Genomic DNA, 57671 nt, shown 5'->3' with positions numbered 1-57671 from the left:
CTCGCGATAGGCCGTGGTTGAGGTCAGGGTCAGGCTGTCGGCAAGGTCGAAGCGGCCGATGCCGGTGACGCCATGGACCGTGCGGTCCAGACCGAGGAACCGGCCGCCGTCGAGCGCGGTGGACGGCGTCAGGGCCGCGCCGTCCCACGGATCGCGTCCGCCCAGAACCACGCCGGTCGTCGGGTCGGCCGGCGAATAGGCCATGGCCTTGAATGAGGTGCCGGGTGCCTCGTCGTCCTGATAGTTGAGGATCAGGTCGTAGCGGAAGGCGTCGTTGGGCTGGAAGCCGAGGCCCAGGCGGTAGGCATTGGTTCTGAAGCCGTTGTAGTCGGGCCCGCCGAGCAGGTTTTCGACATAGCCTTCGCGGTTCTTGATCCGGGTGGCGAAGCGGATCGCGACCATGTCGCCGATCGGCGCATTCAGCGTCACTTCGCCCATGGAATAGCCGAGATTGCCGAAGGCCAGTCGCCCGGCAACGTCGAACGCGCCGATGTCGGCCTTGTTCTGGATGACGTTGATCGCACCGATCAGGGCGCCCCGCCCGTACAGGGTCGATTGCGGGCCTTTGGCGATCTCGACGCGAGCGATGTCGAACAGCTCGACATAGGAGCCGCGTGACTTCGAGATCGAGACCCCGTCCTGATAGACCGAGACACGCGGCTCGCTGGTCGCCTCGCCCGAGTCGGACGTGATGCCCCGCATCACAAAGCCCGGGTTGTTCGGCGACTGGTTCTGGACCAGCAGGCCGGGCGTGAAGGCGGAGAGCTCCTCAAAGTCCTGGACGCCCAGGTTCTCGAGGAAGTCGCCGCTGTAGGCGGTCAAGGCGAAAGGCACCTCCGTGGCGCTCTGTTCGCGGAGCTGGGCGGTCACGATCACCTCGTCCAGCTGGGTCGCCCCGGTGTCCTGCGCGGCGGCGGCTCCGGCCAGAGCCCAGACGACGCCCAGCGCGCTGGCGCCGAGCAGGATGTTGGTCCGTTGTATGCGATGAATCATGGCAGCCCCCTGCGATTGGTCACGGCGGCGTAGCGGCGCTTCGTGCCGCATCCGCGACAGTCGGACGGCACCACGGTGAAGCTGCAAAGGCGCTTGAGTGACGAACTGTCCGTGCACAACGCGATCCGTGAAGGGTCGCGCAGGTGGGGAACGGTTGTGGCACCGCAACATTCCTGTTGCCTCCGCCGAGCTTGTCAGGCCACGTTCCGGGAGTGGTAAAGCGGGAGCGGCATGGCCTTCGACGAGATGTCAGGTGGGACACCCGGATACGGGATGGATGTCCGCGATAGCTACCGCGGGCTGGCCCGCTGGCTGGCGGAGGCGCCGGACGGTCTGTTGCAGGCCCGGTCGCGGCAGGCCGAGCTGTTCTTCCGCCGCATGGGAATCACCTTTGCCGTCTATGGCGACGCGGAATCCAGCGAGCGGCTGATCCCCTTCGACGTGGTGCCACGCATCATCGGCGCGTCCGAGTGGGCCGGGCTGGAGGCCGGGCTGATCCAGCGGGTCACGGCGATGAACCTGTTCCTGTCCGACGTCTACGGGCCGCAGGAATGTCTCAAGTCGGGGGTTCTGCCGCCCGAGCTGGTTCTGACCAACCCCCAGTATGTGCCCGAGATGCAGGGCCGCCGGCCGCCGCGCGGGGTGTGGGTGCATATCGCCGGCGTCGATCTGGTGCGCACCGGCGAGGATGGCTTCTACGTGCTGGAAGACAACTGCCGCACGCCCAGCGGGGTCTCCTACATGCTGGAGAACCGCGAGATGATGATGCGGTTATTCCCCGACCTGTTCGCCGACTATCCCGTCCGGCCGGTCGAGACCTATACCGACATGCTGCTGGCCAGTCTCAGGGCCTGCGCGCCCGAGGCGGCGGGGGCGGACCCGACCATCGTGGTGCTGACGCCCGGGCCGTTCAACTCGGCCTATTACGAACACAGCTTCCTGGCCGACAAACTGGGGGTCGATCTGGTCGAGGGGCGTGACCTGTTCGTCGACGACGGCAAGGTCTTCATGCGCACGACCCAGGGGCGCCAACAGGTCGATGTCGTCTATCGCCGGATCGACGACGACTATCTGGATCCCCTGACCTTCCGGCCGGATTCGACGCTGGGCGTGCCGGGGCTGATGACGGCCTATCAGGCGGGGACGGTGACCCTGGCCAATGCCGTCGGCACGGGCGTGGCCGACGACAAGGCGGTCTATACCTATATGCCGGAGATCATCCGCTTCTTCATGGGCGAGGAGCCGATCCTGAAGAACGTCCCGACCTGGCGCTGCCGGGAACCGGAGGCGCTGAAGGAGGTGCTTTCGAAACTGGATCAGCTAGTGGTCAAGGAGGTCGGCGGATCGGGCGGCTACGGCATGCTGGTCGGCCCGGCGTCGACCAGGGCCGAGATCGAGGCCTTCCGGAAGAAGCTGATCAACGACCCCGACGATTTCATCGCCCAGCCCACGCTGGCACTGTCGACCGCGCCGACGCTGGACAAGGGCGAGCTGGCCGCGCGGCACGTCGATCTGCGGCCGTTCGTGCTGTCGAGCCCGAGCGGGGTCAAGGTCGCGCCCGGCGGGCTGACACGGGTGGCGCTGAAGCCGGGCTCGCTGGTGGTCAACTCCAGCCAGGGCGGCGGGACCAAGGACACCTGGGTGCTGGACGTCTGATGCTGAGTCGCACCGCAGACAGCCTGTACTGGACCGGCCGCTATATCGAGCGGGCGGATTTCCTCGCCCGTATTCTCGAGGCCACGCTGCGGCTGGCCGCGATTCCGACGCGCGGCGACGGCGACGCCGAGACGGTGTGGGCCAGCGCCCTCGCCTCGGCCGGTGCGCCCAAGGCGCTGGGCCGGTCGCCGACCGAGAAGTCGGTGCGGGAGTTTCTGGCCTTCGCGCCGAACAATTCCTCGTCGATCACCGCCTGTATCACCCGGGCGCGCACCAATGCCCGGTCGGTGCGCACGGCCCTGACGGTCGAGCTGTGGGAGGCGATCAACGGGGCCTGGAACGGGCTGGAGGAACAAGGCCAGCCGACCCGGCGCGACGAGTTCGCGCGGTTCCTGGAATGGGTGAAGACGGTCACCCTGTCGGTCGAAGGCGCGACCAGCCGGACCATGCTGCGCAATGACGGCTACTATTTCCTGCGTCTGGGTGCCGCGATCGAGCGCGCCGACAACACCGCCCGGCTGCTGGACGTGAAATACCACCTGCTGCTGCCCGAGGGCGAACGCGTCGGCGGGCAGCTGGACTATTTCCAGTGGACCACGCTGCTGCGCGAGGTGTCGGCGCTGACGGCCTATCGCTGGGTCTACCGGGACTCGGTCAAGCCGTGGCTGGTGGCTGACCTGCTGGTGCTGAACCGGCAGATGCCGCGCTCTCTGGCCAGCTGTCAGGCGTCGATCGTGCGCTATCTGGAGCGGCTGGCCAGCGACTATGGCCGGCGCGGTCCGGCGCAGCGGCTGGCGGCCGAGCGCATGCGGGCGTTCGACAATTCCCGCATGGACGACATCTTCCAGTCGGGCCTGCACGAATACATCCAGGCCTTCCTCGGCGAGAACGGCCGTCTGGGACAGGCCATCCACGAACAGTATCTGAGCTGACCGAGTGCGCATCCGTATCGATCACGCGACCACCTATGCCTATGACCGGGCGGCGCGGTTCATCATCCAGACGCTGCGTCTGTCGCCCCGTTCGTCCGAGGCCCAGCAGGTCCGGAACTGGCGGGTCGAGACCGACGTCGACGCCCGGTTGCGCAAGTCCGAGGATGCCTTCGGCAACATCGTCCACACCCTCTACACCGAGCAGCCGACCCAGAGCCTGACCGTCCGGGTCTCGGGCGAGGTCGTGACGACCGACACCGCCGGTGTGGTGCCGCGCGACCAGGAGACGCTGTCGCCGCTGGTCTTCCTGCGCGACACGGCCCTGACCCGCAGGGACAAGCTGATCTCGGTGTTCGCTTCGGAATTTTCGGCCCACCCACCGCTGGAGCGGCTGCACCGGCTGATGGCCGGTATCCATGGGTCGGTGGCGTTCGAGGTCGGGGTGACTACGCCCACCCACACGGCGGCCGAGGTCCTGGCCCTGGGCCGGGGCGTCTGTCAGGACCATGCCCATGTCTTTATCGCCTGTTGCCGGCAGATGGGGGTGCCGGCGCGCTATGTCTCCGGCCATCTGCTGCGCCGCGACGGCCAGGATGATCAGGAGGCCGGCCACGCCTGGGCCGAAGCCTGGATCGGGGACCTGGGCTGGGTCGGGTTCGATCCGGCCAACAGCATCTGCGCCACCGACCGATATGTGCGTGTCGCCACGGGCCTCGATTATCTCGGGGCCGCCCCCGTACGTGGGACCAGCTACGGCGGTGGCGGCGAGCGGCTGGCGGTGCGGCTGAACGTGCGTGATGCGGACATGCAACAGAGCCAGCAGCAGGCGTAGGAGCCACGCCGATGCGGGCGCCGCTGTCGCGCGAATCTGCTAACGTCACGCCATGATGGGCGTTCGGGGATGGCGCGCCGCATGACCTATTGCGTGGGCATGCTGGTCGAAGACGGTCTGGCGATGATCGCCGACACCCGCACAAACGCGGGCGTCGACAGTATCTCGACCTATCGCAAGCTGCATGTCGTCGACCGGCCTGGCGAGCGGGTTCTGGGGGTCTGCACCGCCGGCAACCTGTCGGTGACCCAGACCGCCCTGGCCATGGCGCGCGAAGGCGTCCACCTGAATGTCGGTGACGAGCCCGAGACGCTTGAGACCGCACCGACCCTGTTCCGCTGTGCGCAGATCCTCGGCCACGCCCTGCGCAGCGTGCGGCTGTCGATCGCGCCGGCGCTGGAGGCGGACAGCCTGAATACCTCGGCCTCGATGCTGCTGGGGGGTCAGATCAAGGGCGGCGAGATGGGTCTTTTCCTGATCTACAGCCAGGGCAATTTCATCGAGTGCGGCCGCGACACCCCTTATCTTCAGATTGGCGAGCTCAAGTACGGCAAGCCGATCCTTGAGAGCGGCCTGGCCTTCGACTCCCCCCTGGCCGAGGCGGTCAAGCTGGGGCTGATTTCCTTCTCGACGACCATGCGCAGCAATGTCGGGGTCGGGGCCCCCTTCGACCTGATCACCATCCGGCGCGGGTTCCTGAGTGGCGAACAACGGCGCATCGAGGAAGACGATCCCTATTTCGCCGACCTGCACGAGCGCTGGACCCGTGCCCAGAACACGGCCCGCCGGTCGATGCCGGAGCCGCCTTGGATGAACGGCCCCCGGCTGGCGTCGCAAAGCCGCTGAGCCGGGCTGCGGCGGGACAAGGCCCGCCGCCCCTCAGTCAGTCGTGGCCGTGGGTGTCGACCTCGGTCGCGCCGGCCGCCCAGCCCTCGCTCCCGGCCTCGGCGAACCAGAACGGCGCGCGGGGACGTTGGCGCGGCGCGATCTCGTTCATCCCGGTGTCGTAAACCCGGCCATTGGCGATGGTGTAGGCGATGGACGTCGTGTTGCGGATATTGTCCAGCGGGTTGTCGTTCATGACCACCATGTCGGCCAGTTTGCCGACCTCCAGCGAGCCGATGTCGCGATCGAGGCCGAGCGAGCGCGCACCGTTCAGCGTACCGGCGCGGATCACGTCCAGCGGGGACATGCCACCTTGGGCCAGGCTCCACAGCTCCCAATGCGCCGCCAGTCCCTCGCGTTGGCCGTGGGCACCGATCGATACGCTGACGCCCTGTTCCGACAGGCGGGTGGCCTCGCGCGCGATGGCGATGTGGTTCCACTCATTGTCCGGCAGTGTCACCGGGCGGCGGGCGCGGGAGTCGAGAATGCGACGCGGAACGTACTGCGTCAGGATCGGGTGGTTCCAGACCTCGCTCTCTTGGTACCAGTAGTTTTCGCCGTAGCTGCCGCCATAGGCCACGACCAGGGTCGGGTTGTAGGCGACCCCGGTCTGGCGCCACAGCTGGTGGACGTCATCGTAGAGGACGGCGACCGGGACCGAATGCTCGATGGTGGTGTGGCCGTCGACGATCATCGACATATTGTGCTGGAACAGCGAGCCGCCCTCGGGGACGACCATCATGTTCAGCTGGCGCGCAGCCTCGATGATCTGCTGACGCTGGTCGCGGCGGGGCTGGTTGTAGCTCTTGACGCTCCAGGCACCGGCGGCCTGCATACGGCGCAGGGTCGACAGGGCGTCTTCGAGACTCTCGATCTTGACGGTGCCGGCGGTGGTCGCCCCGTAGAGGATGGAGCCGGTTGAGAAGATGCGCGGGGCGACGACGCGGCCGGCGCGGGCCAGTTCGCTGTGGGCGAAGATCTCGCTGGTGTCGCTGGACGGGTTGTGAATCGTGGTCACGCCGAAGGCCAGCGAGGCGTAGTCGACCCAGCTCTGTTCGGGGATGATCTCGTCGGACCCCATGGCTCCGTGCCAGTGGGCGTCGACGAGGCCGGGCATGACGGTCTTGCCGGCCATGTCCATCACCGGGACGCCGGCAGGGACGGGGGTGGTGGCGGCCGGGCCGATGGCCTCGATCCGGTTGCCGTCGACGATGATGACGCCGTTCTCGATGACCTCGGTGCCGTTCATGGTGATCAGCCGGGCGCCGGTCAGGGCCATGCGGCCCTCGGGCTTGTCGGCCTCGGCGGTGAAGCCGATGTTGATGCCGCGCTCGTCGGGCTTGGGCAATTCGTCCGGGGCGCCGTCGACGAAGGCAAAGGACTGGTTCAGGTCGCGGCTGAACAGCTCGGGGCCCTGCGACCATTGCAGGCGGCGGCTGTCGCCGGACCAGCTGAGCCATTCGCCGGAGTCGCGGGTGACCCGGGTCTGGGGCAGGGACTTGCCGTCGGGAGCAAGGGCGACGGGGCGGCCGGCGGCGACGAAGGGGGCGACATAGGCCTGGAACCGCTCGGTCCAGCCGATCCAGTTGCCGTCGGGCGAGAGGGCGAACTCGGCGGCCCATTCCGAGGTCAGGTGGGTGCGCTTGTCGTCGCCGTCGAGGTCGACCGAGATCAGGGTGCGCTTGTCGCCATCGCGGCCGGTGAGGAACAAGCGGTCGCCTTCGGCGCCGAACTGCGGGTCCTGGCCGTCGTCGGTGATGTGGACCGGCTCGCCGCCCGCCGCGGGGATGCGGTAGACGCCGGGGTCGCGGCTCCACAGGGCGGTGGTCAGGAAGCCGTCGCTGGTGGTGCGATAGACGATGGTGCGGCCGTCGGGGCTGAAGATCGGCTCGACATAGTGGCCGGGGTTTTCCGTCACCACCCGGCCGGCGCCGCCCGAGGCCGGGACGACGCGGATGGAGCCGAGGTCCTGATCGTCCCAGGTGGTGTAGACGATCGAGCGGCCGTCACGGGACCAGGACGGATAGAGTTCGAAATGGTCGCTCTGGCGGGTAAGCCGGCGCGCCACACCCGTCGGCAGGTCGCGGATCCACAGATTGCCGAGCGCCTCGAACACCACCTTGGTGCCGTCGGGCGAGGGGCGGGCCCAACGCAGCATCCTGACGTCGAACCGGTCGGGCGCGGCGGCGATGGGGAAGCGGACGGTGTCCTGCACCCGGCGGGTGTCGGCGACGTGGAAGGGAATATTGGCGACCTCCTTGGAGGCCACGTCGACGCGCTGGATGCGGCCGTCGGCCCAGAAGACGATGGAGCGGTTGTCGGGCGTCCAGCTGATCGCCGGATAGACGCCGTGGATGGCCCAGGTCTCCTGCATATCCCTGTCGAGGGCCGAGAAGATCGGCGTCTCGCGCCCGGACTCGATGTCCATGACGTAGAGGGTCGACTGGTAGCGAACGCGCCGGATGAAGGCGAGGGACTTGCCGTCGGGCGAGGGCGTCGGGCGGATCGAGCCGCCGGGTCCGGTGACATAGGCGTCGATCTCGCCGGTTTCGCGGTCGAGGCGGCGGATGACGTAGATCTGACCGTTGACGTCCTTGGAGTATTCGAAGGTCGTGCCCGGCGTCGCGTCGTCGCTGAAATACAGATAGCGGCCGTCGGGCGAGAAGGCGGGCTCTCCCGTGTCCTTCTGCTGGGTGCGGCGCTCGGTCATCTGTACGCCGCCGCCGCCGCTGCGGTGATACATCCACATCTCGCCGGCCCCGAGAGAGCGGGACGAGGTGAAATGTTTGCGCGCCACGATGAACTGGCCGTCGGGGGTCCATTCCGGCTGGTTCAGCAGGCGGAAGGTTTCCTTCGACACCTGGGTCGCGTTCGAGCCGTCGGCGTCCATGATCCAGATGTTGTCTCCGCCGCCGCGGTCCGAGGTGAAGGCGATCTGGCGGCCATCCGGCGACCATTTCGGCTGCATTTCCCAGGCCACGCCGCTGGCGATGGCGCGGGCCTCGCCGCCGCCGACCGGCATGACATAGATGTCGCCGAGCAGGTCGAAGACGATGGTCTGGCCATCGGGACTGACGTCCAGCGACATCCAGGTGCCGCGCGTCACGTCGATGGGAATGTCGCGCGACGGCCCCGGCGGGTTCTGCACATCCCATTTGGGCGTTTCGGCCGGGGCGACGACGGGGGGCTCCGCTACCGCGGCCGGGACGGCCTGCGGTTCAACCGGTCCGGGAACGGGCGACGCGGCGATCGGCGAAACCGGCTCGGGCGTCTGGGCTGCGGCGGGACAGGCGAGCGCCAGCATGGCGACCGTGGTCAGGAAAGTGCGCTTCATGGTGTGTCATCCCCGGGACATCATCGGACGTCTATCGCCGCCACCGGCAGCCGCGTCCCTGGCGGGGGAGATGAACATTGTCGGAGGCCGGAAGTCCAGCAGGGTGAACAGCTTGACCGTCGCCGGACCCCGACCTACCGTCGGTTTGCCAAGGGGGATGCTGTCGATGGCTGCAAGGTCCGGGAACCGTCGTCCGGTCGTCCGCATGGCGTCCTTGGCGCTGACGATCGCCGTTGCTCTTGGTGCCGGTGTCACTGCAGCGGGTGCCCAGGACTTCGAGGCCGTTCTGGCCGCGCCCGATGACGAGGCCGTGAATCTGGCCTACGCACGGGAGCAGGCGCGTTCAGGCAATCTGGCGCTCGCGGCCTCGACGCTTGAGCGTATCCTGATCCTTCAGCCGAACCGGCACTCGGTGCGGCTGTTCTATGCCGTTGTGCTGTTCCGGCTGGGCGATCTGCAGAGCGCCCGGGACGAGCTGCGCCGGCTCGAGGCGGTCCAACTCACGGCTTTCCAGCGCGCCGAGGCCGAGAGCTATTCGCGGCGAATCGATCAGAGCTCGGCCACCCGGTCCCTGTCGGGCAGCCTCAACGCCGGCGTCGTCTTTGAGAATGACGCGGCGGGTGCCTATTTCACCGCCTTTGAACTGATCGGCGCGCCTCCACCGGAGGAAGGGATGTCCAGCGAGGTCACGCTCGTCCTCGACGGCCACGCCGACATTGGCGCTGGCCAGACCTGGCAGATCTACGGGACCGGCCTGCTCTACGATCATGCCGCCCTTTCCGGCGCGGCGATCGATTTCCAGCGCGCCGGACTTGAGGTCGGTCTGGCCCGAACCACCCGGTTGAGCAGTTCGCGGCTGGGTGCCGTGTTGCGTCACGTCCGCCTGATGGGCGAGCCCCAACTGACCGAAGCCGGTGTCCGTGGCGATACCCGCTGGAGGGTGACCAATGCCACCACCCTGAGCCTGCGCGCCGAAGCCGTCAGTCAGGATTATGACGAGCCGGGCATCGACGCCCTGTCCGGCATCCTCGGCGGTGACCGCGACGGTATCCGCTACTCCGCGGGTGCCGGCATCAGCCATCGTTTCACGTCGAGGACCACGTTCGGCGCGAACCTCGACTATGAGGTCAAATCCGCGGGCTATGGACCGTTTGGCTATGCGGGTCCGCGGCTGGGTCTCCGCCTCGACCAACGATTCGACAAGGGCGTCTATCTGTTCGCCAGCGGCTCCGCCCGATGGATCGAATACGACGAGGCGGATGCGATCTTTCTGGGCGGAGCGACCCGTGACGACATCCGGACCCAGGCCCGCGTCGCGCTCGGTGCCCCGCTCAGCGCCTTTACGGCACGCGGTGCCACCGGCGACGTCCGCGAAAATGTGACGCTCGAAGGGGCCCTGAATTACAGCCGCCGTGGGTCTTCGCCGCCGCTTGCCGATTTTGACGGCTGGGGTGCGGAACTTCGCCTGATCTGGCGTTTCGGCGCGCGCGATTGATGTCAGGAGCCCGGTCATGAGGAAGTTCGAGACACTGGCGTCAGCCCTCGTACTGTGGGGCTGTCTTGTCGTGGCCGCCTCGGTCCAGGCCCAGGACTCTGTCGGGGTCAATGCGGCGATCCGCAACTCGGTCCAGACCCGCAGTTCGGCCAACGCCCCGCTTCGGCCAGCCCAGCTTCGGGGCCCGGTCCGCCTCGGCGACCAGTACGTGACGGGCCCGCAGAGCCAGGTCCAGGTGTTGTTGCGGGATCGTTCGACCTTCACGGTCGGCGCGAACGCCCGCATGACCGTCGATCGGTTCGTCGTCAGCGAGAACAGCGGCTCGGCCGTTTCGGTAGCGCGGGGGGCCTTCCGCTTCGTCTCCGGCGGCACCGCCCGCTCTTCCTCGCGCGTCGCGATCGGCACGCCCGTGAGCTCGATCGGTGTGCGCGGTACGATTGTCGAGGGGGTTGTTGGCCCTGAAGTCCTCGCTACCCTCCGCGCCCGGCCCGATGTCCCGCCGTTCACCGGCGATGAGGAGACGATGCTGCTGGTGGTCCTTCGCGGCCCGGCCGGCAACGCCCGGACCTTCGATACGCCCGGCGCGGTCGATATCGAGCGCAACGGGGTGACCGTCTCGCTGGAACGGCCCGGTCAGGCGCTGTTGGTCAGCAGCGAAGGCCTGTTCGGACCCTTCTTCCTTCCCGATGATGTTTCGGCTGCGATGGGGAATCTGTTGAGTCCGACCCCGGATCCGGGGGCTGAACCTGGCGGCGGGGAGCTGGCGGTCGCCGCTTCGGTTGCATCCGATGACGTCACTGTCCTGGCGGATGCCTGGCCGGCCTTTGATCCCTCCGAGGGCTACGAGCCGGTGCCGGTTGAGGACGATGAGGGGCAGTTTCCCTTCTTCCCCCCGACCCAACCAAATCCCTGACATCAACTTCCGGGGAGTTGCGATGTCGCCGAGGTCGCAGCACAGTGTTCTTCGGATTTGAAACCAGATTGCGCGACGGCAGCCACGACCAGACCCAAGGGGGACAGTATGGCCAATCGGACCACATACACGGGGTTCGGCATCGCCGAATCAGGAGTCCACGCCCGTCCGGTTTCGGCGCGACAAGTCACCGAAAGAGAACTCGACGCGGATGCCGTACATCCGGGAGATGACGCCGCGGCGACCGGACGGCAATCCCTGCCCGCCGAGGTCCTGCCGCCCAAGCCCGCGAGCACGACCCCGCTGTTTTCGGTCGACATGAACGGACCGCTCACGCTGGACGTGCCCCGGCTGGTGACCGCCGGCAATGACGGAGCGACGTCGGTCGAGGACGGCGCGCCCGTCGTCATTTCCGTGCTGAACAATGACGTCGGTGTCGCCGCTGTCGCTCGAATCAACGGGGCCGCCGTGACGCCCGGCAGCATCATCACCCTGGCATCCGGCGCCCGGGTGATCGTCAACGCGAACGGAACCCTGTCCTACGAGGTCGGCGCGGGCTTCCAGAGCCTTGGCGCCGGGCAGACGGCCCAGGACACATTCACCTATGCGGCAGGGGACGGGGGCGGATCGCCCCTGGCCCCGGATGGCGTGTTCAACGTCGCGGCGATCAACGGGACGAACGGTTTTGTGATCCACGGTGCCGCCGCGGGCGACCGCAGCGGCTATTCCGTCGCCGGCATCGGCGACATCAACGGTGACGGGTATGACGACCTGCTGATCGGCGCCCTGTCGGCGGACCCGAGCGGTCTGGTCGACGCCGGCGTCAGTTATGTGGTGTACGGCCGCCAGGGCGGCTTCGGCGCGTCGCTCGACCTCGCCAACCTGACCGCCGCGCAAGGCTTCGCGATCACCGGGGATCAACGCCTTTGACTACAGCGGTGTCAGCGTACGCGCCGCCGGAGACGTCAACGGGGACGGCCTGGCCGACTTCCTGATCGGGGCACCATGGGGCGAGGCCACGCAGGGAACCAGCGCAGGCGAGACCTATCTGGTCTTCGGTCGCGCGGGCGGCTTCGGTGCCGGTCTGGACCTGTCCACGCTGAATGGCTCCACGGGCGTGATCTTCCGGGGCGGGGCGGCAGGCGACGGTCTCGGTTTCGCCGTCTCGTCGGCGGGCGACATCAATGGCGACGGCTTCGGCGACCTGATCCTCGGCGCGCGGCAAGCGAACGGCGGCGGCGATCTCGACGCGGGGGCCAGCTATGTGGTGTTCGGCCGGGCCGGCGGGTTTGCCGCCGGAATTGATGTGGCCGAGCTGACCGGCACCAACGGCTTCGCCATCGTCGGCGCCGATCCAACCGACCTTAGCGGCTACTCGGTCGCGGCCGCGGGAGACGTCAACGGCGACGGTATTGGCGACCTGATCATCGGTGCCCCGCAGGGCGATCCCGGCGGAAGGGCCAATGCGGGCGAGGCCTATGTCGTGTTCGGCCGAACGGGCGGCTTCGGGGCGACCCTGGACCTGGGCACCCTGAACGGCACCAACGGTTTCACCATCTCGGGCATCGACGCCGGCGATAACGCGGGCTGGTCGGTCGCGTCTGCCGGCGACCTGAACGGCGACGGTCGGGCGGACCTGGTCATCGGCGCGCTCTATGCCGATCCGGGCGGGCGTGAAAACGCCGGAGAGACCTATGTCGTGTTCGGCCGGGCGGGCGGATTCGGGGCCAATCTGGACCTGTCCTCAATGCCCGCCTCCATGGGCTTCGCCATTACCGGCACGGCCGCGCTGAATCTGACCGGCCATTCTGTGGCTTCGGCCGGGGATGTTAACGGCGACGGCATCGACGACCTGTTGATCGGAGCCCTCTATGCCGACGGGACCGGCGGCATGGACGTGGGCGAAACCTATGTCGTGTTCGGGCGCGCCGGCGGCTTCGGGGGCGTGCTGGATCTGGCGTCTCTCAATGGCCAGACTGGTTTCGTCATCCGCGGCGCGGCCGCCGGGGACTTCAGCGGTCACTCGGTCTCGGCGGCCGGCGACGTCAACGGCGACGGCTTCGACGACCTGATCATCGGTGCCCCGCAAGCCGACCCGTCAGGCCGCGCGAACGCCGGATCGAGCTATGTCCTGTTCGGCGCGGCGAATGTCACGCGCACGAGCAATGACGCGACGGTCACCGTGACGGTGACCGGGGTCAATGACACCCCGGTCATCACCTCCAACGGCGGTGGCGCAACCGGCACCGTGACCGTGACAGAGAATGGCACGGCCGTCACCACAGTGACCTCGGTCGACCCAGACGCTGATGCTCCGAGGACCTACTCCATCGTTGGCGGAGTCGACGCGACGCGCTTCGTGATCAATCCGGCCACCGGAGTCCTGACCTTCGTCAGCCCTGCCAATTTCGAAGCGCCGTCGGACCAGAATGGCGACAATGTCTACGAGGTCGTGGTCCAGGCGTCCGATGGAGCGCTGGTCGACACCCAGACCCTTGCGGTGACGGTCACCAATCAGAACGAGACCCCGCTCATCACCTCTAACGGCGGCGGGGCGACCGGCGGCTACACCATCTCGGAGAATACGACGGGGCCCAATACCGTCTCCGCCGCCGATCCGGACGCCGGGGCGAACCTGACCTATTCCATCATCGGCGGTGCGGACGCGGCCCTGTTCACGATGAATGCGGCGGGGGTTTTGAGCCTCATCAACCCGCCCAATTTCGAGGCCCCGACCGATCAGAACGGCGACAACATCTATGAGGTCATTGTCCAGGTCTCGGATGGAACGCTGAGCGACACCCAGACCATCAATCTCACCGTCACCAACGCCAATGAGGCCCCGGTCATCACCTCGGGCGGTGGCGGACCGTCGACCGTCATCTCCGGTGTTGAGAACAGCACGACCGTGACCACGGTCGTCGCAGCGGATCCCGACGCGGGAGGCAGTCTGACCTGGTCCATCCTGACCGGCAGGGACGGGGCCCGGTTCGTGATCGACGCCACAACGGGCGTGCTGACATTCGTCGCGGCTCCGAATTTCGAAGCCCCGACCGATCTGGACGGCAACAATGTCTATGAGGTCGATGTCCGGGTTTCGGACGGCCAGGGCGGGACCGATGTCCAGACGGTTTTCGTCAACGTCGGCAACGTCAATGAAGCCCCGGTCATCACCTCCAACGGCGGCGGGGCGACTGGCGGCTATACCATTTTCGAGAACACGTTTGGGCCCAATACGATCACGGCGACTGATCCGGACGCCGCGTCGAACCTGACCTATTCCATCATCGGCGGGGCGGATGCCGCCCGGTTCACGATGAACGGGGCCGGCTTCATCAGTCTGATCAACCCGCCGAATTTCGAGGCCCCGACGGATCAGAATGGCGACAATATCTATGAGGTCATTGTCCAGGTCTCTGACGGAACGCTGACCGACACCCAGACCATCAATGTCACCGTCACCAACGCCAATGAGGTGCCGGTGATCACTTCCGACGGCGGCGGAAGCTCAGGGACCGTGTCTGTCGCCGAAGGTTCCAGTACAGTGACCACGGTGACGGCCGCGGATCCCGACGCCGGGGCCCAGATCACCTATTCGATCGTGGGCGGCGCGGATGCTGGACGATTCACTATCGATCCGGCCACGGGCGTGGTGGGCTTTGTCACACCCCCCGATTTCGAACTGCCTCTCGATGCCGGTGGGGACAACAACTACGACATTGTCGTCCGGGCCTCCGACGGGGTGAATGCCGACACCCAGAACCTCCGGGTCACGGTTACCGACGTCGCGGAGAACATCCTCAGCCTGACAAACGTCGTCAGCTTGTTGGCCGTCAATGAGGGGGATCCCTTCGTCCAGATCGACGCGGACGTCACCTTCGTCGATTCCGGTGTCGGCTATGACGGCGGCCTCCTGAGCGTCACGGGGCTGTTGCTTACGGATCTGGTCTCGGTGAGGAATGTGGGGACCGGAGCAGGACAGATCAGCTTCCAAAGGGGCGTGGTCGGCTTCGAAGGCGTCGATATCGGGACGACCACGATCTCGTCGAATGGATTCGTTGTCTTCCTCAACGCCAACGCCAACCGCGCCGCAATCGAGGCCCTCGTCGAGGCCTTGCAGTACAGCTCGACCTCGGACGTCATCGTCTTGCCGCATGCCCTCGTCCTTCAGATCCAGAACAGCCTCGGCGAGAGTTCCGCGCCGGTGCAGGTGGCGGTCCAGTTCACCGCCGACATTCTGAACGGCAGCGCCGGTGACGACACCCTGTCGGGCCTGCGAGGCAATGACGTCATCAACGGGTTCGACGGCCTGGACACGCTTTCAGGCGGGGCCGGAAACGATATCCTCTTCGGCGGCCTCGGAAATGACAGTCTGGACGGCGGAGACGCCGACGACACCCTGTACGGAGATGATGGCATCGATACCCTGAACGGCGGGGATGGCCGTGACCGACTGTTCGGGAACGCCCAGAACGATACCCTGTACGGGGACGCCTCCGATGACTTCCTGGACGGCGGCAGCGGCGACGATACCCTGGACGGCGGGGCCGGCGACGACCGGCTGCTGGGCGGCAATGACGTCGATGAACTTCTGGGCGGCGACGGGCAGGATCGGCTGGATGGTGGGGACGGGAGCGACGTCCTGTTTGGCGGCCTCGGTCATGACATGCTTACGGGCGGGGCCGGCGTCGATGACCTGCACGGCGAAGACGGCGACGACCAGCTGTACGGCGGCGGCGGCAATGACCAGTACCAGGGTGGCGACGGGATCGACACGGCGATCTTCAAGGGCCCGTTAAGTTCATACACCATCCAGTTCCTCACCGTCGGTGTCGTTGGGGTCACCGGCCCGGATGGCAGCGACCTGGTGTTCAACTGCGAATTTCTCCAGTTCGACGACCAGACCATCAATCTTTTCGGGGCCAATAATGAGCCGCCGCGGATCACCTCGGACGGCGGCGGGTTGGAGGTCGGCCTCGACATCACCGAGGGCCAGACTGTCGTCACCACCGTTGTGGCGACGGACGTCAACCAGAATCCGGTCACCTACAGTATCGCCGGCGGCGCGGACGCGGCGTGGTTCACGATCGATCCGGCAACGGGGGTCCTGACCTTCGTCGCGGCCCCGGATTTCGAGGCCCCGACCGACGCGGGCGGCGACAACACCTATGACGTCATCGTCGCGGCGTCTGACGGCCTGATGTCCGACCTGCAGGGGATCACCGTAACCGTGTCGGACATCGCGGGCGCGCTCACTACCCCTCTCTCTGCCAAGGGCAGCGGACTGCAAATCTGCTATGGAATCGGCGGCGGCGACGGCGGCGAATCCAGCTCGCTGCAGGGTCTGCCGGGTGTTTCAGACGAGGCAAGCCCGCCGCCTGTATTTGAGGACCTGGGAGACCTGCGGGCAGTACCGGACGTCTTCCATGTTCAGGATCAGTCCCTGTCGCCTTCGTTCCGGCTGGCCGACGCCATCCAGATGTCACCGCCACTCACCGCCTGGGGAGGTGATCCTGCGCTGACGGTCATTGACGACGGCGGCCTCCCCGGTGACCCGGATGGTTCGTTCGGCCTCGGGGATGCGGACGAAGCCGTGTTCGTCGTGACCGGAGGGCTCGTTGACACCCCCCTGGTGTTGCCGGGTGAGACGGGCATGGATCGTTTGGACATCGGCACCCCGTCCGACCTGTTCACGGGCCGGAATGGCGATCTGCCGCTGGCGGTCATGGACGACGGTACGATCATCGGCGGTTCGGATGGCTTCGGGAGCACCCTCCACTTCGAAGTGCGGGCCTCCGGCGACGACGGGTTCTTGCTGACCGGTGACCTTGTTGATCAGCCCTTGGTCCTGCCGGGTGACGCGACTGGTGACGCCTTTGGCCCCGACCCGATGTCCGACCGCTTTACGGCCCTGTTTACGGCCTCGGCGGGAGACACCCCGCTCACGGTCCCGGAAGACGGACAAATCCTCGGCGCCGAACCCTGGATCGACCCGGGCGGCCTCTACAACTGGGCCTGAACCCGGAACGGATGAGGAGGAATCGCGCAGCGGTTCCTCACATCCGGCCCATGAGGCGGTTAACTGATTTCCGGAGAGCAGGGCGTTTCTCGACCTGCCGCGGTTAACGGGTCAGCACCCGTCGTTGGGGGGTCGGGTTTCTCGCCGAAGGAGCCCGGGCCGGGCTCAGTCCATCGGACTTGGGACGATGGTGGGTGATGTAGGGTTCGAACCTACGACCCGCTGATTAAGAGTCCCCGGTCTGTCTTTGTTTTCGCCGCGCTTTTTCCCCAACTAAAGGGAAAACGCCACGTGGCTAATCAATACGTTACCGCAAAAACTCCAACTGAAATCGCGCCCGATTTACTCGATCTGCTAGGCTTGCCTGGACCGCCCGGAACGCGAAACGCCGCCCCGGTTGGTCCCCGGAACGGCGTCGCAGTCGATAAGGAAGTCCGTCAACTTCAAGTCAACACTTACCACGAAACCGACGATTTTCTAGCCCTCCCGATCAGTCCGTTAGACGCGCCTATCGCCGTCACTCACTTCGCGGACGCGACCGCTAAGCGACAGACTCGGGTGACCACGACGTTCCGGCAACTCGCGGCCCGGATCGAAAGCGAACGGGCCCCCGCGAAGGCCGATCTCCCGTGGCTGAAGCTGGCCACGTTCGGGGACCTCACGACCATTAAAGGGGCGCTCCGCCACGACGCGAACCTGGTCAGTGTGACCGGAGTTGAGGGCGACTATGATGCGGGCGAAGTGTCGCCAGCTGAGGCGGTCGCACGGCTCCGCGCGGCCAACCTCGCCGGCATCATCTACACGACGCCGACGCATACCCCCGCCGCGCCGCGGTGGCGCGCCCTCTGCCCTACGTCGTCACCGATGACCCCGGCCGACCGGGACGCCATGTGCGACCGCCTGAACGCAGCCCTTAGCGGCATCCTCGCTCGAGAATCCTTCGCCCGGTCGCAGTCCTACTATTTCGGGGCGACGGGCGACGGCCGTGACCACCGCGTGCACCTGGTCGACGGCCGGCCGATCGACAAGGCGACCGAACTGCACAAGGTCGCAGCGCCGGACCCGGTCACCGAACCGGACGATGACGATTTCGACCTAGAGTCGCTGATCGCCCCGGATTTCGAGCGCATCGGCGGCGCCCTAGCTTTCATCCCTGCCGACGACCGCGAGGATTGGCGAACGGTCGGGATGGCGCTGCACTCCGAGTCCAAGGCGAGCGACGCCGGGTTTGACGCGTGGTCCGAATGGTCGCGTGCCAGCGAGAAATTCGACGCCAAAGATCAGCGGCGCGTGTGGGAGTCGTTTGGCCGGCGACCGGGCAAGCGGGTTACCATCGGCTCGCTCTACAATTTGGCCAAGGCGAACGGGTGGAATGCAAAAGAGGCCCCCGCGCCGTCGCGCCTCACCTTCCTCACGCCCTCCGAATGTCAGGCCACCCCTTCGCGTGGCTACGTCGTCAAGGGCATCCTCGCGCCGGGTGACGTCGGCTGCATTTTCGGCGCGCCCGGTGCCGGCAAGAGTCTGATCGCTCCGCATATCGGCTACGCGGTCGCGCAAGGCCGCGCGGCGTTCGGGATGCGGGCAAAGCCGGGTCGCGTCTTCTATGTCGCGGCCGAAGATCCTCACGGGATGCGCGGTCGCGTAACTGCCCTGAAAATGCGCCACGGTGACGCCGGCGACTTCACCCTGGTCGAGGGTGTCAGCGATCTGCTATCGACCGATAGCCAAGACCTCGAGGCGCTGAAGTCGGCAGTCGAGACACAGCGACCCGCGCTGATCTTTCTCGACACCTTGGCTATGGCCTTTCCCGGGCTCGAGGAAAACTCAGCCGAGGCGATGGGACGCGTCGTCGCCGTCGCCCGGTCGCTCGCTCAATGGGGCGCCGCGGTGGTCCTGATACACCACGACACGAAGGCTGAGGGTAAGACGCCCCGCGGTCACTCGCTGCTGAACGGCGCCTTGGATATGGCCATGCACGTCAGCCGAGACGACGTCGGCGTGGTACGTGCGAAGCTGACTAAGAACCGGAACGGGTCGTGCGACCGCGACCTGGCGTTCGTGATCGACACCCGAGTCCTTTGCGAAGATGAGGACGGCGACGCGATCACGGCCGCCCTGGTCGATGAACTGGCAAGCGGTTCGGTGCCTCGCGCGGAAAAGCTGACTGATAGCGCCAGTGCAGCCCTCGCAATCCTGACCGGACTTGAGGCGGACAAGCCGGACAATGCGACGTGTCCGGGGGTGCCCGAATGCGAGTGGCGCGACGCGTGTGTGGCCGGTCGGGCCGTGTCCGGGTCCGAAAATCCCGACAGTCGAACCAAGGCATTCAGGCGGGCCAGCAAAGAACTAGCCGGACAAGGCCGGACAATCATCATCGGTGATTACGTCCGTTCGCATATCCCCCTGTCTAACAAGCACTATTTCGATGATTTGGGGACTTTCGATGAGTAGCCGGACATTGCCCGGACAGGGCCGGACACGGGCCGGACATTGCCCTCGCCATGCTGCCGATACCCCGGACAGACACGGACACACCCCTATAGGGGGTGTCCGGGTGTCCGGGCAGGCAGGCGCCGACCTCGAAACTCTCACTGGAATGATCGACTGCCGTGCGGCTGGGCTGCGCCTGACGTCACCGTGGAAGTTGAACCGTGGCGATCGGAGCGGTTCGACCGTGGCGACCGAAAGGTACTTCCCGGGGGGTGCCGTGCCGGGGGGGACCCAGACCGCGAAGCTTCACGCTTTGCAGGATTTTTGAATCATGGTTTCCGACCTAACACCTATCCCGTTGGACCTGGACGACCTGCTAAGCCTCGATTCCGGGCCGCTGAGTGGTCTCGCTGCCCCGTCCGCCCCCGCGGTGAAGGCCGCCCCTGCAAAGGCCTCAGACGCGCTTATTTCGGCGACCGATCTTGCCGACCTTTTCGACCTTACGCCGCGGCGTGTCGGGCAGTTGGTGGACATGGGCATTATCCACAAATCCGGCGGTCGCTTTGATCGGCGCGATTGCACCCGCGCTTATGCAGCTTGGCTCAGAAATCAGGCGCAGCGCGGCGTCGCCGTAAATGATGAACTGAAGGCTGAGAAAATCCGGCAGGCGCGCGAGGCCGCCGACAAGCTGGCGATTCAGAACGCGGCCGCGCGCGGCGAGATGGTCGCCGCGTCGGCGGTCGAGTCCGCCTGGTCAAACGTCCTGCGTGAAGTGCGGTCGATGTTGCTTGCCGTCCCGTCGCGCTGTGGGGCCAGCTTGCCGCATCTCACGACCCACGATGTCCGGGCGATCGACGGTGAGATCAAATCCGCGCTGAGAGGTTTGGCCGATGACGACGCTTGACCTGGTCCGCAGCCGCGCGCTCCAAACCCTCCGCCCGCCTCCTGAGATGGCGACGGCCGATTGGATTGAAGCGAACATTCATCTCCCGCAAACAGCGTCGGCGCTGCCCGGGCGAATGAAACTTTGGCCCTATCAGCGCGGAATTTGTGACGCCCTGGACGACCCGGAGATTGAACGGGTCACCGTCATGAAGTCGGCGCGCATCGGCTACACGGCGCTGCTGTCCGGAATCATCGCCAGCTACGTCAGCAACGCGCCGGCGCCGATTCTTGCCGTTCAACCGACTGCCGATGACGCCCGCGACTACGCCGTGGATTTAGAACAGACATTCGAGGCGTCGCCGGCCTTGCGCGGTCTGCTGTCCGATAAAGCCGACGAGACCGGCCGATCGACCATGCTCAACCGCCGTTTCCCGGGTGGGTCGCTCAAGTTTCTCGCTGCAAAGTCGCCGCGGAATTTACGCCGACATACCGCGAAGATTTTGGCCCTGGACGAAGTCGACGGCTACGAAATTAGTCAGGAAGGCGACCCGATCGCGCTTGCGGAAATGCGAACGCTAACCTTCCGCGACCGCAAGATCCTATCCGGCTCAACGCCAGTGTTTGACCATGGTCCGATCACCCGGGCTTACGATCAATCGGACAAGCGGATTTACGAATGCTGCTGCCCGTCCTGTGACGAGTTCAGCGAGATCCGGTGGTCCGATATTCGCTGGAACGAAGGCGACCCGGATTCGGCGCACTGGATTTGCCCGGCGAACGGCTGCGTCGTCGAAGAACGGCACAAAGTGGCGATGGTCGCCGTCGGCCGATGGCGCGCGACGGCACCGGAAGTGCGCGGCCACGCCGGCTTCCGGATCAACGCCCTGATCAGCCCGCACCACAATGCGCGATGGGGCAAGTTGGCCGCTGAATTCCTACTGGCGAAGCAATCGCCCGACACGCTGCAGACCTTCACAAACCTGGTCCTAGGCGAGCCTTGGAAAACGGCGGGTGAAGACCTGGACGAACACGCCCTGTTTAACCGCCGGGAGCCGTGGAATCTGACCGCGATTCCCGAGGACGTACTTTTCCTGACTGTCGGCGTCGACTGTCAGGACGACCGACTCGAAGCCGTCATCATGGGCCATGGGCGGTCGGACGTTTTCGTTCTCGAGCATCGGGTGATGTGGGGACCGATCGACAGTGACGCTGTGTGGCTGGATCTGGAGTCGATGTTGCGGGAGACGTGGCCGCATCCGAACGGCGGCACGCTCAAAATCGACGCCGCGGTGATCGACTCCGGCGACGGGGGTCACACTGACATCGTGCACGGCTTCACCCGTTCCCGGTTCGGCCGGCGGATAGTGAGCGGCAAGGGCGTCGCGGGGTTCTCGCGGCCCTTCCTCCAACGGTCGGGCGGCAAAGGCCAGGCGGCGCTTTGGTTGGTGGGCTCCGATGCGGTGAAGGCTCAGATTTTTGCGCGTCTCGCACGCGAAACCGGCTTCCGGTTCGCTGACTCATTGGCGCCTGTCTTTTTCGAGCAACTGGCGTCTGAGCGGAAAGTTGTCCGCTACACGCGAGGCGTCCCGCAAGCCCGGTTCGAGCGGATCAAGGGTAAGCGGGCGGAGACCTTGGACTCCTGCGTATACGCTTGGGCGGCCCGATCGCTGATCGGAATGAACCTGGACCGGCGAGCCGAGGAATTATCGTCTGCAGCTGCGCCGGTTGTGCTTCCGAAGGCTGTCAAATCGGCGTGGCTGAACCGTTAACAGTTGCCTGTCGCTGAAGTTGTCGGTCATGCTTCGTGAATGACGACTTACGCGATGCGACTCCGATTTTCTGTCCAGAAACGGATCGCAGGCGATGCAGCGCCGATCTGGTTTAAGATCGGCGATCGTGACGTGAGATTGCTCCCCCGGGAGAAAGAAGCGCGGCTCTCTGACGCGAAAGACCTCGTCATGATAGCGACAGGCTTTGAGACGGCCGATGCCGCCGCAAAAATCGGACAAACCCTCAGTCGGGCACTACGCGTTTACGACGCTCATCATCGTATGGGGATCGACATCGGTGAAGACATTGCAACGGCCCAATTCGGACAGATAGCCAAAGAGGCGATTAATAGGGGCGGGGGTGTCCTTCGAGATGACGTGCACGGTATCGATGTTTACGAAGACACCGGCCGTGAAGTTTTTTTACGTGTCGAAATACACGGCACTGTTAGCACTCCGTCCGACGTCGTCGTGGCGCGACTGCAGGGCTTTGCTACTCATGATGGCGAGTTGTCTGGCGATGCCTTGGGCGCCTTGGTGCAATTGAATGCCGCAATCTCCGCTTCGTCAGATATGGCGAAAATGGCCCTAGCCGTCTCTGCAATCGAAGGCTTGGGGCAGTCGGAAAATTGGTCTTCTAGCCAAAAGGCCGTCCTCGAGAGCCTTCGCGGACTCGCAGCGAGCGATCCCTCGTTGACCCAGATTGAGCAAGTGGAACTTGCAGAAGCCATCGAGCGCGGTGTGTTCAAGGTAAGCCTTCGCCAAGGCGTTATGCGTCTGTTCGACCGCTTGGATTTGGGTCACCTCCGAAAACAGTGGGACACCGCTTATGCGCTGCGTAGCGGGGTGATCCATGGAACGAAGCCGCTCTCCCGCAGGGAGATGTCAACGCTCGCAGAGGGTATGCTCGTTATGGCCCAGACCGTTGTGCTTCGTTATATCGGAGGGAACAGGGCTGATTAACGTCGGGTCCCGACAAATTGCGGACAGTCCCGCCGACCGAGTAGGACCGAATATTCCCTCAACGCAAGGCGACGATCGTGCCCAAACAATACGAGATTGCCCTATCTTTCGCCGGTGAGCAGCGCGACTACGTTCGAGAAGTATTCCGGCATCTCAATGCAGCCGGCATCGTAGCATTTTATGATGAGAACGAGCGCGCAAATTTATGGGGAATAGACTTACCTGAACACTTGCAGCAGGTATACATCGGCATGGCTGACTATGTTGTCATGTTTATTTCAGCTGACTATGTGACAAAACTATGGACCGGTCACGAGAAGCGAGCTGCATTGGCGGCAGCGCTCGCGGCAGGGCGAGAGTATATCCTTCCAGTAAGGTTCGACGACACAGACCTTCCGGGACTTAATCCAACCGTTCGCTTTGAAGACGCAAGAACCACGTCGCCGCTTGAATTAGCTGACTTAGTAGCACGTAAACTTGGCAAAGCCCTTCCCAGCATCGCCAAGGCCAACTTTATACCTCCACCAGCATCTGCTGGTAACTCTGGAACTGCCGTTTTCCTAATCGATGACCACGACGGTCGTTTCTTGATCGGCCAGGGTCACTGTGAGATCGAGACGATGTGGACTCGGGCAGGGGCGGGCTCGGCACATGTCTACAACGACCCCCCCTCAATCTCAGGAGTCGCCATTGCGGAGGGCGCTAGCGAAATCACAGACGTGAAAGATGCCAAAGGCAATAATTTCACCTCGCGAACTCGCACACCAAATGTCGGGCAGATCGTCGTTATCAAAAGTAATAAGGGTGTCTATGCGGCACTCAAGTTGAAGAGCGTCCATCCTCGCGTGGAATTCGACTACCAGATCCTTGCCGATGGAACCGCCGACTTTTCAAGTCCGAAGGCGTAATCGCTCGACGTCCGCTTTCCACCCGTAGGCGACGGTCGGCTTCCGACCCACAGCGGACATTAGGTCTGCGCCAGAGACTGGAAACAGCGCCCCCCCCTGTGTGATAGTCCACTCGGGGGAGAAACTGACGCGAGGATGGGTTTGTAGGGTGGATGCTAGGTTTGAAGACGTAATCGAGTCGCTGGGCGAGATGCCTCTTGCGGTAAGCAACATCTACGCTCTGTCCCATACGTTCGGGCAACCAATCAGGGTTGTTTTTGTCCTATCAACTGGCAGACGGATCATGATCCAGCCGGACTATTTGGAGGAGGAGGTCGGAGGGATCGGTTATTTGGTTGCGACCGATGACGTTCCTGTCGACCCCGCAGGTTACCCCAAACAGTCTTTATCCTCCGCCAACCGGATAGAAAAAATAAGTCTCTATGTAGTCAGCGGATGTCCCTACCCAGCTCGTGTTGTGATCAATATGGTTGGAGGACTCATAGAAATATCTGCTGACGGATTTCCCTACGGTGTGGCGTATGCCAGCGGTCAAGCTAAGGCCGGAACGCCCCAGTTTGATGATGCTGAATACTCCGCATACGAATGAGGTAATATCCGCTTCCCACGCATGAGCGACCGTCTGCTCCCGACCCGTTGTGGACGCTCGCACCCCTGTGTCATCCTGCCATATGCACACGCTTCGCCCCGTACCTGTTTTCGTCTTGTTGGTGATGGCGGTGGGAACAGTGGGCTGTGGAGTTCAATCCCTTGGCACCCCGAACACAAGTATGGAGCGCCACTCGTCGGCAGCATGTGAGACGGTCGAGCTCGGCGACATCTTCGACAGGCCCGAAGATCATTTCGGCCGGTGCCTCCGCTTCCGCGGCCCGGTTGTCATAGGCGCACATTCAAATGTGGCCTTCGTCTCATCCGACCCTGCACGGCGTTCTGACATTGTGATTAGCTCTGCCGTCAGAATGTCTGACGCAGCACGAACCGGTTGGCGCGAAGGGATGATTGCGGAAGCAACTGGCGTTCTGGTGCCACTGGAGCCCTGTTGGACAGTTTGCCCAGACGGGAGTTCCGGCTGTGCGCCAATAATGAGGCCGGTTCAGATCGAGGGCGGCTCTCTAACCATCGTGCGCTGATGTCCGCTTCCCCCCCTTAGCGGACCCTACGAGAGTCCGCTTTCCGCTAGGTTCAGACGCCCGATGCGTGCCACGCGATCATTTCGCAGAACCCGACTTCGACACCCCCGAATTCGCCGTGAGCGATCATGGCTTTGGTGACGTAGCCCAAGAGCGGCGGCACGTCGTGGTGGCGGATGTATTCTAAAACTTCTTTGGCATAGCCGTGCCCTTTGGCGTTGTCTGCGCCCCAGTTTCCTGAAACCTCCGGCGCCCAAAACGCAATGACCGCGCCTGCATCCGAATATGTCGCGAAGCTAAATTGTGTCACGTTTGTTCTCCATTGCTGATAATTGAAGCAAATAGAGTCACAATCGGAACGTCAAGACTCTTAAATAGAGAAACGACTCTCCTATTGCGTGGCTTGGCTGCTTATACGTGACCACGCGCGTTCGACGTCTACTTGACGGACAAACTCGTATGATCGGCCGCGCCGCCAAGGGCGCCGCCTGAGCACTGGGCCGATTTTCTCTCGAACTTCGGAGATCCGGACATCGGGGTGAAGGCCGCGCGGCGCGTCGGGTCCGCCGGTCCCGTACAGGGCGTCTCGCAAGAGGATCAGATCATCATCCATGGGGCACCTCCAAACAAAGGGGCGGGGAGACGGCCGGCCTCATCCCCATGATTCCCGGCCGTCTCCGATAAGGTCGCGATGGCGCATGGCGAACGCCCGCGCAACCTCCCCGCCTGTGTCGCTGCCCAAGGAAAGGAACAAAACCTGCGGCCTCGACAAAGCCAAGGTCGCACGTATGACCGCAGATGGCAAGTAACGGCGCCATAAGTTGTTTCTCTAGATAGGATAAACCCGATATTCTCTTATCTTGAGAAAGTATAAAATTTGACTCTGCTTGGCTGTTTTCGATATAGGCAAAAAGAACAGCACAGGGAAATCTGATGATCGCCGAAACCAAAACTCTTCTTCAGATGGCGCAGTCGTTCGCAGTGGCGGACAGCGAGATTGGCGAAATCCATCGGAAGCTTCGCCACTTCGATGCGCACGGTTTAATCAAAGCCGCTCCCCTTCCGCGCGACGGTCGCGGTACCAGTCACTTCGACCTCCGGGAGATGTTGATTGGACGATTGCTCCTAGCCGCGTCTGACATCGACATGACGTGCCGCGACCTGGGCTGGCTTCGGAATGTGATCGACCACGGCCGGACTGTCGTTTTTCCCGAATGCGGGAACTACGAGATCAGTCTCGACGCGATCATTCCGAGAATCCGAGGTGGCGAAAATTGGCTTGTGGAACTGGCATCGGCGCGATCCACGGACGCTGAGGCCCGGACCACACTGTCGCAATGGGTGCGTCTCCGGAGTGACGGGCACCAGCTGCGCTTCGGCGCCGCCCCGTTGTCCCCTGGCGTTCTGCTTGGCGACGGCCGGCCGATCGAAACCGTCACATACATTCACGCGACCAATCTGTTGCTCCCTCTGATCGCGACTGAGGCCTGACCGTGGTCGACGCCTCGCCTTCAGCTGACGTCGCGCTGCTGTGTGAAGTGGCCGCGCTGCGCCGCGCCGAACTCGGTGCCATTGCCGATCGGTACATGATGCCGGTGGCCAGTGCGGAGCCGGAGGTTTCTGACGCGGCCAAGGACGCTTGCAACAGAGAGATCGCTTCCGTCTTCGCGCGGGCCGCAATCGATCAGGATTTGAAGCGCGGCACCCAAATCTTCGCCGCCTGGGTCAGCGTCTTGGGTTCGGAGAAAAAGACGCGCGATCTTATGCTGCGCATCGGTCGGATTGCCGGTGAGAATTGCCGCCGGTTCAACGCCCCGGGCAAGGGCAACTGACATGGCGAACGGGCAGAAGTCAGTCGAACTCCTCGTAACAGCGCGTGACGCGACGAAGGCCGGTCTCGCTTCGGCGGAATCTGGTCTTCGTCGTTTCGCCGCGGCCCAAGAGAAGACGAGCCGCCGCCGTGACGTGATCGCCGGCAAGCAGGCAGAACTCAAGGCCGGGGTCGATCAGTATGCGGCCCTGTCTGCGGAGGTCGGACGCCTCGGGCAGAAGATGTCGGAGGCCAAGCGTCCGTCGGCCGCGCTGAAGGCAGAGTTCGCCTCGCAGAAGGCCGCCGTGTCCGCGCTTCGGGCGCAACTGCGTGAGCAGGCCAACGCCTATATCGGGATGACGTCGAGTGCCCGTGGCTCCTTCGCCGCCATGGACGCGGTCGCCACCGGGGCCCGCAAGTCTGCCGCTGCCGTCGACGCAGAGACCGCAGCCCTTGTCCGCAACACGGGCGCCCTGCGGAGCAACGCCTCGGCTGCGGCGCTGAAGGGTCGCGGTGCCGGCGGCGACCTGGCCGGACAGATCACGGACTCCGCAGCCACCCGCCAAGGTCGCGGCCCGTTGGGTCTGCGTCCGTTCGAGTTGCAGAATCTCAGTTACCAGATCAACGACGTCTTCACGCAGATCGCCAGCGGGACGCCCGTCACGCAGGTTTTCGCGCAGCAGTTCGGCCAGATCGCCCAGATTTTCCCCAAGGTGATCTCCGGCGCGCTGCGACTCGCTCCTGCTATCATCCTGACCACGGCAGCCCTTTCGCCGTTCATCACCGCGTTGACGCGGGTCAAGAACGAAGCGGAATCGCTCAAGGCGTTCGACCAGTTGCTGACGCGGTCGGGCAACGGTGCCGACTACACCGCGGGCAAACTCGCAGCCCTCGCCCAGAACCTCGACATCTATGCCGGGTCGCTCAAGGACGCGCGGACGGCCCTGACTGAGTTCGTCGGGGACAACGTCGCCCCGGAATATCTGGAACGCTTCGGCCGCACCGCCCTGGACTTCGCCAAGGTGATGAAGGTCGACGTCAAGGACGCGGCCAAGACAGTTTCTGATGCCTTCAGCGGTAACGCCGACGCGATCCTGACCCTCGACGACCAGTTGAACTTCCTCACCGCCGCCGAGCGCAAGCACATCAAGGCGCTGCGGGATCAGGGCAAAGAGGCGCAAGCGCGGACTGAGGCGTTCGCCATCTTCGAGCGGCGCTACGGCGAGACGGCTGCGAAGATGCGTGGCCCCTGGACGCAGATCCTCAAAGATTTCGGCGCGGCATGGGGCACCTTCGTCAACACCGTGAACTTCCTCGACTTCGGCCGGGCCAACGCGAACATCAGCAACTTGATGCGGAGCATCGCCAGGCTAACGGCGATGCTCCCCGGCGCGAACAAATCCACGCTTGCCGCGTCCCGCGCCACGTTCCTCCGCAACTCGCGCGAAATCGAAACGCTATCGGACGCGCAGACGTCGGCTGGTGCGAACCGGGGGCAGGGCGGCGATCGTGCCGCGGTGGCCGCGCAGACGCGCCGGCTCGCGCTGCTGCGGAACGAAAATGCCGAACTAAGCACCCTCATTGCTCGACAAGCTGCAGCAGAGCCCGGCCAAGGTCTGCTCGGTCCGCCCCCCGCTGCCCCTGACACCGTCACCCGACCGCCCCCGGCCTCCAATCTCCCGAACGCACCCGCCGACCGCGTCACGGATGCGGAGCGACTGGCCAAGGCCCAAGCGGACTTCGTGGCCGGACTGGTCGCGGAAAACAAAGAGCGCGAGTTCGGCGTCACCCTGATCGGGCAAACGGAACGCGCGTCGAAGATTGCCGAGGCCATCCATGCTGCCGAGATTGCGGCGGCTGAAGTACGGCTGACGCTGACGGACGCGCAGCGCGAGGCGATCACGCGGACTGTCGGCGCGACCCACGATGCCGAGGTGGCGCAGCGGGCATTCGAGGAGGTCAACAAGGCAGCCCTCGAACTGGCAATCCAGCGGGGCGAAGTCGAAGCCCGTAACGCCTTCATCGCCCGGAGCCTCGCTGAAGAGGGTCTGACGGCGGCGATGGCCCTGTATGCCGTTCGGGCGGACCAGCTGGGCCAGGAATACGACTTCGAGGAGGCCGCCCGGAAGCGCGCCGCCGCGGAAAAAGCGGTCAACGATCTGATCGCCCTCCGCTCACAACTGCAGGACCGGGCGACATTCCTCCGTGGCAGCGGAGACACCGCCGCCGCCGCCGCTATTGAGCAACAGATCGTCGGGATCAACGAACGACTCCTCGCTGCGATTCCGAACGCGATTGCCCTGTTGCGGGCACTAGGCGGACCGGAAGCCGAAGCGACCATCCTGACGCTCCAGACCGTGCTCGATACGACCGCGGGCATCGGACAGGCCGCCTTCGTTACCGGTATCCAGATCAACGATATGCTGGCCAACGGGGCGACCGATGCCTTCGACCGGCTCGCTCAGTCGATCGCTGAAGGCAAGAACGTCATCCAGTCCCTTGGTGACACCTTCCGACAGTTTGCGGCCGACTTCCTGAAGCAGATCGCCAAAATGATCCTGCAGCAGATGATCCTCAACGCCCTGCAGTCCATGGGCGGCGGACCGGTTAAGGGTGGGGCCGGCAGTGGTGCGGGTGACTTCCTGAGCCGCACCATCACAAGCCTCTTCGGCGGCAAGTCGCCGGGCGTCGGCAAACACGGCGGCGGACTGGTCGGCGCGTCCGGCCGGCGCATGATCCCGTCCTCGATCATCAGCGCGGCGACCCGCTACCACACGGGCGGGATCGCCGGGATGCGTCCTGACGAGGTCGGTGCGGTGCTGAAGCGCAACGAAGAAGTGCTGACCGAGAGCGACCCGCGTCACCGCTTCAACGGGGGACTCAACAAGGGCTCAGGCGGCGACACGAAGATCGTCAACATCTTTGACCCGGCCGAACTGCTTGAGAAGGCGCTGGCCACCTCCGCCGGCGAACGGGTCATGCTCAACTTCGTCGGTCGTAACTCCGGCGCGTTCAAGGCGGCGGCCGGATGACCAGATCAAACACATTCCTGGCGCGCGTCGCCAATGCCGCGGCTGCTTTGACGGGTCGCCCCACTGGCCCGGTTTCAGTTCGGCGCTTCGATGCCGCCGGCAACGGACGGGCATGGGGCAACCCTCATTTCGGTCGGGTCGCTACCGAAACGCTCGCCGCGACCGCCACGGTTCGAAGCCGTGCTCGCCATGCCTACGCAAACAACGCCCATGCGCGGGCCGCTGTTGACGCTTGGGTTGCCGCATTGGTTGGAACGGGTGCCCGGCCGACGCCTTCGCATCCCTCCGCTGACATTCGAGCGGAGATCGGTGCCGCCGTCGATAAATGGGCGAATGAAGCGGATATCGGTGGCCGTTCCGATTGGTGGTCGCTGCAGGCGGATATTGTCCGCGAACTGGTCATTGCCGGCGAAGCCCTGGTCCTGATGATCGACACGCCGGATGGCCTGCGCCTTCGCCAGATCCCGGTCGAACTGCTGGACGATAGCGAGACGATTGATCTGGCCAACGGCGGATCAATCGTCGGCGGGGTCGAGTTCGACACTCAGGGCCGCCGGGTCGCGTACTGGATTCGGCCGGAGCAAGCCGCTTCCGCTTACGCATCTTGGGCACCGGCGAAGCGAATGGACGCGGCCGACGTCCTGCACATTTTCAAGCAGATCGGGGCAGGTCAGGTGCGCGGGATTTCGTGGCTTGCTCCGGTCCTGTTGAATCTGAACGAAATCGACCAACTGAGCGACGCCTTGCTCGTCGGCTTCAAAGTTTCGGCGATGTTTGCCGGGTTCCTGACCAACGAAAACGATATGTCGGGCGACAACCCGTTCGATGGTCAGCAAGACTATTCGATCATGACCGGCGGACTCGAGCCGGGGACGATCAAGGTTGTCCCTGCCGGTTTCAAACTGAACCTGACCTCGCCTCCCCAAGCGCAGCAAGCGCCGGATTTCCTGACGGCTGCAGTTCGCACCGTCGCTGTCGGCATGGGCGTTCCCGCTCACCTTGTCAGTGGCGACCTGTCGAAAGCCAACTACGGCTCCCTTCGCGCGGATCTGGTCTCATTCCGGCAACGGGTTGAACAGGTGCAATACGGCGTCCTCGCGCCGCAACTTCTGCGGCCGGTGCATTCGCGCGCTGTCACATCACTGATTTTCAGCGGCGCGATCTCAGGGACGGACTTTGAAGCCGCGCCGCGGGATTGGACCGACGCTGAGTTCATCATGCCGGCGCAGCCCTGGATCGATCCCGCAAAGGACGCTCAGGCGCTCGAAACCCTCATGGGCGCGGGCCTGATGTCTCGCTGGCAAGCTGTCGCCGAACGCGGATGGTCTGTCGAAGCGGTGGATGCGGAGATCGCAGCCGACCGCGAGCGCGAGGCATCGCTTGGCCTGAACTTCGCCGCCGCCCCCAAACCAATTTCCAAGGAGGCCGACAGTGCTGACGCTTGAACTAGAAACCCGTCGGGCGCCGTTCGCGCCGTCATCGTTCGACCCGGAATCCCGGACCATTGAGGCGGTCATATCTACGGGGGCTGACGTCCAACGCAGAGATTCGCGCGGCCCGTTCATTGAGCGGCTCGACACCTCCGCAGTCGATCCTGCCGGGCTAGCGGGCATCGTCGTTCTGGACGGCCATCGACAGACCGGTTCGGAACACGTCGTCGGAACCGTCGTCAGCGCGCGGCGCGAAGGCGGGGCCATCGTCGCAACAATTCGCCTCTCGGCTGCGGAGGACGTTCGTTCGACCGTCCTGAAAGTCGAGGAAGGAATCCTGCGTGGTGTGTCGGTTGGTTACGCCGTCACCCGCTGGATTGAGACCACCGATCCACAAACCAAGGTCCGGGTTCGAACCGCCGCGAACTGGACGATCAAAGAAGTCAGCCTGGTCGGCATTCCTGCCGATCCGGCGTCGCAGATCAGGAGTGAAGCGATGACCACCCAAACCACGGCGGCCGAACCGGTCGTCCAAACCCCTCCGGTCGCCACGGCGCCGGCCACAGTGACCCGCGCTGAAGCCCATGCGCAGATCCGCTCCCTCGCCGAAATCGCCGGCCTGTCCCGCTCATGGGCGGATGAGCAAATCGACGCCGAAGCCGACGTTCCGGCGGCAAGGGAAGCTGCGTTCGCCGCGATGCAAGCGCGGTCTGCGTCGGGTGCCACGGTTCGCGCGCACATCACGGCAGATCACACCGATCCGGCAGTCCTGATCGAACGGCAGGCGGAAGCCCTGGCCTGTCGGATGGGCGGTCGCGAAGCGTCCGAACCGGCCCGGCAATACCTGGACCTCGGTTTCGTCGACTTCGCCCGGGACGCCCTGGTTCGAGCCGGGGTGAGCGTCGGCGGAATGTCGCGCGAAACCCTGTTGCAGCGGGCCATGACGACTTCGGATTTCCCGCTACTGCTTGAGCAATCCGGAACCCGGGTCGTCGACAACGCCTATCAGGTCGCCGCAAGCCCGCTGAAGGCACTCGCTCGCAAGCGGACCGTAACGGATCTTCGCCCGGTCACGATCCTGAAGGCCGGCGAGGCGTCACCGCTGCAGAAAGTGACGGAAGCCGGCGAGGTGAAATCCGTCACGATGGGCGAAGCTGCTGAAGGCTACACGATCGACACCTATGCCGGCATCATGTCGCTCAGCCGCAAGCTGCTGATCAATGACCAGTTTGGTATCTTCGGTGACGCCGCCACCCGACTCGGCAAGGCCGCCGCTCAGGTCGAAGCTGATGCGCTGATCGGCCTGCTGACGCAGTCGAACGGCGCGGGCCCCGTCATGTCCGACGGCACGCGACTCTTCCATGCGGACCACGGCAACCTCGCTTCGGTCGGAACTGCCCTGTCGATCGCCTCGCTTTCGGCGGGCCGGGTCGCTCTGCGGACGCAAAAGGGCATTGATGGGGTTAGCCCCGTCGCTGTCACGCCGAAATACCTTGTCGTCGGGCCGGAACAAGAGACGGCCGGCGAACAACTGCTGACCGTGCTCAACGCCGCCAGCGCCGACCAGGCCAACCCCTTCGCCGGCAAACTGACCCTGATCGTCGAACCCCGCATCGTCGGCGACGCCTGGTATCTCTTCGGCGACCCGGCGACGGCTCCGGTTCTCGAAATGGCCTATCTAGGCTTGGCGCCCGGCCCCCAGATCGTCACCCGCGAGGGCTTCGAAGTTCTCGGCCGCGAATTCCGCGTGTCCCTGGACCTCGGTGTCGGTGCCACCGATTACCGCGGCGCCTATCGCAATCCGGGCGCCTAAAGTGATCGCTTCAATCCATCAACGTCTGTCTGAGGCCGAGGCTGCCTACCATAGCCTCGCCCTTGGACGGTCGGCGGTCGAAGTTCGCGATTCCAGTGGCGAGGCCGTGAAATACCGGCAGGCCGATTTCTCAGCCCTCGCCCGATACATCGCGGACCTGAAACGCCAAATCGCCGGCTTCCGGCAACCCAAAACCATCCGATTCAACACCTCCAAAGGAGTCTAGTTGTGAGAAATCATGTCCAACCTGGTCGCACTGTGACCATCCCTGCCCCCGCGGCTGTCCTTTCCGGCGGCGTCGTCATTGCTGGCAACATCATCGGCGTCGCGAACGGCGCTGCAGCTATCGGCGACCCGGTCGACGTCGACGTGGAAGGCGCATTCGAACTGCCGAAGGTGTCCGCCCTGGCGATCGCCCTTGGCGACCTCGTCTACTGGGACGCCACCGCCGGCCTAGTGACGAAGACGGCTTCTACCAACAAGAAGCTGGGCTATGCAGTCGCGGACTCGTCAAATCCGTCGGCCACGGCCAACGTGCGCTTGGTTCCGGTCATCTGAATATGGCGCGAGTCTCCACCCGCTTCCGTCAGGCCGATGTTGCGAAGGCGCTGAAAGGTGCCCTCGCAGCCGGCTTTGACGTGGGCGCGGTGGAGATCGGCGCCGACGGCATGATCAGGATTGTGCGGAACACCGAAAAGGCGAAGAATTCGTCCGATCCGTTCGATCAATGGAAGGCGAGTCGCGATGCGCGTTAGGCTGAAAGGGATCAACCGGATCTCAAAGCGTCTCGCTGACGGCTCAACCGTCACCTATCATTACGCTTGGAAGGGCGGCCCGCGGCTGAACGGCAAGCCCGGCTCGCCGGAGTTCATCGCCAGTTACAATGAGGCCGTGAACGCCCGGAAGCTGACGCCCGAAGGCACCATGCGTTCAATCCTAGACGCATACGAGTCGTCTTCGGACTTCAAGTCGCTCGCGGACCGGACCCGGGCCGACTACAAAAAACACCTTCGTGCCATTGCCGGCGAGTTCGGCGACTTCCCCCTCGCTGCCCTGAACGATCGCCGCTCGCGTGGCGAGTTTCTGGCGTGGCGTGATCGCCTGGCGACGACCTCTCGCCGGGGGGCCGACTATCGGTTCGCCGTCTTCGCGCGCGCCTTGTCGTGGGCTTTCAATCGCGGCCTGACGGCGATTAATCCCTTGGAGAGACCCGGCCGACTTTACCGGGCGAACCGGAATGACGCGATCTGGACCGACTCGGACGAAGCGGCATTCCTCGCCAAGGCACCTGCGCATCTGCATTTGGCGCTGACGCTCGCGCTCTGGACGGGGCAACGGCAAGGCGATCTGCTGCGCCTGACCTGGACCGCATATGACGGGCAGTCGATCCGCCTGAAGCAACGCAAAACCGGCGCCCGCGTGGCGCTTCCGGTCGGCGCTCCCCTCAAGGCTGCGCTTGATACGGCCAAGGTCTCAAAAAAGGACGCCGTGACTATCCTCACAACCGAGGCCGGCACGAGTTGGACGGAGTCCGGGTTCCGGGCTTCGTGGCGCAAGGCCTGCGTCAAAGCTGGCGTGTCTGACGTCACCTTCCACGACTTGCGGGGAACGGCCGTAACTCGCCTGGCGCTTGCCGGGTGCATTGAAGCGGAGATCGCAACCATCACCGGACATAGCTTGCGCGACGTCGGGTCGATCCTGGACTCGCACTATCTGAAGCGCGACGGGGGCCTCGCTGAGTCCGCTATTCGCAAGCTCGAAACGAGAACGAAAACGCCCAACTAGACTCCCAACTGCTCGTTAGGTGTCTGAACGATCCATTGAAAAAGTGCTGTAAAATCAAAGACGGACGATGGTGGGTGATGTAGGGTTCGAACCTACGACCCGCTGATTAAGAGTCAGCTGCTCTACCAACTGAGCTAATCACCCGGACCATGCGTCTGGCAGAAGCCTCGCAAGACCTGTGCCGTCCCGACCTGGGCCAATCTGGGACGGGCGTCGGCGGGGAGGAGCGTTCCTAATGGGAATGCCTCTCGCGTGCAAGGGAATTTGGGCCTCCGTTCCGCTTTGTCGCAGGACGGTTTAGGGTCGGGGAATCAACCGCCGGAGCGCGGTGTCGAGGAAATGCATCATGGCCTTCTGGAACCGTCGACGCTCGATCGACGCCATGCTGGCACCGCACGACGGGCCGGCGCTGAAGAAGACCCTGAGCTGGCCGCACCTGATGGCGCTGGGCGTCGGGGCCATCGTCGGCACCGGCATCCTGACGCTGATCGGGGTCGGGGCCGGGCTGGCGGGGCCGGCGGTGATGATCAGCTTCGCCCTTGCGGGTCTGGTCTGCGCCTGCGCCGCCCTGGCCTATGCGGAACTGTCGACCATGATGCCGGCGGCGGGCAGCGCCTATACCTACTCCTATGCCGTGCTCGGCGAGCTGATCGCCTGGATCGTGGGCTGGAGCCTGATCCTGGAGTATTCGCTGGTGGTGTCCGCCGTGGCGGTGGGCTGGTCGGGATACGCCGTCGGGTTCCTCTCCGGGATGGGGATGGACCTGCCGACGGCGCTGACGGTCGGTCCGCATGTGGCCGGGGGTATCGTCAACCTGCCGGCCGTCTTCATCATCGCCGTGGTCACCGGCCTTCTGCTGCTGGGCACGCGTGAGAGCGCCAACCTGAACGCGGTGCTGGTGGTCATCAAGATCGTCGCCCTGATTGCTTTCGTGGCCATCGCCCTGCCGCGGTTCGACCCCGCCAATTTCACCCCCTTCATGCCCAATGGTTTCGGCGCGCCGGCCCTGCCGTTCGCCGAGCAGATTACCGGCCAGCCCGTGGTCCAGACCGGGGTCATGGCGGCGGCGGCGATCATCTTCTTCGCCTTCTACGGCTTTGACGCCATCTCGACTGCGGCCGAGGAAACCAAGCGGCCGGAGCGCGATCTGGCCATCGGTATCGTCGGCTCGATGGTGGTGTGTACGGCCCTGTATCTGGTCGTCGCTGCCGCTGCGATCGGCGCTCGCCCCGTGGCCAGTTTCGCGACCAGCCCGGAACCGCTGGCCCTCATCCTGCGCGAGCTGGGGCAGGGCACGGCGGCGCAGTGGATCGCGGCCAGCGCCGTGATCGCCCTGCCGACCGTGCTGCTGGCCTTCCTGTTTGGCCAGAGCCGCATCTTTCTGGGCATGGCCCGGGATGGCCTGCTGCCCCGCCGCCTGGCCAAAGTCTCTGCGCGCGGAGTCCCGGCGGTGGTGACGGTCTTCACCGCGATTGTCGTGGCCGGGCTGGCAGGCGTGATGCGACTGGACGAGCTGGCGTCGCTCGCCAATGCCGGGACGCTGGCCGCCTTTGCGGCCGTGGGCGTCTGCCTGATCGTGTTGCGCATCCGTGATCCGCACCGGCCGCGCCTGTTCCGGGCTCCGCTGTGGTGGCTGGTGGGCGCGATCACCATCGTCGGCTGCATCGTCTTCTTCTTCAGTCTCGCGGCCCGGACGCAGATGTGGTTCGTGATCTGGAACGCGATCGGCCTGGTCATCTATTTCGTCTGGTCGTCGCGGAACTCGCGGCTGGCCAGAGGTGAGGAGACCGCCGGCTGATGGCCCTGCGCGATCTGACAGGCGCGGTCGACTTCTCCGTGCTGGAGGCGACGACCGACGGCGATGACGCGATCAGTGATGAGGTGCTGGGCCTGTTCGGGCAGCAGGCGAGTCTCTGGTCGCCGATGCTGGACGTGCGGAACGAAGGCTGGCGGGATGCCGTCCACACCCTGCGCGGCGCGGCCCTGGGCATCGGCGCAACGGCGCTGGCCCAGGCCTGTCAGGCGGCGGAGGCGGCCGACAAGGCCCTGGCCCCACCCCTGCTGGAACGGGTGCACGATGCTCTGTCCATCGCCCTGGCCGACGTCGCGGCCTGGCGCCACGAACTGATGCTGAGGTCGCTGCGGGGCTAGGGGGCGACACCGTCGACGATATAGGCCCGTGACGTCGATGCGGCCTGCCGGATCGGCAGGATCGCCTGGTATTCGGGGGAGGCCAGAAAATCGGCTGCGGCCTGGTGTGAGGGAAACTCGACCACGACGATCCGGGCCGTCGGCGGCTCGCCGATCATGGGGGTCACCGCCCCCGCCCGGACGAGATAGCGACCGCCGAAGGCCGCCACCACGGCCGGCGCTTGCCGCACGTATTCGGCATAGGCCGCTGGATCGGTGACGGTGATCTCATTGATGATATAGGCCCTGGCCACCGCAGCCGGGGCGGTCTGCGCTCCCGCAGGGGCGCTGAAGCTCAGGAGCGCGAGCACCGCGAGCGGCGCGATCAAACGGTGGATCATCTCTCAGCCCCGTGTGCGGTCGAAGACGCCGAATTCGTGGGCAATACAGCGGTCGATCAGGGTGCGCCAGACGGGTTCGGCGATGGCCGGCGACAGGCCGGCGGGACCGGCGGCGCTCAGGACCTTTTGCACCACGTCCTCGATGCGGGCGTCGTCATGCACGACCGAACGGTCCGGCTTGATGCGGGCGGCGGCGTCCATATAGCGCTGCCGCTCGGCCAGCAGGACGACCAGGGCGCGGTCGAGGGCGTCGACGCCCTCACGGACCTCGGCCATGGAGACGCAGGCCTCGGGCGCGGTGCGCGGATCGATGGTGACGCTATCCGACAAAGGCACGCTCCAGAACATAGTCGCCCGGCTCGGCGTTCGAGCCTTCCTTCATGCCGAAGGCCTCGAGCAGTTCAGCGGTTTCCTTGATCATGGCCATGGAGCCGCACAGCATGACCCGGTCTCGCTCGGGCGAGAAGCCGTGCGGCAGGCCGAGGTCGTCGAACAGGGCACCGGACTTGATGCGGTCGGTGATCCGGCCGGGATGATCGAACGGCTCGCGGGTGACGGTGGGATAGTAGGTCAGCTGGGCCTTCGCCTCCTCGCCGATCAGGGGGTCGTCATGAATGCCCGAGGTGAAGAAGTCGCGGTAGGTCAGGTCGGCGACGTTGCGCACTGTGTGGCAGACCACGACGTGTTTGAAGCGGCTGTAGGTGTCGGGATCGCGTGCCACGCTGATCCAGGGTGCCAGGCCGGTGCCTGTGCCGATCAGCCACAGGCGCTCGCCGCCGGTCAGGGCGTCCAGCACCAGGGTGCCGGTGGGTTTCTTGCCCATCAGCACGGTGTCGCCGGGCTGGATCTTCTGCAGGCGCGAGGTCAACGGGCCGTCGGGGACCTTGATCGACAGGAACTCCAGCTCCTCGGCCCAGCCCGGGCTGGCGATGGAATAGGCGCGCAGAATCGGCTTTCCGCCGTCTTCGCCGGGCAGGCCGATCATCACGAATTCGCCCGAGCGGAAGCGGAAATCGTCGGGTCGGGCGATGGCAAAGCTGAACAGCTGGTCGGTCCAGTGGCGCACCCACAGCACCTCCAGTTCATGGAACGGCGAGGCTTTCGCGGGCGGGGAGGAGAGGGCGGCTTCGGTCATTCGGGGCTTTATTAAGCGGTGCGGCGGCGAGGGGGAAGCCGTCCCGGCGCCGTGACCCGCGCCTTCCGCCCGGGTTGGGGGATGACGACGACCAATTCTCCCTCTAGCGTTCCGCCCATGCGCAACAAACTTCTCGCCTCCACCCTGTTCCTCGCGGCGTTGTCGCCGTTCACTGCCGTGATGGCGCAAACGGCGGACCCGGCGGTCCTGACGCCCGAGCGGGTGTTCGCCAACCCGTCGCTGGCCGGGCCGGTGGCCAAGTCCGTCAGTCTGTCGCCGGACGGCGAACTGGTGGCCTTCCTGCGCTCGCGCGAGGACGATGTGGACGTGCAGGATCTGTGGGCCGCGCCGATCGGCGAGGGCGAGCCGTTCCGGCTGATCGACGCCCGCGCGCTGGTTCCCGATGCGGGCGAACTGTCAGAGGCCGAGAAGGCGCGGCGCGAGCGGATGCGGATCAGCCAGCGCGGCGTGGTCGAATATTCCTGGGACCAGCAGGGGCGCTACATCCTCGCCCCGCTGGAAGGCGACATCTTCCTGGCCGAGCGTGAAGGCGGGGCGGTGCGCCGCCTGACCGAAACCTCGGCCGACGAGATCGACGCCAAGGTCTCGCCCAAGGGCAATTTCGTCTCCTTCGTGCGCGATCAGGACCTGGTCGTTCTGGACCTGAACGGAAACCGAGAGACGGCGGTGACCACCGACGGCGACGGCCTGATCACCTGGGCCACGGCCGAATTCATCGCCCAGGAAGAGATGGACCGCGACACCGGCTACTGGTGGAGCCCGAACGAACGCTACATCGCCCTGCAGCGCACCGACGAAAGCACGGTCGACATCATCCCGCGGCTCGACATCACCGGCGGCGGGGCCCGGGTGATCGAGCAGCGTTATCCGCGCGCCGGCCGGCCCAATGCGGTGGTCGAACTGTATGTCCATGACCGGGAAACCGGCCAGCGGACCAAGGTCGATCTGGGTGCCAACGCTGACATCTATATGGCCCGCGTCGACTGGTCGGCCGACGGCCGCACCCTCTATGTCCAACGCCAGTCGCGCGACCAGAAGACGCTGGACCTGCTGAGCGTCGATCCGGCCACGGGCGCGTCGCGCGTGATCTCCACCCAGCGGTCGGACGCCTGGGTGTCACTGAGCCACGATTTCCGGGCGCTGGACGACGGCAATTTCATCTGGTCGTCGGAGGAGACGGGCTGGCGGCACCTGTATCTCTACAACCGCGAGGGCCGCCGGCTGCGGGCGATCACCCGGGGCGACTGGCCGGTGAAGGCCCTGACCGGCGTCAACCAACGGACGGGCGAGGTCTTCTTCACCGCCTCCATGCGCGACGGGCGCGAACTGCCGATCGAGCGTCAGATGTTCCGCGCCTCCCTGCGCCGGACCGTGACGCCGGTGGCCATCACGCCGGCAGGCGGCTGGTGGGCCGCGTCGATGAACCGTACCGGTACGGCCTATGTTGGCGACTACACCGACCTGAACACGCCGGCGCAGTCGGGCCTCTATCGCGCCGACGGAACCTTCGTGCGGTGGATCGAGGAGAACCGGCTGGACGCCGATCACCCGATCTATCCCTACGTCTCGCGTCGCGGCGAAGTGACTTTCGGCACGCTGGAAAGCCATGGCGAGACCCTCGTCTGGCAGATGACGACGCCGCCCGGCTTTGATCCGTCGAAACAGTACCCCGTCGTGATGCAGGTCTATGGCGGGCCGGGCGCCGGTGCGGTGCGGCGGTCCTGGCAGTCGTCAACCAATCAACTGTTGACCGAAGCCGGTTACATCGTTTTCCGGCTCGACAATCGCGGCGAGGGCGACCGGTCGGCGGCGTTCAAACAGGCGCTGCATCTGAAGATGGGGCAACCTGAGATCGAGGATCAGGTTCTGGCGGCGAACTATCTGAGATCGCTGCCCTATGTCTCCGACGATCGGATCGCCATGATGGGCTGGTCCTATGGTGGCTTCATGAGCCTGATGGCCCTGACCGAGCCGCAGATGGGCCTGACCTCGGCCATCGCCGGCGCGCCGCCGACCGAGTGGAGCCTGTACGACACCCACTATACCGAGCGGTTCATGTCGACGCCGGAAGCGAACGCCGCCGGCTATGCTGCCTCGGACGCCATCCCGCGCCTGCCGAACCTGACCGGGCGGCTGTTGCTGATGCACGGCATGGCCGACGACAACGTCATCCTCGAGAACTCGACGCGCGTCATCGATGCGCTGCAGGCCTCGTCCATCCCGTTCGAACTGATGCTCTATCCCGGTCAGCGCCACGGCGTGCGGGGCAATGAAAGGCAGCTGCAGCAATGGCGTACCTATCTCGACTTCCTGGATCGTACGATCGGTACAAGAGCGCCCGCCGCGCGGGATTGATCGCGGCGGCGCTTGCGCTCGGTGCCTGCGCTTCGATGCCCGGGGCGGCTTCGGCTTCGGCTCCGGCGGGGCCCGCCTGGGGCGAAGCCAGTGTAACGGCGCAGCAGGCCGCCTTGAACAGCGTCATTGTCTGGGCGGACGGTGCCGAAGCCGTGCGCTGGGATGGACGCGGCATTCGTGGCCTGCCGATTCTTCTCAAGGACAACATTGAGACGCGGGACATGCCGACGACGGCCGGATCGCTGGCGCTGTCGTCAAACGCACCCGGACGGGATGCGCCGCTCGTAGCCCGGCTCCGGGCCGCCGGTGCCGTCGTCCTCGGCAAGGCCAATCTGTCGGAATGGGCCAACATCCGCTCGACCAATTCGATCAGCGGCTGGAGCGCTGTCGGTGGCCAGACGCGCAATCCCTATGACGGCGAACGCACCCCGTGCGGCTCGTCGGCGGGAAGCGCGGCGGCCGTCGCGGCGGGTCTGGCCCCGGCTGCGATCGGCACCGAGACCAACGGCTCCATCGTCTGCCCGGCCTCGGTCAATGGCGTGGTCGGGTTCAAGCCGACCGTGGGTCTGGTGTCGCGCACCCACATCGTGCCGATCGCCCATTCGCAGGACACGGCCGGGCCGATCACCACCACGGTCGAGGACGCCGCCATCGTGCTGACGGTCATCGCCGGGTCGGACCCGCTGGACCCCGCGACCGTCGAGGCCGATGCGCGCAAGGTCGACTATCGCGCGGCGCTGAACGCTGAAAGTCTGCGCGGGACCCGGATCGGCGTGATGCGCTTTCTGGTCCGCAACTATTCCCCGGACACCCAGGCGGAGTTCGAGCGCGCCCTGCAGGCGCTGCGCGACGCCGGGGCAGAGCTGGTGGAGATCACCGAGGCCCCCGACCTGCAGGCCGTCGGGGCCAGTATCCAGGTGCTGATGACCGAGCTAAAGGTGGACATTAACGCCTATCTCGCCTCGACCGATCCGCGGCAGGTCCCGACCCGGACCCTCGCCGATCTGATCGCCTTCAACGCCGCAGAGCCGCGCGAGACCGTGCTGTTCGGCCAGGAGCTGTTCATCCGCGCCGAGGCCACGACGGGTCTTGAGGACCCGGCCTATATCGAGGCGCGGGCGCGGTCGTTCCGCGCGGCTGGACCGGAGGGAATCGACCGGATGATGTCGACCAACCGCGTCGCCGCACTGATCGCGCCGACGACGTCGCGCGCCTGGACCAATGATCCGGCCGATGACGACCGCGCACAGGGCTCGTCCAGTTCGCTGGCGGCGGTGGCGGGCTATCCGCACCTGACCGTGCCGATGGGCTTCGACCGTGGCATGCCGGTGGGGATCAGCTTCATCGGCGGCAAATGGGACGACGCGAAGATTCTGTCGCTGGGCTACGCCTATGAGCAGCGGACGCATGAACGGCGGCCGCCGACGTTGGGCCGGGACTGATTTCGCCAGGGGGGATGGGATGCGTCTGACACTGACCGGACTGACGGGGGCGCTGGCCCTCTGTCTTGCCGCCTGCGCCACGCCGAATGGTGACGGCAGCTGGACCGTTCCTGCCGCGAACGGCGGGGAGGCACGCTATGTCCCCGCCTCGGTCAGCGACATCGCCGCCGGCAAGCGGGACGGGGTTCCGCCCGGGGAATCGCCCGCCTCGATGGCGCTTGTGCTCATCGCCTCTTCAGGCGTCGGCGACGCCGGGATCAATGCCGTCATCACCGCTATTCCGGAGGTCGCCAACCCGGCTGATGGAATGGTGCGGTCGGACAATCCGCCACCGCTCGATGGCGTGCCGATCCTGATCAAGGACAATATCGAAACCGCCGACATGCCGACGACGGCGGGGTCCCTGGCGCTGCTCAACAATGCGCCCGGCCGGGATGCGCCGCTGGTGGCGCGGCTGCGGTCCGCCGGGGCGGTGATCGTCGGCAAGACCAATCTGTCGGAATGGGCCAATATCCGCTCGACGAACTCGAGCAGCGGCTGGAGCGCGGTCGGGGGACTGACCCGCAACCCGCACGCGCTGGATCGCAACGCCTGTGGCTCGTCCTCGGGCAGTGGGGCGGCGGTAGCGGCGGGGCTGACCCCCGCGGCGATCGGCACCGAGACCGATGGCTCCATCACCTGCCCGGCGGCGATCAACGGCATCGTCGGCTTCAAGCCCACGGTCGGCCTCGTCTCGCGCACCCATATCGTGCCGATCAGCCATTCGCAGGACACCGCCGGGCCGATGACCCGCACGGTTGAGGACGCCGCCATCGTGCTGAACGTTATCGCCGGCTCCGACCCGGCCGATGCGGCGACGGCCGAGGCCGACGCCCGCAAGGTGGACTATCGCGCGGCCTTGGACGCCGGCTCTCTGAGGGGTGCCCGGATTGGCGTCATGCGGTTCGCGACCGGCTATTCGAAGGGGCTGGACCGGGTGTTCGAGGAGAATCTGATCCGGCTGCGCGAGGCCGGGGTCGTGTTGGTCGACGTCACCCAGGGGCCCGATCCGGCCATGGACGCGGCGGAACTGGTGGTGCTGCTGACCGAGCTAAAGGTCGATCTCAACGCCTATCTGGCCTCGACCGACCCGCGGCAGGTCCAGACGCGGACCCTCGCCGACGTCATTGCCTTCAACATCGCCGAGCCGCGCGAACTGGCCCTGTTCGGGCAGGAGCTGTTCCTGCTGGCGGAAGAGACGAAGGGACTGGACGATCCGGCCTATATCGCGGCGCGTGCCACCTCGCTGAGAGCGGCCGGCGTCGAGGGGATCGACCGGATGATGCGCGACAATGATGTCATCGCCCTGATCGCGCCGACGACCGGCCCCGCCTGGACCACGGATGTGGTCAACGGCGACCAATATGCCGGTGCCGCCTCCAGCATGCCGGCCATCGCCGGCTATCCGCACCTGACCGTGCCGATGGGCTTCGTGCGGGGTCTGCCGGTCGGCATGAGCTTCATCGCCGGCAAGTGGGAGGACGCGAAGGTCCTGTCGCTCGGTTACGCTTTCGAGCAGCTGACCCGGGCCATCCGACCGCCGACCTTCGTCCGGTCCATCGAAGAGATGGAGGAGACGGCACCGCTGGTGGCTCCTGCCGACCGCCCGGCCCCGTAGCGCAACGAAAACCCGGCGACATGGTTAGGCAGCCATGGAAAAGCTGTTCGTCTCCTTCGCCACCGCCACGGCCAGGATCGCCGGGAAGCCGTGGACCTTTCTGGGGTGCGTCCTGATCGTGCTGATCTGGGCCGCGTCCGGGCCGATCTTCAAATTCAGCGAGACGTGGCAGCTGGTCATCAACACCGGCACAACCATCATCACCTTCCTGATGGTCTTCCAACCTGTTAGGGTCGTAGCGAGAACCGCCTCGCCATTTAGTGCTTTAAGAACAGCAGGTTAGGTCAATGGAACGGCTGTTCATTCGGTTCGCCACTCTAACTGCGAAGATCGCTGGCAAGCCTTGGACCTTCATCGCTTGCCTAGCAGTCGTACTGACATGGGCAGTCAGCGGACCCATCTTCAAGTTCAGTGAGACGTGGCAGCTCGTGATCAACACGGGCACGACCATCGTCACGTTCCTCATGGTTTTTCTTATACAGAACACGCAAAACCGGGATGGCGCAGCCATGCAGGCCAAGTTGGATGAACTCGTGTTTGCCGTGAAGCAGGCAGACGAGCGGTTCATTGGCATCGAGCATCTGACCGAGCATGAACTCGACGCCATCCTGCAAGAGGTGGAGGCGCGGGGGATAGCTGTTCATGCGGGCAAGCCCGCTAAACCGCTTGCTGGAAAGCGTGATCGCGTTGCGGCCATTGCAGCCAAAGCGGCGATTGAGGCGACGCCTCGTCGGAAGACCGCCAAGATCTGATCTACCGCCTGCATCGCCAAGGCCATGCTCTGACCTGTCCAATCCCGGCATCGACGCAGTCCGCTTCGCAATTCACGATTCGAACGATTACGCAAGTGGAGGATATGAGAACGTATCAGCAACATCCGCATCCTTCTGTACATAACTGGAAGCGGCGCCGCTCATATACGTCAAATCTGCCCACTTCCCTTGGGATATGAAACGCGGTAGATAGGGGTCATGAACGATGACATCATCCGCAACGCGATAGCCGATCTGCACTCGATGGAAGTCGAGCGGGAGGGCTACGCGGTCAAAATGAAGGACGTTGACCAGCGGATCGCCAAGCAGAAGGACTTTATCGAACAGGCTCAGAAATATGCGGGCGTGAAGTACCCGATCCGTGACGACATACCCATGCCGCCAAAAGCGGTGAAGATGTATGAGCCGAAGGTGCCTTCCCCCGACAGCAAGCGGTTCCTGATCGGAAACGCAGTCTTGGAAGTCCTGACCCGGGTGGGGCGGTCGATGCACACCAAGGAACTGATGGACTACATCGATCAGACCATCCTTGAGCCTTCGACCCAGAAGCAAAACTACTTGAGCAATGCACTCAGCAAGGACGCGAGGTTCCTATCGACTCCGCGCGGCTGGGCAAAAAACATGGCTGTCCTCCCAGTGGAGGAAGCCAACTGAGACTGGTCTGAGCAAGCGCTGGTGTGGGGTCCAAACTCACACTGAGAGGGGGCAGTACCCTACAGGCTAGAGTCCGGAGCCCCTTCCACAAGGGCATCGGCAATCGTGGTAGCGTCAGTCGGCTGGACTGCAAAATCGGTCGGCTGACGCTGCTATCTTTCCGCGCGAGGTGCGCGATGTCAATTCGGCCGGCGAACGCAGGTCATGTCCAATACGTCAGTTGTCACCGGTTGCTGGCGCGTCAACGGGCGTTCCAGATATGTTCGACATGCCCCTGTGGTCCGCCATGCGAGGCGATGAAAGATGAGATGACGATGCTGCAACTCTGCGAGCTGTGCGGGGTTCGATGCAGGCGTTCACGTCGAAAAAGTGAGAACGATGGTTTTTTTCTACAGATCGAAAATCACAACTCGCTTCCTGATCCAGAACACCCAGAACCGCGACGGCGCGGCGATGCAGGCCAAGCTCGACGAACTGCTGCATGCGGTCCGGGCTGCGGACGAACGGTTCATCGGGATCGAGCATATGACGGAAAAGGACCTCGACAAGATTCTGGCCGAGGTCGAGGGCCGGGCGGCACGGGTGCATGGGCAAGGCCCGCGTGCGATGCCCGTTGTTGCGACCCGGGCGGAGGACCGCTCGGCGCGGGGCAAGGCCGCCGCTTACAAGGCTCCCAAACCCGCGGTCAGGGGCAAGGCGGGCTCGGGCAAAACGCCCGCATGACCGATCTCGCCGCAAACGTTGTCGGCACGGCCGCCGCCCTGTGTTCGATCATCAGTTTCGCACCGCAGATGATCAAGATCTGGAAGGAGCGCGACGCCTCTTCCGTGTCGCTCAAGACCTATTCCATGACGGTCGCCTGTTTCGTGCTGTGGACGGCCTATGGCGTGCTGACGACGGCCTGGCCGATCGTGGTGTCCAACGCCTTCGCCCTGGTTATGGCTTCGGGCGTGCTGGCGATGAAATGGCGGTTCAGCCGGTGAGGCGTGTCCGAACCCGCGCCAGGATCTGATCCGCCGCCTCGTCGGGTGAGCACGCAGCGGTGTCCACGCGGGTCTCGGGGCACTCGGGCGGCATACAGTCGCTGTCGATGCCAGTGAAATTGGCCAGTTGGCCGGGCAGGTTTGTGCGGGATGCGGTCCTGTTCAGGACCTGACGCCTTCCGCTAAGACGAGAGCACGCTTTGAGGAAGAGGATGACGATGACCGAGACACTGGACCTGTCGCACTGGATCGACGGCGAAAAGGTCGCTGCGGATCGCCCGTCCGAAAGCCTCAACCCTTCGGACACGCGTGAGGTTGTGGCGCGCACGCCGGACGGCGGCGAGGCCGAGGTCAACGCTGCGGTCGCGGCTGCGAAAGCGGCCTTTCCGGCCTGGTCGGAAGCGTCTCCCGAGGTACGATCGGACATTCTGGACCGCGCAGGGACCCTGGTCATGGAGCGGCGCGAGGCGCTGGGCCGGCTGCTGTCGCGCGAGGAGGGCAAGACCCTGGCCGAGGGGATCGGCGAGACGGTTCGTGCCGGCCGGATCCTGAAGTATTTCGCCGGCGAGGCGCTGCGGCTGCATGGCCAGAACCTGGCGTCGGTCAGGCCGGGTGTGGAGATCCAGACCTATCGCCAGGCGGTCGGCGTCTACGGCCTGATCACGCCGTGGAATTTCCCCATTGCCATTCCGGCGTGGAAGGCGGCACCGGCTCTGGCTTTCGGCAATACAGTGGTGATGAAACCGGCCGGACGCACCCCGGCGACAGCCGAGGCGCTGGTTGCCATCCTGCATGAAGCCGGTCTGCCGAGGGGGGTGCTCAACCTGGTTATCGGGCGAGGCCGGGTGGGGCAGGCGATCGTCGATCATCCGGACGTGGACGGTCTCAGTTTCACCGGCTCGCAAGGCGTCGGCGCGGGCGTGGCGGCGGGCGCGATGAAGCGCCAGGCCCGCGTCCAACTGGAGATGGGCGGCAAGAATCCGCTGATCGTGCTGGATGACTGTGACCTCGACCGGGCGGTGCAGATCGCGCTGGATGGATCGTTCTTCGCTACGGGACAGCGCTGCACAGCCTCCAGCCGGCTGATCGTTCAGGACGGAATCCACGACCGGTTCGTCGCCGCCCTGGCCGAGCGCGTTGCGGCGCTGCGGGTCGGCGACGCGCTGGATCCCGAAACCCAGATGGGGCCCGCGGTGTCCGAGGATCAGATGGAGACCTCATACCGCTATATTGAGATCGCGCGCGCGGAAGGCGGGCGGGTGGTCACGGGCGGCGAACGGCTGACGCTGGAAAAGCCGGGCTGGTACGTCCAGCCGACGCTGATCGCCGACACGGATGCGGGCATGCGTATCAACAATGAGGAGGTCTTCGGGCCCGTTGCCTCGATCCTTCGGGTCCGGAGCTATGAAGACGCTCTCGCGGTCGCAAACGGCGTGGAATTCGGGCTGTCCGCCGGAATCGTCACCGGCTCGCTGAAGCACGCCCGGGACTTTCAGCGCCGGGCGCGGGCCGGCATGGTGATGGTCAATCTGCCGACGGCGGGCGTTGACTATCACGTGCCGTTCGGCGGTTCAAAATCGTCCAGCTATGGCGCGCGCGAGCAGGGCTTCGCGGCGGCCGAGTTCTTCACCCAGACCAAGACCGCCTACAGCTGGTCGTGACGAGACGGGTCCAGCGCCGGGTCCGTTCCGTGAGTGGGCTCAGCGTTCGACCATGCGGGTGTAGAGGTGCCAGGTCGAGTAGCCGAGCCAGGGCAGCACGACCGCGAGACCGATGAAGGCCGGCAGACTGCCGAGCACCAGCAGGCCGGCGACCATGGCCCCCCAGGTGGCGACGGTGACCGGGTTGGTCCGGGCTGCCCGGATCGAGGTCTGGGTCGCCGTGCCGGCCCCTATCGGCCGGTCCACGACCATGGGGAAGGAGACGACGCTGAACACGAGCGTGGCGACGGCAAAACCGAACCCGGCGAGATTGCCCAATGCGATCAGGGTCCAGCCGTCGGACGTCGTGAACAGGCGGCGGAAAAACTCGGCGGCGTCCATCGGGCCATGCACACCGATCGTCCCGGCATAGATGAGCCAGGCCGCTGCCAGCCAGGCACCGAAGAGCACCAGCAAGACCAGGGTCAGGACCATCAGGCCACCCCGACTGCGTCCCTTCAGGGGATCAAGGAAATGCTGCCAGTTCGCGCTCAGCCCGGCGTCGCGACGGCGCGCCATCTCATAGAAGCCTGAGGCCACGGCCGGCCCCATGACGGAGAGGCCAGCCACCAGCGGAAAGAACAGGGGCAGGAGCCGCGCATCCGCGGCCGTTGCTGCCGCCAGGACGCCCAACAGCGGATAGAGCAGGGCGAGAAAGAGGATTTCGCCGCGCATCGCCGCGAAGTCTCGCCAACCCTCGGCCAAGGCCCAGTTGAGATCACGCTGGCTGATGCGCCGGATGCCGTGCGGCGCGATGGACGAGGTTGTGATCGTTGCGTCAGGCGTAGTCATGGATCGGCCTCCGATACGCGCGGCTGATCGTATCAGATTTCGTTCGGGGCGTCGTGCCCCGGGATCATCCGTATCAGGCGGCGACCGCGGTCCGGGTCAGGGCGCAGTGGGACCAGATTTCCGACAGCGCTTCGACCAGGCGGTCGATGTCGGCGTCGGAATGCACCGGAGAGGGCGTGATCCGCAGCCGTTCCGTTCCCTTGGGCACGGTCGGATAGTTGATCGGCTGGACGTAGATGCCGTGATTGTCCATCAGCCAGTCGGAGATCATCTTGCACTTGTGCGGATCCCCGACCATCACCGGGATGATGTGGCTGGGATTGTCCATGACCGGGATGCCCATGGCGTTCAGGCGGCCACGGACCCTGGCCACACGCTCCTGATGGCTCGCGCGCTCGATCTGGCTGGCCTTCAGGTGACGCACGCTGGCGCAGGCACCGGCCGCAACCGCCGGCGGCAGGGCGGTGGTGAAGATGAAGCCCGAGGCGAAGCTGCGGACATAGTCGCACAGGGCCTCGGAGGCCGCGATATAGCCGCCCATGACGCCGTAGGCCTTGCCCAGTGTGCCTTCGATGACCGTCAGCCGGTCCATCAGACCCTCGCGCTCGGCGATACCGCCGCCGCGCGGACCATAGAGGCCGACCGCATGGACCTCGTCCAGATAGGTCATGGCCCCGTGCCTGTCGGCCACGTCGCAGAGTTCGGCGATGGGCGAGATGTCGCCGTCCATCGAATAGACGCTCTCGAACGCCACCAGCTTGGGCCGGTCCGGATCGATCCGGGACAGGTGGCGGTCGAGGTCCTCGGGGTCGTTGTGACGGAAGACATGGCATTCTGCCCGGCTGTGGCGGATGCCTTCGATCATCGAGGCATGGTTGCCGGCGTCGGACAGGACCGCGCAGCCGGGAAGGCGTGCGCACAGGGTGCCCAGCGCGGCCCAGTTGGAAACATAGCCGCTGGTGAACAGGAGCGCGGCCTGCTTGCCGTGAAGGTCGGCCAGTTCACGCTCCAGAAGGACGTGGTGGTGGTTGGTGCCTGAAATATTGCGGGTCCCGCCCGCACCCGCTCCGCACTCGTCCAGCGCCGCGTGCATGGCAGCCAGCACCGGCTGGCTCTGGCCCATGCCGAGATAGTCGTTGGAACACCAGACGGTGACCTCGCCGACGCCGTCATCGGAATAGCGTTTGGCTTTGGGAAAGGCCCCGGCCTTCCGCTCAAGATCGGCGAACACGCGGTAGCGCCCCTCGTTGCGCAACACCTGCAGCTGATCGTCGAAGAAAGCTTCGTAGTCCATCACGTACTCCCCCAGTGTCGTGTCGTCATTGTTCAGTCTCGCCGACGAGGGCGAGACTGGTCTTGGTCTTGCGGGCAGGCCCCAGCGCCCAGCCCCAAAGGGCGCGATCGGGCGACGGCGTCATCAGAAACGCGTGTTCCAGAACCCCGAGCGCGGCCAGGCCGAACAGGAGGGCATAGCCGACGGCGTCGCCTGCGGAGGCCTCGGCATCCAGTGCCGAGCGGGCCAGGAGCCAGGTCACGCCGACAGACAGGGCCAGCGAAAGCGGGAACAGGGCGTTGAACCGCCGACGGCGGAAATAGCTGTGCAGATAGGCGATGGGCTCGGGCAGGAAGGTGTTCGGCGGATTGGCGACGCCGAGGAAGATGTTGAACTTGGTGCTCAGTCGCATGCCCAGCAGCAACAGGAAGGTCAGCGTGCCCGTCTGATTGGGCGCGTCCCAGGTCAGGACGACGATGACCACCGCCGTCAGCATGAGCGCGATCTCGTGATGGATCAGCGTCGCGGCGGCGGCGCGGAAGCGCGCCCAGCCCCGGGCATCGGGCGGGCAGGCGGCGCGCCGGGGTCCGGTGACGACGCCCATCAGGAAGCCCATCTCATGCCAGCCCCAGATCACCAGGGCACAGAAAAATCCGCCATAGGCACCGGACATGCCGGTGTCCCGGGCGGCCACTGTCAGGCCCGCGAGGGTGGCACCCGCCACCGCTGAATAGACCAGAAGGCTCAGGCGAAAACTCTCGCGCGGACGACGCACCAGCCACAGGATCGCGCCTGTGCTGACCCACCAGAGGATAAGGGCAAGCAGCAGTGGCGCGCCAAACTGGGCCATGGTCACCAGGCCGGCGCCAGGCGGGGGTTGGCCGGAGGAACGTTCCGTTCAACCGGCAGGAAATACAGGCTGATCAGGGTGATCGCGACCTTCGCGGCCAGACCGGCACGCTTCAGGCCGCTGAAGACGCCGCCGCGCGCCTTGGCCTCGCCCATGGCTTCGGCCGTCAGACGCAGGGTCTCCAATCCGCGGCGGAACCGCGGATCGTCGCTCTTCAGCACGATCGGATAGACCTGTTTGCTGATCTCCGAGGTGATGCGGAAGACCTCGTGGTCATAGGTCGTGATGTCGACGCCCAGCGCCTTGTGGAAGGCCGGCCGGGTGTGGTCGCGCACATACATGGTCGCGTACACGGACAGCAGGAAGAAGCGGATCCACCAGACATTGCCGCCGGTCAGCAGCTTCGGGTCCGTCCGCATCAGAAGGGCGAAGGCCTCGCCGTGGCGAAACTCGTCGTTGCACCACTTCTCGAACCATTTGAAGATCGGGTGGAAGCGCCGGTCTGGGTGGTTCTCGAGGTGCCGGAAAATCGCGATGTAGCGCGCGTAGCCGATCTTCTCGGACAGATAGACGGCGTAGAAGATGAATTTCGGCTTGAAGAAGGTGTATTTCTTGACCTTGGTCAGGAAGCTGAGATCGACGCCGATGCTGGCATCCTTCAGGGTGTCGTTGATGAAGCCGGCATGTCTCGCCTCGTCCCGGCTCATGTATTTGAACAGGGCCTTGATGTCCGGATTCTTCACCCGCTTGGCGATCTCGGCATAGAGCACACAGCCGGAGAATTCCGAGGTCAGGGAACTGACCAGGAAGTCCACGAATTCCTTGCGCAGGTCCTCGGGCAGGGCCTCGATGACCCCCTCAAACTCGGCGGTGCGCTTGAAGTGCGACTTGTTGTAGTCGGCCGCCATCTCCTCCATCAGCGCGTCCCACTCGGTCCGGACAAGGCTGACGTCGATGCGGTCCATCGCTTCGAAATCGGTCGTGTAGAACCGCGGTGAGAGGACCGTGTCCTCCTGGGCCATGGCTGTCGTCGCCGCCGAACGGTTCGCCATTCGGGCGGCATCGCGGCGCAACGCGGTCAGGCCTGGCGTTTCGTCCATATCCTCGAAAGCGACGGCGGTCACAGGCTTCTCCTGGTCGTGAAACTGACTTCATAGAGTTCAGACAGCTCGAACCGGGCGGTCAAGCGCGTCCAGACCCGTTCAAGCATATTGGCCCGGCGGATGGTGGCCAGCCGGCGGAAGGTTTGGCGCTGGCCGAAGGCGACGTGGATCGGATCGCCATGGACCCGAACCTGGTCGCCTGGCCGGATGACGGGATCGCCGTCCAGGGCGACGTGAGCGTGCAGGCTCTCGTCGGAATGCTCGACCTCGATCGTGCAGGCCGTATTGACGGTTCGGCTCACGTGGTCCCCCGGGCATCTTGCAGCATGGTCTCGAAGGCCTGCCGATTGTCAGGTCCGAAGGCGTTCAGATTGAACGACCGGCGGGTCGCGGTGTCCTCGAGGGTCAGCCGGCCATCGGACCATTCAGTCAGGCGAAAGACCGGCTCCTGGCCTATGCCGCGGGACTTCCTGTCGCGGACCATGCCGCGCACGACGCCCCGCACAAACCCGCCGGTCGCCGGCGGGATCACCTGGGTGCGGCCGCCGACCGCGGTCACGATCACCCCGCCGTCGACCTGGTCCTCGAAGCGCAGGTCGGCGGTCGCCGTCGCGGTGACGGCGGTCTCTGCCGAGGCCCGGTTGGCCGGTGAACCCAGAAGTCCGGCCCGCGATCCGCCCACCACGACCAGTGAGGCCACCACGAGCAGAATGGCCGCTATCAAAGGCGTCCTGGGAAAGGGCTTGTCGTCGAGGGCAGACATCGGATTTTCCTTGAACAGATCAGGCTGCGGCCGGGACCGGCGATTGGCCGGAGGCAGCCTCGACGGTTGGACGCACGGGTTCAGCGACAAACGGCCGGTCGGCATCGCGCGAAGCCTGTTGCAGCGCCTGGCTCAGTCGTTCAGCGACGGCTGCGGCGTCGGGTACGGCGCGCATCGTCGGCTCCGGATTCACGAACCGCCACGGACGCACGTGGGGCCACAGATGCGGATAGGCGATCTTGGCGTCTCCGGCCAAGGCCACGGGGATGTCGCCGGTGCCGGTCGCGTCCAGCTTCACCCCGACCGAGGCGACGGCCACGTAGGGAATGTTGAAGCATTTCGAGAGCGCCACCCCGTGACGCAGAACGAACCGCCTGTTCGTCAGGGTGTAGACCGTCGTCCGTGCACTCAGCCAAGCATAGAGGACGAGCAGCCCGACCGCCGCCGCGCCGACCACCAGGGTCAGGCCCGCATTGGTCAGAACGGTCAACAGCGGCTCGCCGCCCCGGGCCCCGTTGACGCCGCTCCACACTGCCAGGGCCGCGAAATAGATCGCGACCCAATGGGCATGAAGGGCGCTACGGGCCAGAATCCGCCAGTCGGGCGCGCCCTGCCAGAGGATGTGCTCGCCGGCCGGAAGATGTCCGGGAAGGCCGCGGATGGGTTCGCCATCGTGTTCGTATTCGCTCACAGCCAGGGCTCCTGACGATCGCGCGTGGCGTACAGGTGACCACCGCCGTAGTAGCCCATCACGCGTTCTTCTTCGTAGAGGGTAATCTGTTCGGGGTTCTCGAGCGCCGGCACAGCGCCGAACTGCGCGGCCAGGATCGCCCGAACACTGACGGTACGACGGCTGCCACTCACCACGGCCATGGTCATGGGCAGCAGGACCGAGTTTCCGGCCTCGCCGTCGACCTTGACCTCCAGGTAGCGGATCAGCACCTCGGAGCGGTCGACCCAGACGTCGCTCACCACGCCGGCGTGGTGACCGTCGGCCCCCAGCACCGCCATGCCGCGGGGATCGGGATCCTCGGGGCTGAGGTGGAAGTCGGCGGCGACGCGCAGCGGCACGATCTTCGGCCGCCCGTCATTGGTCAGGTCCGGATAGCGCGGCCGTTCCGCATAGGCACCGGGACCGACGCCATCCAGCAGCGGATTGCCGGTGGGCTCGATCGGGGATCCCTCCGACGTCGCGCTGCGACGGGCCGCCAGGGGCCGCATGTCGCGGTTCCCGGCATTGGGGAAGGTGCGCGTGCCATGTCCGTGCGGCAGCAGGAAGGTCTTGGGCGGGGCGGTGAACAGCAGGCCGCCGAGGGGTTCGAGTTTCCCGGTGACCTCGTCTTCGAGCGGATAGCCCTCGCGCCGGTCCTCGCGTCGCAGATAGACGATCAGGCCGGCGAAGAAGAGGAAGAAGGCGATCAGGCAGAACTCTGCCGCGTCAAAATCGCCGAAGAGGTAAGGACTGTCCATGTCAGGGTTTCCTTTGCAACAGGGTCAGGCGGGAAGATCGGCGAGGCCGAACTTGGAATTGGCGGGGGTCTTGTCGCCAGCGGGCGCGTAGCGGGCCAGCGGGCCGATCGCGACAAGGGCGGCGAAGAGCAGTCCGATTTCGAGGTGGTAGACGACGACGTAGGCTGTCGCGGGCGCGCTCATGGCGGTGCCGAGCAGGCCGGACTCGGCCAGGCTGGAAACCAGATCGCGCAGGCCTCCGCCGACCAGGATGGCCAGCCCCACGGCGGTCGCCTGAACCGCGCCCCAGGCACCCAGTGCGATACCGGACTTGCCGTCACGCGCCAGAGACATGGCCGAGGTCAAGGTCCCGACGGAGAACATGCCCCCGCCCAGACCGATCAGGAACACGCCAAAACAGAAGAGCGGGGTCAGCTTGAAGGCCCCGCCGCAGATCACGGCGACGACGGCGAGGATGCCCCAGACCATGCCATGTCCGGCCAGCCGATGCGGCTCTCCGCCCTTGGCCAGTCTACGGGCGGCGTAGGCCAGACCGGCCAGGGTGCCGGCTGACCAAAGCGCTGTCAGGGCGGTCGTCTGACCGACCGTCAGGCCGAGGATGGTGCCACCATAGGGTTCCAGCAGAATGTCCTGCATGCTGAATGCGGCGGCTCCCAGCCCCACGGCGACCAGCAGACGGCTGGCCCGGCCGCCGGCCGAGAACTCCGCCCAGGCCTCTTTGAATGCCGGACGGGGCTTGTCGAAGGCGGTCAGGGTCAGATCCTGGGCCTCCTGCTTCCAGAGCGCGACCATGTTCAGGACGATGGCGAGGACGGCGGCACCCTGGACCACGCCGACCAGCTTGACCTCCTGGAAGTCGGCCAGCACCAGCCCCATCAGGATGCCGGAAATCAGCATGCCGACCAGCAGCATGACATAGAGCAGGGCCACGACCCGCGGCCGGGCATGTTCCGGGGCCAGGTCATTGGCCAGGGCAAGGCCGGCTGTCTGGGTCGTATGCACGCCCGCGCCGACCAGCAGGAAGGCCAGCATGGCAGCGATATGGCCGATCCAGACCGCGCCCACGCCATGTCCGCCGCTGATCAGGAGCGCGAACGGCATGATGGCCAGTCCGCCAAACTGCATCAGGGAGCCAAACCAGATGTAGGGCCCCCGTCGCCAGCCGAGATGCGAGCGGTGGGTATCGGACTTGAAGCCGATCAGGGCGCGGAACGGGGCGAACAGCAAGGGCACGGCGACCATGGCGGCGACCAGTATGGCCGGCACGTTCAGCTCGACGATCATGACGCGGTTCAGGGTGCCGGTCAGCAGCACGGTGGTCATACCGACAGAGACCTGGAACAGCGACAGGCGGAGCAGCCGGCCGAGCGGCAGCTCGGTGGTGGCGGCGTCGGCGAACGGCAGGCAAGCGGTCACGAGCCTGGCCCAGCGCGCCTTGTTCTCGGCGGCCATCCCCTCTTGCTCTGAGGCCATCTGCAGCAGCAGCTCGTTCAGCACCGGAGCAGCTCCATCGCCTGCGAGGTGTAGAATCCGCCCTGAACCCGGCGGCTGCGGCCGACCGAGCAACCCGGCAGGGCCGAGAGCCGCATGGCCAGGGCGTCCAGTTTCGCCGGAGCGATCGCGGGTGCCCGGTCGGCGCGCGGGAAGACCTTGCCCATGGTCAGCATCAGCATCAGTGCCGGGGTGCGAGGCGTTACGGTAAAGATCACCGACCCGCGCGTCCGCGCCGACAGCGCGCCCAGCACGTCGACGATGTCGTCGGTGCGGTAGTGGATCAAACTGTCCATGGCGACGACATGGTCGAAGTCGCCCAGATCACGGGACATCATGTCGCCGGCCCGCCAGTCGATGGAGCCGGCGAGGTCGGTCGGGGCACGCTCCCGGGCGATGTTCACCAGGCTGGCCGAGACGTCGATGGCGACGACGTTCGCTCCGCGACGGGCCGCTTCGACTGCCAGGGCACCGGTGCCGCAGCCGGCGTCCAGAATGCGGGCGCCGGTCAGGTCTGCGGGCATCCAGGACAGCAGAACATTGCGCATCTCGTCACGACCGGCCCGGACCGTGGCGCGGATTTTCGACACCGGGGCGTCACTGGTCAGTTGCGCCCACGCGTCCAGAGCCGTGCGGTCGAAATACTCTTCCAGCCGGCCGCGGTACTGGTCCCAGGTTGCGCTGGTTCGGTTGTCAAACGTCGCGGTCATCAGTCGAAGCCCAGGAAGTCGAAGATCTCGCGATCCTTCATCGGCATGGCGTCGATCGGGGTGGTGCCGATCCAGAGCTTGGCGGCCAGGCTCATGTATTCAGCCTTGGCGGCCTCGAGCTCGGGCGAGCCCTCCATCTCGAACACGACCGACTTCTTCAGCCGGCTGCGACGGATCTCGTCCAGGTCGGGGAAGTGGGCGATGCGCTGCAGGCCGATGGCGGCGTTGAAGCGATCGATCTCGTCGGTGTTGGTGCTGCGGTTGGCGATCACCCCGCCCAGACGGACGTTGTAGTTCTTTGACTTGGCCTTGATGGCCGCGACGATGCGGTTCATGGCGAAGATCGAGTCAAAGTCATTGGCGGTGACCACCAGCGCCCGCTCGGCATGCTGCAGAGGGGCCGCGAACCCGCCGCAGACCACGTCGCCCAGCACGTCGAAGATGACGACGTCGGTGTCTTCCAGCAGGTGGTGTTCCTTCAACAGCTTGACCGTCTGGCCGACGACATAGCCGCCGCAGCCGGTGCCGGCCGGCGGTCCGCCCGCCTCGACGCAGCGCACCCCATTGAAGCCCTCATAGACATAGTCCTCGGGGCGCAGTTCCTCGGAGTGGAAGTCCACCGTCTCCAGCACGTCGATGACGGTGGGAACCAGCTTCTTGGTCAGGGTGAAGGTGCTGTCATGCTTGGGATCGCATCCGATCTGCAGCACCCGCTTGCCCATCAGGGAGAAGGCCGCAGACAGGTTCGAGCTGGTGGTCGACTTGCCGATTCCGCCCTTGCCATAGACGGCGAAGACCTTGGCCGTGCCGATGTTCAGCGTCGGGTCCATCTCGACCTGGACCGATCCGTCACCGTCCGGGGGACGGCGCTTCAGGGTCTGGGGCATTTCGAGGGTAATGGTCATAAGCGGTTCCTGGTCCTCACGCCGCGACGGCGAGGGTGACCCCTTCAAG

At 65.2% G+C, this 57671-nt stretch carries 52 protein-coding genes, 1 tRNA gene and 1 pseudogene (2 of these 54 only partly in view); 35 read left to right on the top strand and 19 right to left on the bottom strand.

The window, feature by feature from the left end:
• Positions 1-993: the 5' portion of a TonB-dependent receptor gene (locus ACP7AS_RS04670; protein WP_426027698.1), read on the bottom strand. 1581 nt of this gene lie to the left of the window's left edge; only the first 993 of its 2574 coding nucleotides appear in the window; the start codon lies at positions 991-993; its stop codon lies off the left edge, out of view.
• Positions 994-1266: 273 nt separating this feature from the next.
• Here ACP7AS_RS04670 and ACP7AS_RS04665 point away from each other — a divergent pair, with 273 nt between their 5' ends.
• The 4 genes from ACP7AS_RS04665 to ACP7AS_RS04650 all read left to right on the top strand — a co-directional run bounded on the left by ACP7AS_RS04665 (position 1267) and on the right by ACP7AS_RS04650 (position 5259).
• Positions 1267-2649 (top strand): circularly permuted type 2 ATP-grasp protein, encoded by a 1383-nt coding sequence (locus tag ACP7AS_RS04665; protein ID WP_426027697.1) that lies wholly within the window; start codon positions 1267-1269, stop codon positions 2647-2649.
• Positions 2649-3581, top strand: a complete 933-nt coding sequence (locus ACP7AS_RS04660) for an alpha-E domain-containing protein (RefSeq protein WP_426027696.1) — start codon at positions 2649-2651, stop codon at positions 3579-3581. The genes ACP7AS_RS04665 and ACP7AS_RS04660 overlap by 1 nt, the downstream gene beginning before the upstream one ends.
• Positions 3582-3585: 4 nt before the next feature.
• Complete coding sequence (locus ACP7AS_RS04655; protein WP_426027695.1) at positions 3586-4413, top strand: transglutaminase family protein; 828 nt, start codon at positions 3586-3588, stop codon at positions 4411-4413.
• Between the two features lie 69 nt (positions 4414-4482).
• Entirely contained in the window at positions 4483-5259 is a 777-nt protein-coding gene (locus ACP7AS_RS04650; protein WP_426027694.1) for a peptidase, read from the top strand.
• Between the two features lie 37 nt (positions 5260-5296).
• Here ACP7AS_RS04650 and ACP7AS_RS04645 read toward each other — a convergent pair whose 3' ends face one another.
• Entirely contained in the window at positions 5297-8632 is a 3336-nt protein-coding gene (locus tag ACP7AS_RS04645; RefSeq protein WP_426027693.1) for an amidohydrolase family protein, read from the bottom strand.
• A gap of 166 nt (positions 8633-8798) precedes the next feature.
• Here ACP7AS_RS04645 and ACP7AS_RS04640 point away from each other — a divergent pair, with 166 nt between their 5' ends.
• The 11 genes and pseudogenes from ACP7AS_RS04640 to ACP7AS_RS04590 all read left to right on the top strand — a co-directional run bounded on the left by ACP7AS_RS04640 (position 8799) and on the right by ACP7AS_RS04590 (position 24603).
• Positions 8799-10127 carry a hypothetical protein gene (locus ACP7AS_RS04640; protein WP_426027692.1) on the top strand — a complete coding sequence of 443 codons (1329 nt, stop codon included), beginning with the start codon at positions 8799-8801 and terminating at the stop codon, positions 10125-10127.
• 16 nt (positions 10128-10143) lie between these two features.
• Positions 10144-11040 (top strand): FecR family protein, encoded by an 897-nt coding sequence (locus ACP7AS_RS04635; RefSeq protein WP_426027691.1) that lies wholly within the window; start codon positions 10144-10146, stop codon positions 11038-11040.
• 108 nt (positions 11041-11148) lie between these two features.
• Positions 11149-11970, top strand: coding sequence for an Ig-like domain-containing protein (locus ACP7AS_RS04630; RefSeq protein ID WP_426027690.1), 822 nt, complete (start codon positions 11149-11151; stop codon positions 11968-11970).
• Positions 11957-12079, top strand: a pseudogene (locus tag ACP7AS_RS04625) (integrin alpha); the annotation flags it as partial. The gene ACP7AS_RS04630 and the pseudogene ACP7AS_RS04625, both read left to right, overlap by 14 nt.
• A 78-nt stretch (positions 12080-12157) precedes the next feature.
• On the top strand, positions 12158-17059 hold the full coding sequence (locus ACP7AS_RS04620; RefSeq protein ID WP_426027689.1) for a beta strand repeat-containing protein: 4902 nt from the start codon (positions 12158-12160) through the stop codon (positions 17057-17059).
• A 558-nt stretch (positions 17060-17617) separates the two neighbouring features.
• Positions 17618-19510, top strand: coding sequence for an AAA family ATPase (locus ACP7AS_RS04615; RefSeq protein WP_426027688.1), 1893 nt, complete (start codon positions 17618-17620; stop codon positions 19508-19510).
• Between the two features lie 337 nt (positions 19511-19847).
• Positions 19848-20393: a hypothetical protein gene (locus tag ACP7AS_RS04610; protein WP_426027687.1), complete on the top strand. Its 546-nt coding sequence runs from the start codon at positions 19848-19850 to the stop codon at positions 20391-20393.
• Complete coding sequence (locus ACP7AS_RS04605; RefSeq protein WP_426027686.1) at positions 20380-22143, top strand: phage terminase large subunit family protein; 1764 nt, start codon at positions 20380-20382, stop codon at positions 22141-22143. Before ACP7AS_RS04610 ends, ACP7AS_RS04605 begins: the two co-directional genes overlap by 14 nt.
• A 39-nt stretch (positions 22144-22182) precedes the next feature.
• Positions 22183-23106, top strand: a complete 924-nt coding sequence (locus ACP7AS_RS04600) for a hypothetical protein (RefSeq protein WP_426027685.1) — start codon at positions 22183-22185, stop codon at positions 23104-23106.
• 77 nt (positions 23107-23183) lie between these two features.
• Complete coding sequence (locus ACP7AS_RS04595) at positions 23184-24014, top strand: TIR domain-containing protein (protein ID WP_426027684.1); 831 nt, start codon at positions 23184-23186, stop codon at positions 24012-24014.
• A gap of 148 nt (positions 24015-24162) precedes the next feature.
• Positions 24163-24603 (top strand): hypothetical protein, encoded by a 441-nt coding sequence (locus ACP7AS_RS04590; protein ID WP_426027683.1) that lies wholly within the window; start codon positions 24163-24165, stop codon positions 24601-24603.
• Between the two features lie 593 nt (positions 24604-25196).
• On the opposite strand, the gene ACP7AS_RS04585 is transcribed toward ACP7AS_RS04590, so the two are convergent.
• Positions 25197-25454: a hypothetical protein gene (locus ACP7AS_RS04585; protein WP_426027682.1), complete on the bottom strand. Its 258-nt coding sequence runs from the start codon at positions 25452-25454 to the stop codon at positions 25197-25199.
• Positions 25455-26077: 623 nt separating this feature from the next.
• On the opposite strand from ACP7AS_RS04585, the gene ACP7AS_RS04580 reads away from it, so the two are divergent.
• The 9 genes from ACP7AS_RS04580 to ACP7AS_RS04540 are packed head-to-tail and all read left to right on the top strand — an operon-like array spanning position 26078 to position 35014.
• Positions 26078-26635, top strand: a complete 558-nt coding sequence (locus ACP7AS_RS04580) for a hypothetical protein (RefSeq protein ID WP_426027681.1) — start codon at positions 26078-26080, stop codon at positions 26633-26635.
• A gap of 2 nt (positions 26636-26637) precedes the next feature.
• A complete protein-coding gene (locus tag ACP7AS_RS04575) occupies positions 26638-26976 on the top strand; it encodes a hypothetical protein (protein WP_426027680.1) in 339 nt (112 codons plus the stop codon).
• Position 26977: 1 nt separating this feature from the next.
• Positions 26978-29986 carry a phage tail length tape measure family protein gene (locus ACP7AS_RS04570; RefSeq protein ID WP_426027679.1) on the top strand — a complete coding sequence of 1003 codons (3009 nt, stop codon included), beginning with the start codon at positions 26978-26980 and terminating at the stop codon, positions 29984-29986.
• Positions 29983-31431, top strand: coding sequence for a phage portal protein (locus ACP7AS_RS04565; protein WP_426027678.1), 1449 nt, complete (start codon positions 29983-29985; stop codon positions 31429-31431). Before ACP7AS_RS04570 ends, ACP7AS_RS04565 begins: the two co-directional genes overlap by 4 nt.
• Positions 31418-33229, top strand: coding sequence for a prohead protease/major capsid protein fusion protein (locus ACP7AS_RS04560; protein ID WP_426027677.1), 1812 nt, complete (start codon positions 31418-31420; stop codon positions 33227-33229). Before ACP7AS_RS04565 ends, ACP7AS_RS04560 begins: the two co-directional genes overlap by 14 nt.
• A complete protein-coding gene (gpW, locus tag ACP7AS_RS04555; protein ID WP_426027676.1) occupies positions 33180-33455 on the top strand; it encodes a gpW family head-tail joining protein in 276 nt (91 codons plus the stop codon). Before ACP7AS_RS04560 ends, gpW begins: the two co-directional genes overlap by 50 nt.
• A 2-nt stretch (positions 33456-33457) precedes the next feature.
• Positions 33458-33787: a DUF2190 family protein gene (locus ACP7AS_RS04550; protein ID WP_426027675.1), complete on the top strand. Its 330-nt coding sequence runs from the start codon at positions 33458-33460 to the stop codon at positions 33785-33787.
• A 2-nt stretch (positions 33788-33789) separates the two neighbouring features.
• The gene (locus ACP7AS_RS04545) at positions 33790-33984 is read left to right on the top strand and encodes a hypothetical protein (RefSeq protein ID WP_426027674.1); all 195 of its coding nucleotides are present in this window, start codon (positions 33790-33792) and stop codon (positions 33982-33984) included.
• Entirely contained in the window at positions 33974-35014 is a 1041-nt protein-coding gene (locus tag ACP7AS_RS04540; protein ID WP_426027673.1) for a tyrosine-type recombinase/integrase, read from the top strand. The genes ACP7AS_RS04545 and ACP7AS_RS04540 overlap by 11 nt, the downstream gene beginning before the upstream one ends.
• A gap of 68 nt (positions 35015-35082) precedes the next feature.
• On the opposite strand, the gene ACP7AS_RS04535 is transcribed toward ACP7AS_RS04540, so the two are convergent.
• Positions 35083-35158: transfer RNA gene (locus ACP7AS_RS04535), tRNA-Lys, on the bottom strand.
• Positions 35159-35360: 202 nt separating this feature from the next.
• Here ACP7AS_RS04535 and ACP7AS_RS04530 point away from each other — a divergent pair.
• Both ACP7AS_RS04530 and ACP7AS_RS04525 read left to right on the top strand, forming a co-directional pair.
• Complete coding sequence (locus ACP7AS_RS04530) at positions 35361-36812, top strand: amino acid permease (RefSeq protein ID WP_426027672.1); 1452 nt, start codon at positions 35361-35363, stop codon at positions 36810-36812.
• Positions 36812-37165, top strand: a complete 354-nt coding sequence (locus ACP7AS_RS04525; protein WP_426027671.1) for an Hpt domain-containing protein — start codon at positions 36812-36814, stop codon at positions 37163-37165. The genes ACP7AS_RS04530 and ACP7AS_RS04525 overlap by 1 nt, the downstream gene beginning before the upstream one ends.
• Here ACP7AS_RS04525 and ACP7AS_RS04520 read toward each other — a convergent pair.
• Genes ACP7AS_RS04520 through ACP7AS_RS04510 form a run of 3 tightly spaced genes read right to left on the bottom strand, consistent with a single transcriptional unit; the run spans position 37162 to position 38680 of the window.
• Complete coding sequence (locus ACP7AS_RS04520; RefSeq protein WP_426027670.1) at positions 37162-37545, bottom strand: DUF1330 domain-containing protein; 384 nt, start codon at positions 37543-37545, stop codon at positions 37162-37164. The genes ACP7AS_RS04525 and ACP7AS_RS04520 overlap by 4 nt on opposite strands.
• Before the next feature lie 3 nt (positions 37546-37548).
• Positions 37549-37893 (bottom strand): chorismate mutase, encoded by a 345-nt coding sequence (locus ACP7AS_RS04515; RefSeq protein WP_426027669.1) that lies wholly within the window; start codon positions 37891-37893, stop codon positions 37549-37551.
• A complete protein-coding gene (locus tag ACP7AS_RS04510) occupies positions 37865-38680 on the bottom strand; it encodes a ferredoxin--NADP reductase (protein ID WP_426027668.1) in 816 nt (271 codons plus the stop codon). Before ACP7AS_RS04510 ends, ACP7AS_RS04515 begins: the two co-directional genes overlap by 29 nt.
• 117 nt (positions 38681-38797) lie before the next feature.
• Here ACP7AS_RS04510 and ACP7AS_RS04505 point away from each other — a divergent pair, with 117 nt between their 5' ends.
• The 9 genes from ACP7AS_RS04505 to ACP7AS_RS04465 all read left to right on the top strand — a co-directional run bounded on the left by ACP7AS_RS04505 (position 38798) and on the right by ACP7AS_RS04465 (position 48226).
• Positions 38798-41056, top strand: a complete 2259-nt coding sequence (locus ACP7AS_RS04505; RefSeq protein ID WP_426027667.1) for a S9 family peptidase — start codon at positions 38798-38800, stop codon at positions 41054-41056.
• A gap of 35 nt (positions 41057-41091) precedes the next feature.
• Positions 41092-42498 (top strand): amidase, encoded by a 1407-nt coding sequence (locus ACP7AS_RS04500; protein WP_426027666.1) that lies wholly within the window; start codon positions 41092-41094, stop codon positions 42496-42498.
• Between the two features lie 19 nt (positions 42499-42517).
• A complete protein-coding gene (locus tag ACP7AS_RS04495; RefSeq protein WP_426027665.1) occupies positions 42518-44155 on the top strand; it encodes an amidase in 1638 nt (545 codons plus the stop codon).
• Between the two features lie 34 nt (positions 44156-44189).
• Positions 44190-44438: a low affinity iron permease family protein gene (locus tag ACP7AS_RS04490; RefSeq protein WP_426027664.1), complete on the top strand. Its 249-nt coding sequence runs from the start codon at positions 44190-44192 to the stop codon at positions 44436-44438.
• A 4-nt stretch (positions 44439-44442) separates the two neighbouring features.
• Complete coding sequence (locus tag ACP7AS_RS04485) at positions 44443-44907, top strand: low affinity iron permease family protein (RefSeq protein WP_426027663.1); 465 nt, start codon at positions 44443-44445, stop codon at positions 44905-44907.
• A 219-nt stretch (positions 44908-45126) separates the two neighbouring features.
• Positions 45127-45582, top strand: coding sequence for a hypothetical protein (locus ACP7AS_RS04480; protein WP_426027662.1), 456 nt, complete (start codon positions 45127-45129; stop codon positions 45580-45582).
• A 378-nt stretch (positions 45583-45960) separates the two neighbouring features.
• Positions 45961-46305 carry a low affinity iron permease family protein gene (locus tag ACP7AS_RS04475; protein WP_426027661.1) on the top strand — a complete coding sequence of 115 codons (345 nt, stop codon included), beginning with the start codon at positions 45961-45963 and terminating at the stop codon, positions 46303-46305.
• Positions 46302-46565, top strand: a complete 264-nt coding sequence (locus ACP7AS_RS04470; RefSeq protein ID WP_426027660.1) for a SemiSWEET family sugar transporter — start codon at positions 46302-46304, stop codon at positions 46563-46565. The genes ACP7AS_RS04475 and ACP7AS_RS04470 overlap by 4 nt, the downstream gene beginning before the upstream one ends.
• A gap of 218 nt (positions 46566-46783) precedes the next feature.
• Positions 46784-48226 (top strand): aldehyde dehydrogenase family protein, encoded by a 1443-nt coding sequence (locus tag ACP7AS_RS04465; RefSeq protein ID WP_426027659.1) that lies wholly within the window; start codon positions 46784-46786, stop codon positions 48224-48226.
• A 39-nt stretch (positions 48227-48265) separates the two neighbouring features.
• On the opposite strand, the gene ACP7AS_RS04460 is transcribed toward ACP7AS_RS04465, so the two are convergent.
• The 12 genes from ACP7AS_RS04460 to ACP7AS_RS04405 form a co-directional block, all read right to left on the bottom strand.
• On the bottom strand, positions 48266-49057 hold the full coding sequence (locus ACP7AS_RS04460) for a DUF2189 domain-containing protein (RefSeq protein WP_426027658.1): 792 nt from the start codon (positions 49055-49057) through the stop codon (positions 48266-48268).
• A 73-nt stretch (positions 49058-49130) separates the two neighbouring features.
• Positions 49131-50351, bottom strand: a complete 1221-nt coding sequence (gene hemA, locus ACP7AS_RS04455; protein WP_426027657.1) for a 5-aminolevulinate synthase — start codon at positions 50349-50351, stop codon at positions 49131-49133.
• 25 nt (positions 50352-50376) lie between these two features.
• On the bottom strand, positions 50377-51180 hold the full coding sequence (gene puhE / locus ACP7AS_RS04450) for a putative photosynthetic complex assembly protein PuhE (protein ID WP_426028136.1): 804 nt from the start codon (positions 51178-51180) through the stop codon (positions 50377-50379).
• 2 nt (positions 51181-51182) lie between these two features.
• Positions 51183-52304, bottom strand: a complete 1122-nt coding sequence (gene acsF / locus ACP7AS_RS04445; protein ID WP_426027656.1) for a magnesium-protoporphyrin IX monomethyl ester (oxidative) cyclase — start codon at positions 52302-52304, stop codon at positions 51183-51185.
• Entirely contained in the window at positions 52301-52585 is a 285-nt protein-coding gene (locus ACP7AS_RS04440) for a hypothetical protein (RefSeq protein ID WP_426027655.1), read from the bottom strand. The genes acsF and ACP7AS_RS04440 overlap by 4 nt, the downstream gene beginning before the upstream one ends.
• On the bottom strand, positions 52582-53046 hold the full coding sequence (puhC, locus tag ACP7AS_RS04435) for a photosynthetic complex assembly protein PuhC (RefSeq protein WP_426027654.1): 465 nt from the start codon (positions 53044-53046) through the stop codon (positions 52582-52584). Before puhC ends, ACP7AS_RS04440 begins: the two co-directional genes overlap by 4 nt.
• 19 nt (positions 53047-53065) lie before the next feature.
• Positions 53066-53737: a photosynthetic complex putative assembly protein PuhB gene (gene puhB / locus ACP7AS_RS04430; protein WP_426027653.1), complete on the bottom strand. Its 672-nt coding sequence runs from the start codon at positions 53735-53737 to the stop codon at positions 53066-53068.
• Positions 53734-54516 carry a photosynthetic reaction center subunit H gene (puhA, locus tag ACP7AS_RS04425; RefSeq protein ID WP_426027652.1) on the bottom strand — a complete coding sequence of 261 codons (783 nt, stop codon included), beginning with the start codon at positions 54514-54516 and terminating at the stop codon, positions 53734-53736. The genes puhB and puhA overlap by 4 nt, the downstream gene beginning before the upstream one ends.
• A 24-nt stretch (positions 54517-54540) precedes the next feature.
• Complete coding sequence (locus ACP7AS_RS04420; RefSeq protein WP_426027651.1) at positions 54541-56013, bottom strand: BCD family MFS transporter; 1473 nt, start codon at positions 56011-56013, stop codon at positions 54541-54543.
• Complete coding sequence (gene bchM, locus ACP7AS_RS04415; RefSeq protein WP_426027650.1) at positions 56007-56717, bottom strand: magnesium protoporphyrin IX methyltransferase; 711 nt, start codon at positions 56715-56717, stop codon at positions 56007-56009. Before bchM ends, ACP7AS_RS04420 begins: the two co-directional genes overlap by 7 nt.
• Entirely contained in the window at positions 56717-57622 is a 906-nt protein-coding gene (gene bchL, locus ACP7AS_RS04410; protein WP_426027649.1) for a ferredoxin:protochlorophyllide reductase (ATP-dependent) iron-sulfur ATP-binding protein, read from the bottom strand. Before bchL ends, bchM begins: the two co-directional genes overlap by 1 nt.
• Before the next feature lie 16 nt (positions 57623-57638).
• On the bottom strand, positions 57639-57671 hold the end of the coding sequence (locus ACP7AS_RS04405; RefSeq protein ID WP_426027648.1) for a magnesium chelatase subunit H. The gene runs 3741 nt beyond the window's last position; only the last 33 of its 3774 coding nucleotides appear in the window; its start codon lies off the right edge, out of view; it ends in the stop codon at positions 57639-57641.

Source organism: Brevundimonas sp. TWP2-3-4b2, from assembly GCF_049897345.1.
Lineage (GTDB): Bacteria > Pseudomonadota > Alphaproteobacteria > Caulobacterales > Caulobacteraceae > Brevundimonas.
This window is presented reverse-complemented; position numbering and strand designations above follow the sequence as displayed.

Excerpts from the sequence above, each read along its gene's own strand:
- ACP7AS_RS04665 (WP_426027697.1), top strand. The coding sequence starts at position 1,267 with ATGGATGTCCGCGATAGCTACCGCGGGCTGGCCCGCTGGCTGGCGGAG.
- ACP7AS_RS04660 (WP_426027696.1), top strand. The coding sequence starts at position 2,649 with ATGCTGAGTCGCACCGCAGACAGCCTGTACTGGACCGGCCGCTATATC.
- ACP7AS_RS04650 (WP_426027694.1), top strand. The coding sequence starts at position 4,483 with ATGGCGCGCCGCATGACCTATTGCGTGGGCATGCTGGTCGAAGACGGT.
- ACP7AS_RS04645 (WP_426027693.1), bottom strand. The coding sequence starts at position 8,632 with ATGAAGCGCACTTTCCTGACCACGGTCGCCATGCTGGCGCTCGCCTGT.
- ACP7AS_RS04640 (WP_426027692.1), top strand. The coding sequence starts at position 8,799 with ATGGCTGCAAGGTCCGGGAACCGTCGTCCGGTCGTCCGCATGGCGTCC.
- ACP7AS_RS04635 (WP_426027691.1), top strand. The coding sequence starts at position 10,144 with ATGAGGAAGTTCGAGACACTGGCGTCAGCCCTCGTACTGTGGGGCTGT.
- ACP7AS_RS04630 (WP_426027690.1), top strand. The coding sequence starts at position 11,149 with ATGGCCAATCGGACCACATACACGGGGTTCGGCATCGCCGAATCAGGA.
- ACP7AS_RS04605 (WP_426027686.1), top strand. The coding sequence starts at position 20,380 with ATGACGACGCTTGACCTGGTCCGCAGCCGCGCGCTCCAAACCCTCCGC.
- ACP7AS_RS04600 (WP_426027685.1), top strand. The coding sequence starts at position 22,183 with ATGACGACTTACGCGATGCGACTCCGATTTTCTGTCCAGAAACGGATC.
- ACP7AS_RS04580 (WP_426027681.1), top strand. The coding sequence starts at position 26,078 with ATGATCGCCGAAACCAAAACTCTTCTTCAGATGGCGCAGTCGTTCGCA.
- ACP7AS_RS04570 (WP_426027679.1), top strand. The coding sequence starts at position 26,978 with ATGGCGAACGGGCAGAAGTCAGTCGAACTCCTCGTAACAGCGCGTGAC.
- ACP7AS_RS04565 (WP_426027678.1), top strand. The coding sequence starts at position 29,983 with ATGACCAGATCAAACACATTCCTGGCGCGCGTCGCCAATGCCGCGGCT.
- ACP7AS_RS04545 (WP_426027674.1), top strand. The coding sequence starts at position 33,790 with ATGGCGCGAGTCTCCACCCGCTTCCGTCAGGCCGATGTTGCGAAGGCG.
- ACP7AS_RS04540 (WP_426027673.1), top strand. The coding sequence starts at position 33,974 with ATGCGCGTTAGGCTGAAAGGGATCAACCGGATCTCAAAGCGTCTCGCT.
- ACP7AS_RS04530 (WP_426027672.1), top strand. The coding sequence starts at position 35,361 with ATGGCCTTCTGGAACCGTCGACGCTCGATCGACGCCATGCTGGCACCG.
- ACP7AS_RS04525 (WP_426027671.1), top strand. The coding sequence starts at position 36,812 with ATGGCCCTGCGCGATCTGACAGGCGCGGTCGACTTCTCCGTGCTGGAG.
- ACP7AS_RS04520 (WP_426027670.1), bottom strand. The coding sequence starts at position 37,545 with ATGATCCACCGTTTGATCGCGCCGCTCGCGGTGCTCGCGCTCCTGAGC.
- ACP7AS_RS04515 (WP_426027669.1), bottom strand. The coding sequence starts at position 37,893 with ATGTTCTGGAGCGTGCCTTTGTCGGATAGCGTCACCATCGATCCGCGC.
- ACP7AS_RS04510 (WP_426027668.1), bottom strand. The coding sequence starts at position 38,680 with ATGACCGAAGCCGCCCTCTCCTCCCCGCCCGCGAAAGCCTCGCCGTTC.
- ACP7AS_RS04505 (WP_426027667.1), top strand. The coding sequence starts at position 38,798 with ATGCGCAACAAACTTCTCGCCTCCACCCTGTTCCTCGCGGCGTTGTCG.
- ACP7AS_RS04500 (WP_426027666.1), top strand. The coding sequence starts at position 41,092 with ATGCCCGGGGCGGCTTCGGCTTCGGCTCCGGCGGGGCCCGCCTGGGGC.
- ACP7AS_RS04495 (WP_426027665.1), top strand. The coding sequence starts at position 42,518 with ATGCGTCTGACACTGACCGGACTGACGGGGGCGCTGGCCCTCTGTCTT.
- ACP7AS_RS04490 (WP_426027664.1), top strand. The coding sequence starts at position 44,190 with ATGGAAAAGCTGTTCGTCTCCTTCGCCACCGCCACGGCCAGGATCGCC.
- ACP7AS_RS04485 (WP_426027663.1), top strand. The coding sequence starts at position 44,443 with ATGGAACGGCTGTTCATTCGGTTCGCCACTCTAACTGCGAAGATCGCT.
- ACP7AS_RS04480 (WP_426027662.1), top strand. The coding sequence starts at position 45,127 with ATGAACGATGACATCATCCGCAACGCGATAGCCGATCTGCACTCGATG.
- ACP7AS_RS04475 (WP_426027661.1), top strand. The coding sequence starts at position 45,961 with ATGGTTTTTTTCTACAGATCGAAAATCACAACTCGCTTCCTGATCCAG.
- ACP7AS_RS04470 (WP_426027660.1), top strand. The coding sequence starts at position 46,302 with ATGACCGATCTCGCCGCAAACGTTGTCGGCACGGCCGCCGCCCTGTGT.
- ACP7AS_RS04465 (WP_426027659.1), top strand. The coding sequence starts at position 46,784 with ATGACCGAGACACTGGACCTGTCGCACTGGATCGACGGCGAAAAGGTC.
- ACP7AS_RS04460 (WP_426027658.1), bottom strand. The coding sequence starts at position 49,057 with ATGACTACGCCTGACGCAACGATCACAACCTCGTCCATCGCGCCGCAC.
- hemA (WP_426027657.1), bottom strand. The coding sequence starts at position 50,351 with ATGGACTACGAAGCTTTCTTCGACGATCAGCTGCAGGTGTTGCGCAAC.
- puhE (WP_426028136.1), bottom strand. The coding sequence starts at position 51,180 with ATGGCCCAGTTTGGCGCGCCACTGCTGCTTGCCCTTATCCTCTGGTGG.
- puhC (WP_426027654.1), bottom strand. The coding sequence starts at position 53,046 with ATGTCTGCCCTCGACGACAAGCCCTTTCCCAGGACGCCTTTGATAGCG.
- puhA (WP_426027652.1), bottom strand. The coding sequence starts at position 54,516 with ATGGACAGTCCTTACCTCTTCGGCGATTTTGACGCGGCAGAGTTCTGC.
- bchM (WP_426027650.1), bottom strand. The coding sequence starts at position 56,717 with ATGACCGCGACGTTTGACAACCGAACCAGCGCAACCTGGGACCAGTAC.
- bchL (WP_426027649.1), bottom strand. The coding sequence starts at position 57,622 with ATGACCATTACCCTCGAAATGCCCCAGACCCTGAAGCGCCGTCCCCCG.